Raw genomic sequence first — 57,671 nt, 5'->3', positions numbered from 1 at the left:
TTCCCTTTTGTTCATATTTACTTTTTTACCACAATTAGAGCGGTATATTTCAAATCTTTATCAACATACATTTTAGGAGACAGTTCTCCTCTTTGCATCAAGGGTAGTACTTGACTCATTGTTGTTGCAGTACCATCTTCGTAATAGACCATATCCAAACTTTGTGGAGGTGGTTTTTTGAACAATTCTGCTTGGGGTAATAATCTTAAACTAATTGGAATGAACGAATACTGTGTATTTGCCTCAAGTTCTTCAAAAGAAATCGGTTTTGGTTTGAAAACAACCATTGTGTGATAGGTACCATTGCCATCAACATACATTTTTGGACTCAGTTCCCCTTTTTGAATTAATGGTAATACCTCGCTTAGCGTGGTTTTAGTACCGTCTTCGTAAAAAACATTTTCAAGGGCATTAGGTGGTCCTTTTCTCATCAATTCTTCTAATGAAATTGCTCGCAGTGAACTTTCAACAAAAGAATATTCTTGTGCTTGACCTTTGAGAAGAAAAATTAGGGAAAGAAATAAAAAGAGATTTTTCATTTGAATTGGTTTATTGATTCTAATAAATATACGGTGGTATACTATTGTTTGTATCAAAAACGTATAGTTGGTGATTTTTTCTTTGTAAATGTTGTTTTTCACAGCTTACGTTATTCTTGGTAGTCCAATAAATGCACTTTTTCAAAACAGGTATTCCATCATAAACCCTTAAAACCTGAACTTTTTAAATAATTTTAAAATAGTTGTCCAATAAAGTTTATTGGGTTCGTCCTTTAGGAGAATGCAATATTAATCGGTCCGTTCTATCGGACATAAATTTTAAAAGACATGAGTAATTTTTTGTATTTATTTAGAGGCGGAGATGAAAACTTCAACAAACTTTCACAAGAAGAGAAACAAGCCCATATGCAAGTGTGGGGAAAGTGGATGGGGGAGCTCCAAGAAAAAGGAAAGTTGTTGGACGGACTCCCCTTGGCTGCGGATGGTCGAGTTGTTGAGAATAGGGGTGAGGTAGTAACGAACGGTCCTTATGCTGAAGGAGCTGAATTGGTCGGTGGTTACCTTATTGTTTCAGCAAATGACCTAGACGAAGCAACAGAAATCTCAAAAGGATGTCCCATTTTTGACTATGAGGGCAGTGTCATTGAGATACGTGAAATTGTAGATATGGAAGGACATTAGGCCAAATCGTATCCAAAACCAAAAAGATGAATAGCGCTAACCACTTAAAGCTTGAGCATCTATTTAGAAATGAATATGCCAAGGTCATTGCTATTCTAACCAGTAAATATGGCACTTCGCATCTTGAAGACATAGAAGATGTTGTACAAGAAACCTTTATAAAAGCAATGCGCGTTTGGGGTTATAAAGTAGTACCCCAAAATCCAACCGCCTGGCTGCTCAAAGTAGCCAGGAATGGTTTGATTGACGTTCTTCGAAAAGAAAACAAATGGGCCCGGGATACCGAAGTTGCCTCGACAGAGGAAACAACACCAAATGAAACCGCAATGTTTGCCCATGAGGTATCGGACAGTCAATTGAAGATGATTTTCGCTTGTTGTGACCCTAAATTATCGCAAGAATACCAACTTGTACTGAGTTTAAAATTGATAGGTGGTTTTAGCAATAAAGAACTCTCGGAAGCACTTTTAAAAAAAGAGGAAACCATTGCAAAGGCTTTTACCCGAGCTAAGAAAAAATTTCGAGAAGAGGTACAATTCGTAAAAGTTCCAGCTGAAATGGGTCTCCAATCTCGGCTTTTTGTGGTTTTGCGAGTGATTTACTTATTGTTTTCTGAAGGCTATTCAACTACTACGGGTTCTCAAATTTTAAAGCAGGATATCTGCTACGAAGCATTAAGACTAGCACTTTTATTACGGGAAAATAAATATTGCAGACATCCAAATTTAGAAGCCCTAATAGCATTAATGTGTTTTCATATTTCAAGATTTAATGCTAGACTTGATGCTCAAGGAGCACTTGTAAGCCTAGATAAGCATGACCGTTCCCTTTATGATGAAGATTTGATTGTAATTGGACTGCAGCATCTACAAAATGCACAATCTTTAACATCAAATTCGAGTAATTACCTATTTGAAGCGGCAGTCTCGTACGAACATTGTGCGGCTAGAACATTTCAAGAAACAAATTGGGCTGCAATCTTGAAATTATATGATTTGCAAATGAAAAATAAGCCTTCACCCATGGCTGCTTTAAACAGAATTGTAGCGCTTCAAAAAGTAGATGGCCCTAAAAAGGCCTTGAACGAACTGGATGATTTGGCGCAATTATACGACTATGAAAAAGTGGGATTGTTTTACGCAATCAGGGCTGAGTTGTTAAAGGAACTATCGGATTCCAACTATGCCTCTGTTTTAAGAACCGCCATCGAATTGACTCAAAATCAACTCACAAAGGAATTTTTAGAAAAGAAGCTGGCTACAAAAAGTTAATCAATAAAATTTTACAAAAAAATCTTCACCGTTGCTGATGATTTTGTTCATTACAGTTGTTCCCCTTGCAATGATTTTCGCTTCAATAAAATCACCTTCTCCCTTTCTTTTTAGGCTTATCGTTATGGGCTTGCCAGAAATGAATACGTCTTTGAGTTCCACAAAACCCCAATCTTCAGGTAGTTTGGGGGTGATTCTAGTGGTCTGAAAATTTATGGGTTCGATACCTAATAGTCCTTCCGTGAAAATTCGACAATACAATGCACTTTCAGCAGATAGATGTTGCATGTCATTTTCGGGATATGCTTCAATAGGATAAGGAACATGGTCACCGAGCAATCTCTTGTTGGAATAGCTTTTTAATTTGTCATAAGCTAGATTGGCAGCACCTACCCGCATTGCACCCCGAAGCGCATATAAAGTGGCCCGATCCCAGAAAATAGCTTCTTCAACGGGAACTTCTGGGTTCAGTTCAACTAAAACGCCATTCGATGTCCAAAGTTTTTCAAAAAGTGCTTGTAAAGTACCTTCCTTACGAGTTTCAATACCCATGGTCAAAGGCAAGCATATCCAGTGTCGTAACCTTGAATTCTCTTCAAAATATTTATAGGTTTCCAGTTCTTCAATGGTAGCGCCAAAATAATCTTCAATGGTTTGTTCCATAAGCACGGCACGCCGTTCATATTGTTTTTGTTTACCCCTTTTTCCCAATTCTTTGGCCAATCTTGATGCATATTTTAGTCCACCATAGTATAGCGTAGATGTGGAAAGATTGGCGTTTCCTGTAGCGATGCGACCCTCCATTTCATCTGATTCAGAACGAACTGCTCCGGCTTTATTACGCATTTTATGGCAGTATTCTATGCTCCATTCTATTAGGGGCCAAAGAAAAGTAGCCTCTTTTTCACTACCGGTGGCCAAAAGATATAGTGAAGTTCCGTACGCAATCATTGCTGCATCACCACGATCCAAATGGTCCATAGAAAAAATACCATCGACCTCAAAAGCGTAAGGTATGTGGGTATCATCCTTCGGAATGTTTTCTAGAAATTTTTTGTAGGTATTAAACGCGGCTACATTGCCCTTAAAATATCCTAAATAAGGGAAAAAAGGCCCACTGTATTCCACCTGATCATTGGCCCAAATACCGGTATAGTAATTACCGCCACCTGGTGAATGCACCAAGCCCATCGAAGAATCGAAAATACTTTCCGCTGCCCGTATTTTTGAAAAATAGAACAAGGTATTAATGATACTATCGGGCGTTTTAAGTTGAAGTTTTTCATAAACTTCATTTAAAAAGGAGGTACGCTCTTTACTGGCGGTTTCAAAATTAAATTCACTTTTTTGTTCGTCGTTTAAGGTGGCTCCAAAATAGACGGGAAAACTATAGGTGGAATTCGGAGCTAAGGTAATGGAGTCCAATGCCGCGCTGAAAATATGATGACTGTACTTTCCTTTATACCCCAATTGTGATTGTGAAAATTCTATGTTCGAAAATTTAATCTTTCGACTTTCATTTGAAATATTTCGGATCTCCCATTCTTCGACCAGATAACGATTTTCCATAGATGGGTAGAAGGTTTTGGTTACTCGTATCCCGTTGACTGGACTACAGAAGAAAGCAGCTTTGCCTGATAGCTGTATCGAGTCAACTTTGGAAGGAACAATAATCTTATCACCTAGAATTATAGATGGAGAAATCCCATCATCAGTCGTTTTTCTGAAATAGGCACGGTACTTTTTCCAATCAGGTTCGTTGGTTTTATTAAATGTTCTTAGTTGTGGAAAGATTACATCCCGAGAAACACTAAGGTTTCGCAATGAATCCACTTCGTAATAAAGTATCGCCGATACTTTTTCACCTGAAAATTCAATGTGGTCTGAGTGGGGAAGTCGATTCTCGTTTTTTAGTTCCCATGTTATGGTTTTGTCATCCGAAATTTTCCAGAAATTTCTATCAATTGAATCTTGTGAAAATCCTGTTGTAAAAAAGGCTGCTAGTAAGCAGCCCATGACAAGTCTTTTGTTCATTTTTAAATGGCGCTTATGAAAGTTCCCAACCCTTTCTGTATTCTCGAGTTACCCATTCATTTGCTTTATCATAGTTGGTAATCTTCATGTTTTCTCCATCCCAAAGCAGCTTTCTTCTTCCTGGATATTCATAAGGTGCCCAATCCCCGACCTTTTTGCCAGGCCGTAGTTTTTTATATTGATAAGCTTTAACCGCAAGGTTACCCATCAATACGGTTTCGGTCAAAGGACCGGCTTTGGCAAAATCGGAAGAAGTAGCATCTCCTTTCAAGCAACCATTCACGAAATTGGCAATATGGCCGTTCATACCGTCAGGTACCCTGGTGTACTTTTCTTTTGGTGCTTTATATATTTCCTTAAGTTCTGATGGTAAAAATCTGGCATTACGTGAATAAGTGTCAAAAACAAGTGTGCCACGATCACCGTACATAACCGTTCCACCACCACCATCACCAATGGTCTCGTTATCTTTTAATTCATCTGGTAAATCAGGTTTTAAGCCACCATCGAACCAATTTAATTGTATATCACCATGGTGTTCATGCTCAAATTTTAAATGAATTTTTGAGGAAGGAGGACAAGAAGGACTATAATCCGCTTCTACAAAATCACCAATCCAAACAGTGGTGCAGCTTGCCTCAGCTTCTGTGGGATAACCTAAATCCAATACACTAAAAGGTGTTTCCATAATATGACAGCCCATATCACCTAATGCACCGGTTCCAAAATCCCACCATCCTCTCCATTTAAAGGGTAAATAGGCCGCATTATAATCACGCATTGCTGCTGGGCCAAGCCATAAATCCCAATCCAATTCTTTAGGAACTGCCTGACTTTCAGTAGGTATCGGAACACCTTGAGGCCAGACAGGTCGGTTTGTCCAGCAATCAATAGTGTGAATTTTACCGATAACTCCACTTTCGACCCATTCTCTGGCAATTCGGCTATCGTCGCTTGAGGCTCCTTGGTTTCCCATTTGGGTAACAATACCATTTTCGGCGGCAACTTTGGTCATCAACCGTGCTTCCTTAATATTATGGGTCAAAGGTTTTTCTACGTAAGCGTGCTTTTTCTCACGCATAAAAGGCAGGGCAATTGAGGCATGGGTATGGTCTGGAGTAGCGACCATCACCGCGTCGATTTCATCTAAATGGTTGTCGAAAACCTTTCTAAAATCTTTGTACTGCTTTGCTTTTTTATATTTTTTAAAAGATTGGGCCGCTCTTCTTTCATCTACATCGCATAGGGCAACAAACTTTACTTTTCCAGTTTGGTTCATGCCATTCATAACACCGTTGCCACGACCACCAACCCCAAATGCGGCGACATATAAAGTATCACTCGGAGGAACATGATTTTTGCCCAAAACATGGCTTGGTACTATAGAAAAGGCTGCCGCAGTAGCTGCAGAATTTTTAAGGAATTTTCGTCTTTGCATTTTGATTGGTTTTGTAGCTCTTGAAGATACAAAAAACAGTTAGCGAAACGAATAGTAATAAAATAGAATTATACTATGCCTTACCGTTCCACTCTGCATAGAATTGCTCCAAATAGTCCAACAAAAACTGATGTCTTTTTTCGGCCAAGACTTTACCGCTTTTGGTATTCATTTTGTCTTTAAGTAATAACAACTTTTCGTAAAAATGATTGATAGTTGGGGCTTCTAATTTTTTATATTCTTCTTTGGTAAGATTCAAATTTGGAGCAATTTCAGGGTTATATAATTCCCTATTCTTAAACCCGCCATAATTGAATGCTCGAGCGATACCAATAGCGCCGAGAGCATCTAGACGGTCAGCATCTTGCACTACTTGTAGTTCTTTCGAATTGAACTTCTTTTTGCTTGACTTGTTCAGCGTATTTTTAAAAGAGATGTTCTCAATTATTTTTTCAACGTGATCGATTATTTTTTTATCGATGTCGATTGAATTCAGGAATTCGACTGCTAAACGTGGCCCAATGGATTCATCTCCATTATGAAATTTGGCATCTGCGATATCATGTAGTAAAGCACCTAGACTAACAGTTAAGACATCTACCTGCTCATCTTTAGCAATTAGAAGGGTGTTATTAAATACTCGTTGTATGTGAAACCAATCGTGCCCTCCTTCGGCACCTTGTAAAGTTTCTTTGACAAACGCTATGGTTTCTTCAACTATTTCGGTATTTGTCATAATTTATACCTTGATTCCTGATGTGATAATCTGCTCGATTCGTGGTATTAATTCTTCTGTATTGCCAGAATTAACTATTGGTTCATGTACATCAAAGGTCAAATGATTTCCCAATCCCATTGGAAATTTACCATACCTTAAAAGTTTCCAAGAATTGTTAATGCTAATCGGCAGTAGTAATGCTGAAGGGGCATTTTCAATAATGGTTTCCAATCCTTTGGTCTTGAAAGGTTTTGGAAGACCGTTTCTACTTCGCGTTCCTTCAGGAAAAATAACGGCACTTCGGGTATTTTCTTCAATGTACTTTCCCAATTTGGCAATTTCGCGAAGCGACTGTTTTGCGTCTTTTCTGTTTATTAAAACTGAACCGCCGTATTTTAAATTGAATGATATGCTTGGAATCCCCTTTCCCAATTCCTTCTTGCTTACAAATTTTGGGTGGTGTTTCCGCAAATTCCAAATCAAAGGGGGAATGTCATACATGCTTTGATGATTGCTAATAATAATCAAGGGCTTATCAATAGGAATGTTATGTTTATTTCGAAAGGTGAAACGAGTACCGAGTATATTAAGGCAACGCATCAAAAACCAATTTAAAATAGAAACGCTTCTCTTGTGGGCGTCGTAACCAAATACCTTTAGACAAGTCCATTGTATAGGATGAAAGACCACCAAGGTCAGACCAAAGCAGAAAAAATAAATAGCCGTTATTGGGTAGGAGATTAATTTCACTAGGCAAAAATAAAAAACCACTTCAATCTGAAGTGGTCTTAGCGTATATCGAAAGCCCTATATAACTTAGCAATGTTCGTTGTAGGCTTCCATTAAATTTTCAGCAATCATTTCGGCTGGTCGGCCTTCAATATGGTGTCTTTCTATCATGTGAACAAGCTCACCGTCTTTAAATAGTGCCATGCTTGGAGATGAAGGCGGAAATGGAATCATTGCTTCCCTAGCCGTATTTACAGCCTCAATATCGACTCCGGCAAATACAGTAACCAAATTATCTGGTGTACTACCGTTTTGCAGGCTTAACTTTGCTGCAGGCCTCGCATTGGCTGCTGCACATCCGCAAACCGAATTCACAACTACCAAGGTTGTACCTTCTTTTTTTAAGGCATTGCTTACTTCCTCGCTTGTATATAATTCTTGAAATCCAGCAACTGCTAAATCTTGTCGCATTGGCGCAACTAATTCTTCAGGATACATAGTCAAAATTTTTAGAATTCAAAGATATGGGTTTTGTCGTATTTTTTGAAGTGAACTTAAGATAGCGGTTCAAAAGGAGAACGTATCTTTAGCCTTTAATATTTGAAAGAAATGATAAAATGGTTGGCGGCAATCATTGGGTTTTCAATCCGGGGCTTTTTTGGGGCAGTTTTAGGCTTTTTTGTTGGCAGTGCCCTTGACAATCTGTTTCAAGGAAATCGTGGCGGCGCCCAAACAATTTTTCAAGATTTGACCCGTCAGCAGGTGACCCCTGCAGATTTTGAACTGAATTTACTATCACTCTGTTCAATTGTTATTAAAGCCGATGGGCAAGTAAGTCAAAGGGAGCTCGATTATGTAAGGCAATATTTTGTAGCTACTTATGGTAAGGAACGGGCCAATTCAATATTTCGAACCTTTAACGAGGTTATCAAAAAAAGAGAGATATCTGCGCAACGAATATGTCAATATTTGAATCAACGTACACGATATGAAGTACGTCTTCAACTTTTACATTTCTTATTTGGTATTGCCCAGGCTGATGGGCAGGTTAGTCAGGCTGAAATAAATAAGTTAAATGAGCTGGCAGGATTTTTTAGGATTGGAAGCCGAGATTTCAGCAGTATAAAGGCCATGTTTTTTAAAGATGCCGACCAGGCTTACAAAATCCTTGAAATACAAAAATCGGCATCAAACGACGAAGTGAAAAAAGCCTATCGGCAAATGGCAAAAAAATACCATCCGGATAGGGTTGTTACTGAGAACGAAGCAATTAAAAAAGGTGCCGAAGAAAAATTCAAAGAGGTGCAAAAGGCCTATGAGACAATTCAAAAGGAAAGGGGAATTAACTAAAAGGAATAACAAATGAATGATTTCTGGTTTTATATCAAATTAGGATTTGAGCATGTTCTCGATTTGGGGGCTTACGACCATATCTTATTTCTCGCAGCATTGGCTGTTCCATTTACTTTTAAAAGCTGGAAAAGTGTACTTGTACTCGCCACTATTTTTACCATTGCGCATTGTACTTCTTTGGCATTATCTGCATTTGGTTTGGTCAATGTAGATGTTTCTTGGATAGAATTTCTCATACCGGTAACGATTGCGCTTACCGCAATCTTCAATTTATATCAATTAAAAGGGAACAAGACAACCTCAAGTCTTGGATTCCATGGTATTGCAACCGCCTTTTTCGGATTAGTTCACGGTTTCGGCTTCTCCAATTACTTTAATATGCTCATGGCTGAGGAAGAGAATAAACTTGGCCCACTTTTAGGTTTCGCGACCGGTATTGAGTTTTCACAGGTAGTAATAGTGCTGTTGGTGTTGTGTATTGCCTTTTTGTTTTTGGATGTATTAAAAGTAAAACAGAAAGTTTTCATTGCCGCGGCGTCTATGTTGATTGTGCTTATTACAATACCAATGCTTATTGAAACGTTCCCTCTATAACACCTTCGTTAATTTTTCTGAAATATGGTTGTAGGTGTCTGCTATTGCAGGTATCTTTAAGATTCAACGCTGTTTATGGGCGAAAGCAAACAAGAAAAGTACGATAAAGCATATTTGAGGATGGCCACTGAGTGGGCAAAGTTATCCTATTGCAAACGAAAGCAGGTGGGTGCAATAATTGTAAAAGAGCGAATGATTATTTCAGATGGTTACAATGGCACTCCGACTGGGTTTGAAAATTTTTGTGAAGATGACGAAGGGTACACCAAATGGTATGTCCTCCATGCAGAAGCAAATGCTATCTTAAAGGTTGCAGGATCAACGCAATCATGTCAAGGAGCGACTTTATATATAACGCTCTCTCCCTGTAGGGAATGTAGCAAACTTATTCACCAAGCCGGTATTAAAAGACTCGTTTACAAAACGGCATATAAAGACACTTCCGGCTTGGATTTTTTAGAACGTGCTGGAGTACAAATAGAACATATTCCAATTACTGAAGAATTGGCTTGACCCAAATTTTACACTATGAAAAAGTATGGATATCTCTTTCCTACCATATTGGCACTGGCTATAGCCATTGGCATTTTCATTGGCGGTAAACTCCACTTTAGTGATACACCGGAAAAATTGTTTTCTACCAATTCAAAAAAAGATAAACTCAATAGGCTCATTGACTACATTGATTATGAATATGTTGATGAGGTGGATACAGATAGCATCGTTGATGTAACCGTTAACAACATCTTGGATAAGCTAGATCCGCACTCAGTTTATATTCCAAAGAGTGAAATGCAAGATGTTGCTGAAAGTATGAAAGGGGATTTTGTGGGAATCGGAATTCAATTTCGAAGAGTTGGTGATACCATAACTGTACTTAGGGCGATAAAAAACGGACCTAGCGATAAAAAAGGAATAAAGGCAGGAGACAGAATATTGATGGCCAATGGTGACACCTTATTCGGTAAGCGGCTCTCAAGTCAAGAATTGGTTGATAAGCTTAAGGGGAAGATAGGTACCAAAGTCAAACTTAAAGTTCTAAGGCAAACTGAGAACCGAACCTTCGATGTAAGTCTAACACGAGATGTAGTACCAATCCGAAGTGTTGTTGCCAATTTCATGCTTACTGAGGATATAGCTTATATAAAAATTAATCGATTCGCTGAATCGACGTTTAAAGAATTTAAAAATGCGCTTTGGAATCTTCAAAATAAGGGTGCTCGAAAATTGGTTTTGGATTTAAGGGATAATCCTGGTGGTTATCTTGGAATAGCCGAAAAGCTTGCAGACGAATTTTTAGAAGATGGGAAATTGATTTTGTTTACCAAAAACAAAAAGGGAAGGATTAAAAAAGCCTTTGCAACCAAAAAAGGGTCATTCGAAAACAAACCGATTTATGTACTTATAAATGAGCGCTCTGCTTCGGCAAGTGAAATAATAGCCGGTGCATTGCAGGACAATGACCTCGGTACAATTGTCGGAAGACGTTCGTTTGGCAAAGGTCTGGTTCAGCGCGAAATGGAACTTGGTGATGGGTCAGCAGTACGTCTAACTGTTTCAAGGTATTATACCCCCACTGGCCGTTCGATACAAAAATCCTATGAAAATGGCCATGAAGACTATTATCAAAAGTTCATGCAGCGCTATAAAAGCGGGGAACTGATTTCGATGGACAGCATCAAGGTAGTGGATTCCTTGAAATTTAGAACTCCTAAAGGCAAAATCGTTTATGGTGGAGGTGGAATAATTCCAGATGAATTTGTGCCAATCGGTACACTTGACGAAGAACGAGTTGAAAGCATGGATTCCTCGGGTTACTTCCCTGATTTTGTTTTCAGATTTCTAGAAAAGGACCGTTCAAGATTTTATAAATATCCTATGAAAGAGTTTATCACCAATTACAGGGTAGACGATATCATATTTGAACGTTTTATCGACTATTGCGCAGATCGCAACATACGGATGGACTTCTACGGTCAAGAGAAAAAAGTGAAGAGTTATCTTAAAGCCAATATAGCCACACAATTATACGACCCCAATCTTGGAGCTAAAATTAAAAGTGCCCATGATGCAATGCTGGAACGAGTTAAAGAGTTGGATAGTTTAAAAACCCTTGAAGAAGATAATATTGATGCTATCTAGCCCTTTTTTACCTTTTCTTGAATACGTTTTGAGGTCCAAAAAATCATAATTAACACCAAGGCACAAAGAGATGCCAAAATTCCGATGCAAGCTATCAGGCTGTTGCCTTCAAGAATATTGTCAAAGTTAAGTCTAGTGGCATTGTAAGCTCCCAAAGCGAAGGCGATTACTAATAAAACGATATAAAAAGTCTTGCTCATTTTTTAGAATTTAACTATTAAACAAAGCGTTGATATTCTCGGCGAATAATTTAACTGCAATCGCCATTAAAATTACGCCGAAAACCTTTCGAATTACACCAAGTCCACTTTTTCCCAATACTTTTTCAATTCTACTGGATGACTTTAACACAACATAAACGAAAATGGTGTTCACTATAATCGCTACAATTATATTTTCAACATGGTATTCCGCCCGTAATGATAAAATCGAAGTTAGTGTTCCAGCCCCTGCAATTAGTGGAAAGGCAATGGGAACAATTGACGCTGTTTCAGGTTCATCATCTCTGTAAAGGGAAATGCCAAGAATCATTTCAATTGCTAGAAAGAAAATGATGAGTGCACCTGCAACGGCAAACGAATTCACATCAATTCCTATTAACTTTAAGATACTTTCGCCCACAAAAAGGAAAGCTACCATTATACAAGCTGCTACAATTGATGCCTTTTCTGATTGTATGTGACCTACTTTACTTCGCAACGAAATGATGATTGGGATACTACCCAAAATATCTATAACCGCAAATAGAATCATACTTGCCGTGGCAATTTCTTTTAGGTTGAAATTCATATCACTTCCAAATTTTCGGCAAATGTATTTGGTTTTAAAGATAGATTAGGGGTGTTGGCAAGAATAAATTTTAAAATTTAAAACCCATTCATCGATGGATATTTGAATTTCATCGCAGGAACTTTACCAATAGTCTACTTCAAATTAGTTGAAGAGTGCATTTTGAAGAGACAATCTTGTATTTGACCTTGTTTTAAGGCACTTGAATGGGTTGAGAATACTTTTACCTTACCAAAGAGTGTTCAAATGGAGATTAAGATAAGATTATTCATAGTGTTGGTTTTTACATGCTTTTGTATTTCTGCTCAAACAGCGAAAGAGAAGAGAGATAGCTCAATTAGCAAATCAAGGTCTAAGCATTTGGTTGAGCGTTTTGAAAAAACGGTGGTACAACCGAAACTGGAGATTAAGGAGAAAATTCGAAAAAGCAAAGCAAGAAGACAGGCGATACTTTGGTATATTGATAATTCCGGATTAAAGGAAAATCAAAAGAACAAACTTCGAAAAGCTTTGGACAAGCAGTCTAAATCCAGTTTCTTAATAGATTTTATTGTCAAGAATGAAGAGGGGATAAATCAATTCGTAGAAGAGACAACAGACTCTTAACATATTTCTGCACAAATCAAAGTAATTTTACACTTTGATATAATGTAATGTTTCAAATAGGACAGACCCTTATTTCCGAAGAAATTTTAGAGAACGATTTTGTTTGCAATTTGAATGCATGTAAAGGCGCTTGTTGTGTTGATGGGGAATCGGGAGCACCATTGACGGAAAAAGAAACCAAGATAATAAGCGAGGTTTATGAAGATGCCAAACCGTTTCTTCGAAAGGAAGGTATTGAAGCTATTGAAAAAAACGGTGCATTTGTAAAAGGGTCTGATGGAGAATGGGAAACCACTCTTGTAAACAACAATGAATGTGCTTATGTCGTGTTCGATAAGGGTATCGCCAAATGTGGATTGGAACAAGCTTATAATGCCGGAGCCACAGAATGGAAAAAACCCATTTCGTGTCACCTTTATCCCGTTAGGGTAAAAGAATACTCCGAATTCTCAGCGGTAAATTATCATAAATGGACTATTTGTGACACCGCATGTCAGCTGGGCGAAGAACTACAAGTTCCTATCTATAAATTCGTAAAGGAAGCTTTGATTCGAAAATTTGGTGCCGATTGGTATAAAGAATTGGAAGATGTAGCCAGTGAATATGCTAAATCGTAGGTATTCTTAAAATCACCTCCGTACCTGCAGGCTTGTTGCCATGATCATAAAGGTCAATGATGGATACGTCGAAATCATTTTGAAAGTCTTTTGAGAAATTGGCCAGACGTTCCTTAGTTATGTCAATACCAACCGATTTTCTTTTTAAAACCCTTTTTTCTTTTGCAATTTCCGATGCTGCCCTGCCAACCCCATTGTCTTTGATGCTGATTTTTAAATGGTAATCATCATCCTTTGAAACTTGAACAAGTAGATTTTTATCTCCTTCTTTTGATGAAAGACCGTGCCAGATGGCATTCTCTAAAAATGGTTGAAGAACCAATGAAGGAATTTTTATACGTTCTACATCAATATTATTATCAACCTTTATTTGAAAATTAATTTCCTCTGAAAATCGAATATTTTCTATGTTCAAATAAAGATCAACCGTCTCCAATTCCTCTTCCAATGATATTTCTTTCATTGAAGATCCTTCAAGAATTTTCCGAACCAATTTTGAGAATTTATTCAAATAATGAACCGCCTTCTTTTGATCATTATTTATAATGTAAAGTTTGATGGAATTTAAAGAGTTAAAAAGAAAATGCGGATTCATTTGACTGCGCAGCATATTCTGTTCCAAAGAGAGTACTTTTTTCTCATTATTGGATTTATACTGCCGGTACATAACAAATAAAATGGTACTTACCAGTGCAATCATTAAAATGCCTATCAGTATTCTTGTTTGATTTCTTCTAAGGCGCAACTTTATAAGCTCGGTTTCGTTTGCAAGACTGGCTATTTCGGTATCTTTTTTTTCCGATTCATATTTTTCAATTACATCATGGATATAACTTCGATTTTGAACATTGGTTATTTGTTCTTTGACTTCGTAAGATGCTTGCAAAAAGTCTCTGGAATCCTTGAAATTACCTTTTCGCGCTTCGAGTTCTGACAAACGTCTTAGAGTCAAGGTCTCCATATTCGGCAGCTGACTTTTTCTCGTTACGGTTAAACTGCTGTCAAGGTATTTTTTTGCAATATCGAAATCCCCTGTTTGGGTGTGGGCCCAACCAAAGTTGCTCAAAACCCAAGTATTTATGAAATCATCTCCATTTTTGGCCATTAAATCAGATAGGGACTCCAAAATTTCAAGAGCTGGCCTCGGAGAATCTTGCTTTAAGTATATCTGCGCGATACTAGTTTTACAAATTAGTAGGCCATAGTCAGAATTGATTTCTTCATTATAAGCCAACGACTTTCTATAATAATCCAGAGCCTGTTTTAAATCACCTTTTTGCTCCAGACAATCTCCAATGTTTTGATTGTTTATGGCCATTCCCAGCTTGTTGTTTAAATCGGTTTCAAGCTGTAAGGCCTTTTTAAATTGTTCAATCGCTAAATCATATTGTTCAAGAGTCTGGTAGAGATTTCCAATGCTATTGTAGGCAATATTGATATGTCTTTTTAGGTGACGGGTAGGCTCTTTTTCAGACTCTGCTAAACGTAGGGCTTCTTGATTATTATCTAATGCAGACTTAATGGCGTCCATACGTCTGTAGGCAACGCCCATTAAATTATGGCTTAGAACTTTCAGTTCAACATTGTCTACCTGTTCTGCTAAACGTAAGGCTCTTCTATGTAGTTCAATTGCACGATTATACTGTGAAAGATTTCTGAATTTTGTTCCTAGCTGATTTAGCGCGAATGATTGTCCTTCAGGATAATCAGTCTCGATACTTCTTTTTACAAATGCGTTCATTAAAACAGTATCGTACCGAAACGGTTTGAGCTCATCATAAAATGCCTGATATGATGTAGGTTTAAGTTCAATTAAGCGCTGAACAGAAGAAGTGAACTCAGGTGGGGCTTCTTGAGCCAGTCCTTTTGTTGTAAATAGTAGACTAGAAACCAACCCAAGTTGGGTGATATATTTTAAAATGTTTCTAGAAAAGTTAGTTAGTGTGGTCTTTGGGAACATTCATGCTAAGGCTTAAAGCAAATCTAAGAAATCAGATTTCTTTTGTCTCGATACTGGAATTTTGTGGCCGCTTTTAAGAATTACATAGCCATCTGTTTTTAAAAATTCTTTGATTTTACCCAAGTTGACAACAAAAGAATTGTGAATTCTAAAAAAGTTATCCGATGGGAGCATGACGTTTACTTCTTTCAGTTTTTTAGTTAGTACGAGTTTTTGACCGTCTTCTAAATAAATAGTGCTGTAGTTGCCGTCAGATTCTGCATACAGAATTTCATCACTCTCTAAAAACAATAGTTTCCCATCTGTATTTATGGTGATTTTTTTATTTATGGAACGGGCATTAAAATTTAGAAGAATGCTCTCTAATCTTTCAGCCGTTAGATTTTTAGAGTTGAATTTTTTGATTTTGGCTATGGTGTCATGTAAATCGTCGGTATCGATTGGTTTCAACAAATAATCTACCGCTTCATTTTTAAGTGCTTTGAGTGCGTACTGATTATAGGCTGTGGTTATAACAACAGGAAAATTCTTGTTTTTTAAACTCCGAATGAATTGAAAACCATCCATTATGGGCATTTCAATATCAAGAAACAAACAATCTGGAGTATTGATATTAAGATAATCCAGTGCCTTATTGGCATCGGTAAAAGAAGCTACAACCTTTACTTCGTCGCTAAGATTTGTCAATTCCCAACTTAAACTTTCTAAGGCTTTTGCTTCGTCATCCACTAATACAGCTTCAAGCATAGTCAAATTTGTTGAACTTTAAAAGTAGGTTTATTTCTTCTTTTGGGTGCTGTTTTTTGTGCCGATTGCTGCAAACGCGGTACAAATGGTTGCTAAAGCTGTAAATAGTGCAAATTGAACAAAAAAGTGGTCATTTCCATTTATACAAGATTTTCTTCCATTTATACAATGTGGATTCATGAGGGTTGGTTTTAAATTAATTTCGAATCCGTAACCAAACAAGCACCCCATGAAAAAATGTATTATCATGTTTTTGCTCACACTTGTAGTTGTAATTGTTGCAGCTTCAGTTGAAAACAATAGTAACATTGAGACAGAAACAGTAGCAATAAAATAGCTGAAAAGTAAATGTGCGGCCGGCCAACATGCTAAAAGTATGTATATGCAAAATAGTTTAAGTCACCAATTTTTGTGATGGCCAATAAGTTGAGTCGGGTTTCGGGGGAACTACCCAACTAACTAAGCTGAATAATTAAGGTGACAAGGCCGCACTTGTTATTTCAAAAGACCGTCGTTATGCGAGGGTCTTTTTTTGTTGAAGGGTATTTTTAAGGTTCGTTTTTTTCTTTTTTCCATGAGCCTACTGTTATTCACTTATGAACCTACATTTCAACGATCCGTGTTAAAAACTTTGGAATTGTTTAGCTAAAACAAACTTTACAATTTGGTTACAAATTTGAATCTTTGTTAGTCCCTGCCGTAAGGTAATTTTCAATCCATATTTAATAATTTTTTTAATCAAGAATACTATGTCTGCCGTCGAGCCTATCTTACAAGAAAATGAAGACCGATTTGTAATTTTTCCCATTCAACATCATGACCTTTGGGAATGGTACAAGAAATGTGAGGCCTGTTTTTGGACAGCAGAAGAAATAGACTTACACCAAGACCTTACGGATTGGAATAACAAGCTTAGTGACGATGAGCGTTATTTCGTTAAACATATTCTTGCATTCTTTGCAGCTTCCGATGGAATTGTAAATGAAAATCTAGCTGAGAATTTTGTAAATGAGGTTCAATATTCAGAAGCAAAATTTTTCTACGGTTTTCAGATTATGATGGAGAATATTCATTCTGAAACCTATTCCCTTTTGATTGACACCTATGTTAAGGATGAGAAAGAAAAAGGTGTGTTGTTCAAGGCTATTGAAAACTTTCCGGCAATAAAGAAAAAGGCGGATTGGGCATTGAAGTGGATTGAGTCACCAAGTTTTGCGGAACGTTTAATTGCTTTTGCAGCCGTTGAGGGAATCTTTTTCTCAGGTGCTTTCTGTTCAATTTTCTGGTTGAAGAAAAGAGGATTGATGCCTGGATTGACATTTTCCAATGAGCTGATTTCAAGAGATGAAGGCATGCATTGTGACTATGCGGTTCATTTGCATAACAAACATTTAATAAATAAAGTGCCCAAAGAACGAATCACCGATATTATTGTTGATGCCCTTAATATTGAACGTGAATTTATCACAGAGTCATTACCAGTTAGTTTGATTGGTATGAATGCAAAATTGATGACACAATATTTAGAGTTTGTAACTGACAGATTACTGGTAGAACTTGAATGTGAAAAAGTGTACAATGCAACAAATCCATTTGATTTTATGGATATGATATCGCTTCAAGGCAAAACGAACTTCTTCGAAAAAAGAGTTTCGGAATATCAGAAGGCTGGTGTATTGAACAAAGAAAAAGATAGCGATTCGCAAAAAATCAGCTTTGATGCGGACTTCTAAATAAGTCGGTAGAATTATACCCCCGTAGCCCCACGGGGTTTTTTACCACCTTAACCGAAAGTGTTAAAAAATTAACAGTGTTGTGCTGTAAGCAAAAGCCAAAAATCATTAAATAGTAAAGCATGTTTGTAGTAAAAAGAGATGGCCGCAAAGAGCCCATCATGTTCGACAAAATCACGGCAAGGGTTCGTAAACTTTGTTACGGATTGAACAATCTGGTTGACCCCGTCAAAGTAGCAATGCGGGTTATTGAAGGGTTGTATGATGGAGTGACCACCTCTGAATTGGATAATCTTGCTGCTGAGATAGCTGCGACAATGACAACAACGCATCCAGACTATGCCAAACTTGCAGCACGAATTTCTGTCTCAAACCTGCATAAGAATACTAAAAAGTCGTTTTCAGAAACCATGAAAGATTTACATGAATATGTAAATCCGCGAACTGGTAAGAAAGCCCCTTTGATTGCTGATGAAGTAATGGAGGTCATCGAAAAGAATGCAGACAAGCTTGATTCAACAATCATATACAATCGTGATTTTGGCTACGATTTCTTTGGTTTTAAAACATTGGAGAGGTCTTATCTCTTAAAAATAAACGGAAAGATAGCAGAGCGCCCTCAGCATATGCTAATGCGTGTTTCAATTGGGATTCATTTGAATGATTTGGAATCGGCTATTGAGACTTATGAGTTAATGTCTAAAAAGTACTTTACGCATGCTACCCCGACATTATTCAATTCAGGAACGCCAAAACCACAGATGAGCTCATGCTTTCTGTTGACAATGAAAGATGATAGTATCGATGGTATTTATGATACCTTGAAACAGACTGCAAAGATTTCGCAATCTGCTGGAGGAATTGGATTGTCAATACACAATATAAGGGCAACAGGAAGCTATATTGCAGGAACCAATGGAACATCAAATGGTATCGTTCCTATGCTACGTGTATTCAATGACACTGCAAGATATGTTGACCAAGGTGGAGGTAAACGAAAGGGTAGTTTTGCTATTTATGTAGAACCTTGGCATGCCGATATTTACGATTTTCTTGATTTAAAAAAGAATCACGGTAAAGAAGAAATGCGCGCACGTGATTTGTTCTATGCGATGTGGGTGCCTGATTTATTCATGAAGCGTGTAGAGGCTGATGCGGAATGGACGCTGATGTGTCCAAATGAGTGTCCTGGCTTATTTGACTCCCATAGCGAGGAATTTGAAGCGCTGTATACCAAGTACGAATCTGAAGGTAAAGGTAGAAAAACAGTTAAGGCTCGCGATTTATGGGAGAAAATCTTAGAATCGCAAATAGAAACTGGTACCCCTTATATGTTGTATAAGGATGCAGCAAATAGGAAGAGCAATCAGAAGAATCTAGGAACGATTCGTTCTTCGAATTTGTGTACTGAAATTTTGGAATATACCTCACCAGATGAAGTTGCGGTTTGCAACCTCGCTTCCATTGCATTGCCAATGTTCGTGAAAAATGGTGAATTCAACCATAAAGAATTATTTAAGGTAACAAAACGGGTAACCAAAAATCTAAATAAGGTTATTGACCGCAACTATTATCCTGTCAAAGAGGCTGAAAATTCGAACATGCGCCATCGCCCAGTTGGGCTAGGAGTGCAAGGTCTTGCTGATGCCTTTATAATGTTACGTTTGCCTTTTACCTCTGATGAAGCGAAAAAGCTTAACCAAGAGATTTTTGAAACTTTATATTTTGCTGCCGTTTCTGCCTCGATGGAGGAAGCTAAAACAGATGGTGCTTATTCTTCTTATGAAGGTTCACCTATATCTGAAGGTGATTTCCAGTTTAATCTCTGGGGTATAAAAGATGAAGAGTTATCTGGTAGATGGGACTGGGGAAAGCTCCGTAAAGATGTTCAAAAATACGGGGTTCGTAACTCTTTATTAGTTGCACCTATGCCAACTGCCTCAACCTCTCAGATTTTAGGTAATAACGAATGTTTCGAACCATATACCTCAAATATTTATACCCGAAGGGTACTTTCAGGAGAATTTATAGTCGTAAACAAACATCTACTTGAAGACCTAGTTCGTTTAGGATTGTGGAATGAAGGTTTAAAGCAGGAACTGATGCGTGCCAATGGTTCTATTCAACATATTGAGGGTATTCCTGAAGAGATAAAAGAACTGTACAAAACCGTTTGGGAATTGAGCATGAAGGATATCATAGATATGAGTCGTCATAGAGGATACTTCATTGACCAGAGCCAGTCGCTCAATCTCTTTATGGAAAACGCAAATTATGCCAAGTTGACTTCAATGCATTTTTATGCATGGAAAAGCGGCCTAAAAACAGGTATGTATTACTTACGTACCAAAGCAGCCGTTGACGCCATTAAGTTTACCTTGGATAATACCAAAAAGAAAGAAGTACCTGTTAGTGTTGCTGCAGAGGCTGAAGTTACTGCTGCAGCGCCTAAGGCTGCTGAGAATATTCAAGTTCAGGCAACTCCTGTTGAACAACAAGAAGTTGATATACAGCCGATGACTGAGGCTGAAATGAAAGAATTGATAGCCCGCGCAAAGGAAGGTCAAGCTGATGATGACTGCCTTATGTGTGGTTCTTAAAATTTAAGTGTAATAGTGTTGATCAAATTATTCACCCTGGCATTGCTGTCGGGGTGTTTATTTTTTCAAAGGGAATGAAATGGAATCGTTTGTACGATTGGGTCGTATAAACGTAAGGTAAATAAAACGGGCGGCTAATATCCAAAGCATATTAATCAAATAAGCAGGTTATTATCCAAACGCTCAATTGGGCTAAATAGTTTGAAGGAATAAAAAAATCCACCTCTACGAGGTGGATTTTAACTTAAACCTAAATTTGTTTAGTTATTGGTTATGGTTAAAGTGACCAAGCTTTTCCACCGGTCAGCTCTTTAACATCACCACAAGCTACATATTCGCCTGGTATGGGTAGATAGGCAAGAACTTCTTCACCTACATATTCAGAACTTTTATAAGCCCAAATCGACATTTCCCTTACATTCCCAGCAAAAGTATAGCAGGCAATTTCATCATCTAGTTCTGCTTCTCCTCCTGACATCATAGCCTCCATATATTGACCTAGGGCTTCTTCTTGTGCCTTCTCTTCTTCCTCTGTTCTCTTGGTTAAATATTTTGAGAGCATTGGGTCCAAATCTGCAGCATCAATGTCCATTAAATCTTCCTTTCCGCTTTCGGTCATTACTTTGCCCATAAATTTTTCCATAAGCAGCTTAGTGAAACCTTTCTGCTCTTCTGGAAGTACTTCGTTGACAAATTTATCAATGAAGACGTGTACGTTCACTTCAGTAGCAGAAGGGGTATCCGTTTTCGGAAGAATAACATCAACCATCTGGGCAAGGGCATATCCTTTATCCTTTTCAAAAAAAGATGGCGCCCATTCCGCATAGAATGGTTTTTCTTTACACGATTGTAAAACGCTCAATAAGGTTGGAGTGGCCGCGGCATAACCGAATACCATTCCCATATTTTTAAGTGCTGATCTTCTTTTCATTAGATATTTCCTTTTTTAAGTTCACTTGCAGCATGGTTGGCTGCCCTTGCCGTAAAGGCCATATAAGTCAATGACGGGTTTACACAAGCGGCAGAAGTCATAAAGGCACCGTCCGTCACGTAAACATTTTTACAGGCATGTACCTGATTGTATCCATTTAATACAGAGGTTTTCGGGTTACGACCCATTCTGGCTGTTCCCATTTCGTGAATACCAAGGCCCAATGCACCCGGCCTGTCATATTCCTCAACATCTCTTAAACCAGCCTTGGTAAGCATTTCGGCAGCTTGCTCTTTCATATCCTTTCGCATGGCCCATTCGTTTTCTCCAAATTCGGCATCAAATGTAACAGTTGGTAATCCCCACTGATCTAGTTTGTCATAATCCAAGGTCATTCGATTGTCCTCGTTCGGAAGAACTTCGCCAAATCCACCCATTCCGAATGTCCAACCACCGGGTTTTAAAATGGCGTCCTTCAATGCCGCGCCATGGGAGACTTCTGAAATCACCTCTTCCCAGTTACCTCTGCTTGCGCCGCCTTGATAACCGTAGCCTCGTAAGAATTTGTCGGTATTTGAGTCACCTCCGATATTCCGGAACCTAGGTAAATAGATACCTCCCGGTTTTCTTCCTTTGTAATATTTGTCTTCAAATCCGTCGTATTTCCCACTGGCACCAACACCTAAGTGGTGATCCATGATATTTCTACCCAGTTGATCTGAATCATTTCCAAGTCCATTTTCAAAACGATCTGACTTTGATTGCATCAAAATTGCTGTAGATGCAATTGCAGATGCACATAGGAAAATGACTTTAGCTTTGAATTCAAATTCTTCTTTTGTTTCACGATCTATCACTTTTACTCCTGTCGCCTTTTTGGTGTTGGGATCGTATATGATTTCGTGAACAATGGAATCAGGTCGCAAGGTCATATTTCCTGTAGCTTCTGCAGCGGGTAAAGTTGAAGAAAGACTACTGAAATAGGCGCCGAAAGGACACCCACGAATACATCTGTTTCTGAATTGGCAACGAACCCTTCCATCTCCCTCGTAACGCTTGTCACTATTTATATGGGCAATTCGGCCTGCAGTCATCACGCGTCCGTCAAAGTGTTCTGCAACTTGCTCGCGCACATGCTGTTCCATGCAATTAAGTTCCATCATGGGTTCGAAAATGCTATCTGGTAATTGAGGAAGTCCAAGTGCCTCACCTGAGATTCCGACATAGCGCTCTACGTGCTCGTACCAAGGAGCAATGTCTTTATAACGTACTGGCCAATCTACACCGTGACCGTCTTTTTTATTTGCTTCGAAGTCAAGGTCACTCCATCGATAACTATGACGCCCCCACATAATGGAACGGCCCCCAACGTGATAACCACGCATCCAATCAAAGCGCTTGGTTTCATTGTATGGATGGTCTAAATCATTAACGAACCAATGTTTTGAGTCTCCTCTAGTAGTATAACCGGTTCTATTTTGCTTTTCTTGTTTCTTTATGTCTTCTTGTGTGGGTTGCCGTGCATTCGGAAAATCCCAAGTATCCATATTAGCTGTGATATAGTCGTCGCGATGTTTCACCATTCGCCCTCTTTCCAGCACCAAGGTCTTTAAACCTTTTTCACAAAGTTCCTTTGCAGCCCAACCTCCGCTGATACCAGTACCAACTACGATGGCATCGTAGGATTCCTGCTCTTCGTTGTAATAGAATTTACCCATTAATTCGTAATTGTTTAGTCTTTAAAAGTATCAATAATTAAATTAATTTTCTACATTTATCCCTTATGATTATTGAGGATTTGCTACTCTAACGATTTCGAAATAAGAAATATTTTTATACACCTAATACAATCTCAATGAAAACAAGCCAATTGTTAAGTACAACCCTATCGGTTGTTTTTTTTATGTCTGTTTTTAGTTGCAAACAAGCCAAAAAAGAAACTTCTGAGGAGGAAATGGAAACTACCGAAATGACTGAAGAAGTCGCGGATCCTTTTTTTAAATTATCCTTGGCCCAATGGTCAATGCATCGAATGATTAGAGAAGATGGCCAAGACCCTTATGAATTTGCTGCAAAAGCAAAAGCCTGGGGCTTTGAAGGATTGGAATATGTAAGTCAGTTGTATCGAGATGAACTGGAAGCAGCCGACTATTCTGAAGAAGCAATGAAAAAATTTGTTGACAAGTGTAATGCTGAAGCTGCAAAACATGGAATGCAAAACCTAATTATCATGATTGATGGACAAGGTGATTTGGCAACAGCTGATGCTGCTGCCCGAAAAGAAGCTGTTGAAAATCATTACAAATGGGTTGATGCCGCTGCTGCAATGGGCTGTCATTCAATTCGTGTGAACCTTAGTGGTACTCAAGAACCAGAAGCTTGGGTTGAGGCTTCGGTAGACGGCTTAACTCAACTTTCTACCTACGCTAAGGATAAAAACGTAAATATAATCGTTGAGAACCATGGGGGCTTATCCTCTAAAGGAGAGTTGCTGGCTGCCGTAATGACTAAAGTAAATATGGACAATTGCGGCACTTTACCTGATTTCGGTAATTTTTGTATCGAATGGGGAGAATGGCCTGAATGCAATGAATGGTATGATAGATATAAAGGGATGTCTGAACTTATGCCATTTGCCAAGGCGGTTAGCGCAAAATCCCATGATTTTGATGAAAATGGCGAAGAAAAGCATTCAGATTACACAAAAATGCTGCAGATTGTAAAAGATGCCGGTTATAGTGGCTATATCGGTGTTGAATTCGAAGGAAGTGAATTATCCGAAGAAGAAGGAATAATCGCAACGCGTGATTTGCTTGTAAATACGGCAAAAACCCTATAGTCACTTCGAACTAAATGCAAGTAAAGACCAGGGTCCAACTATCCTTGATGATGTTCCTCGAATTTTTCATTTGGGGTGCATGGTTTGTTACCATGGGTACACATTTGGGGACAAACCTCAATTCTACAGGTGGTGAAGTTGGAACAGCATATATGACCCAGGCATGGGGTGCAATAGTAGCGCCCTTTGTTATTGGCTTAATAGCCGACAGGTATTTTGCAGCTCAAAAGCTATTGGGAGTACTACATCTTTTAGGTGCTGGCTTATTATATCTTTTGGGAAATGCTGCGGATTTTACAACTTTTTACCCCTACGTTTTGGCCTACATGTTGATTTACATGCCAACTTTGGCTTTGGTAAATTCTGTTGCGTTTAATCAAATGAAAGACCCTTCCAAACAATTTGCTTCCATTCGATTCTGGGGCACAGTTGGATGGATTTTACAGGGTGTATTGATAGGTTACGTATTGCTTTGGGAATCGAAAGACATGCTAAAGATGACCTTTACCCTTGCCGCTGTTGCTTCGGCTTTTTTGGGATTGTATAGTTTTACCCTGCCCAATACGCCACCACCTGCAAAAGGACAGAAAGCTAATTTCAGGGAGATTGTAGGTGCTGATGCCTTAGGTATTTTGAAGGATAGAAACTATTTGGTCTTTTTTATCTCATCAGTATTGATTTGTATTCCGCTGGCATTTTATTACAGTTTTGCGAATCCTTTTTTGAATGAAGTCGGTATGGAAAACGCTGCAGGAAATATGAGTTTCGGTCAGATTTCGGAAGCTGTTTTTCTTTTATTATTACCTATATTTTTAAAACGATTCGGCTTAAAAACTACTATTTTAATAGGAATGCTAGCATGGGTCGTTCGTTACTCACTTTTTGCCTTTGGAGATGCTGGGTCTAATATCTGGATGTTGTTTCTAGGAATTATACTGCACGGTATATGCTATGACTTCTTTTTTGTTTCTGGCCAGATTTTTACAGATTACAAGGCAGGAGAAAAAATTAGGAGTGCCGCCCAAGGGTTAATAACCTTGGCAACCTATGGTGTGGGAATGCTCATAGGATTCAAAATAGCAGGAGTCATTGTTGACAATTATACCTTGGCAGATGGGCTCCATACTTGGAAGGATATTTGGATAGTTCCTTCGGGAATCGCAGGACTGGTTTTGATATTTTTCCTGCTTGCTTTTAAAAACGAGAAAATTGTAATCGATAATTAACCAACTAACTTGAAATAAATAATAATCATGGATAATATTAATAAGAACAAACTCTTCTGGGCGGCATGTATTTCGCTTGTAGTTACTTCAATGACTTTTGCGATAAGGGCAGGTATTTTGACTCAACTCGGAGTTGATTTCGGAATTAACAATGAACAATTGGGCTATATTAATAGTATGGCCTTTTTAGGGTTTCCGGTAGCGATGATAATTGGGGGCTTATTGTATAATACTTTGGGAGCCAAGAAAATTTTAATAATCGCTTTTGTTTGCCATATGCTAGGTTTGATTCTGACAATTGCAGCGGGCGGATTTTGGACATTAATTATTTCGACGTTTTTTATTGGATTTGCCAACGGTTCAGTTGAGGCTGCATGTAATCCAATGATTGCTGATATGTATTCTGATAATAGAACCGCAATGTTGAATAAATTTCATGTTTGGTTCCCGGGTGGTCTCGTAATTGGTTCATTGGTGTCAAAGTTTATGACCGATGCAGGTATGGGATGGCAAATGCAAATTGCAACAATGTTTATTCCAACGCTTATTTATGGGTTCTTGGCCTTCACCCAGAAATTCCCAGAGAGCGAGAATATTGAGTCCGATACTTCTAAAAACATCAAGGCATTGGCCAATCCGTTATTTTGGTTTATGATGGTTTGTATGACGTTAACAGCAACCTCAGAGTTTATTCCTCAGCAATGGGTCGAAACCATATTGGGTAGCTCAGGTGCAAGTCCAATGTTGGTGTTGGCTTTGGTTACAGGAATTATGGCCTTGGGAAGATTCTTTGCAGGACCTATAGTTCATCGACTAAATCCGATTGGAGTTCTTTTCATGTCTGCAATAATTACGGCCTCTGCCATTTATTTTATGAGTGTTGCAGAAGGTGGGATGATTTATGTGGCAGCAGCATTGTTCGCTCTTGGAGTTTGCTATTTCTGGCCAACAATGATTGGATTTGCTTCAGAATATACCTCAAAAACAGGAGCATTGGGAATGTCATTGATGGGAGGAGCAGGAATGTTCGCAACCTCAATTTGGAATCCAATCATTGGTTCAAGATTGGATACCGAAAAAGCCAATGCCGTGGCGTCTGGTCTCCAGGGGGCGGTTGCCGATGTAGCTGCTGGTAAAGCTGTTTTGGGCTTTATGGTCTATTTTCCTTTGACCTTGGTAGTTCTGTTCGGTATTTTATTTGTAATGCGGAAAAAGATAGAAGAGCGCAGAATTGTGCAAGCACATTAACTATCAAATAGAAATTTAATTCATAGACGATACAACAATGCCAAAAAAAATTAGACTTGGAATATTAGGTGGAGGAGGAGATTCCCTTATAGGGATTTTACACCGAGTTGCTTCACAGATAAATGATAACTATGAGATTGTTGGGGCGGTATTTAATCCTGACCATAATGCAAGCATTGAATTTGCAAAGCAAATCGATGTTCCTACCAATCGAATTTATAAAGACTTCGACACCTTAATTGAAGAAGAATTAAAACTGCCGGAAGAAGAACGTATTCAGGTTTGCTCGGTTCAGACGCCAAACTTTTTACATTATCCTATGGCCAAAAAATTATTGGATAATGGTTTTCATGTGATTTGTGAAAAACCAATGACCATGACCTATGAAGAAGCCAAATCCCTGCAGGAGTCCCATACCAAATCAGGAAAGGTTTTTGCTTTGACCCATACGTACACGGGTTATCCTATGGTGCGCCAAATGCGTGAAATGATTAAGGCAGGTGCACTGGGTAAAATCCATAAGGTTGATGCAAGATATTATCAAGGCTGGATTAATCCTATAATTCATGACAAGGAGCAACGTTCTTCAGTATGGCGTTTAGATCCAACAAAAGCGGGTATTAGTTCCTGTATGGGTGATATCGGTGTACATGCCTTCAACTTGGTTGAATACACTACAGGCCTTGACGTCAAATCAATACTTTGCGATTTCAATTACCTCTATGAAGACAATCAAATGGATGTTGACGGCACGGTTTTGATTCGTATGGGAGAACATGTTAAAGGCGTCATTCGTGCAAGCCAAGTTGCCACAGAAGAAGAAAACGGATTAGCTATCCGAATTTATGGTCAAAAAGGAGGTTTTGTTTGGGAACAAGAAAAACCAAATTTCCTCTATTATTTCGAGGAAGGAAAGCCTTTACAGGTCTATAAACCTGGTCACCAGTACAATTCAGAATTTTCACTGGAAGGCACAAAGTTGCCACCAGGGCATCCTGAAGGTATATTCGATAGTATGGCCAATATTTATTTGGGTGCAGCAAGAGCTATTCGTGGAGAAGCTCAAAACGATGGGGCTTTCCCAACTATGCGCGATGGTGTTCGGGGAATGAACTTTATCGAAGCGACGGTTGAAAGCCATAAAAGCGGTAATGTATGGGTTGAACTGGATTAATAAACTAAACTATAGAAATAAAAAAGGCGGTCAATTGACCGCCTTTTTTATTCAAATATTTTTTCAAATCGCTCGAAAACAACGATCATACTTTCCCTCGGTAACCGATTAAAAGGTTCCAGCTCACGGGTATAATAATCCCAATGAACTTTTTTCCAATACTCCAAGCTTTTATCACCTTCTCCTTCCATTCGAGCGTGTTCGGCGTGAATGGCAAAAAAGGGAACCAATTTCACAGAAGTGGTTTTAACGATACATTTCGCTTTACCTGCCCAATCTGTAACAATAAATAAATCATCAAGCTTAGGTAAGGTCTCCTCGCGGTACTGTAGTCCCAATAGCGAGTGGGACGTGGCTTTTTTCAGGCCCTTTTGAACAAGTTCAGCCAGAATGTTGGCATCTTTTTCGTTATCACCAAAATATCCTGATTTTGGTCTTAATTGGTTGGAGTATTCGTTAGCGGTTTCTACAAATCGCTCCCAGATTTTTTCCACCGAATTGTTTTTCATCAATTTATCCTTTATTGAATTGTTGGGTTCGGGGGTATTTAGTAATTTTCAAGTTCGGGCATTCAATGTCCTAATTCCTAACAATAACGTTAAAAATCCAAAAATAACATACAACCACCTATGAAAACAATAAAAGGCCCTGCTGTTTTTCTTGCCCAATTTGTTGATGATAAACCACCCTTCAATTCGTTGGATGGCATGTGTAAATGGGCTTCAGAGTTGGGCTACAAGGGAATTCAAATACCAACTTGGGAAAGTTTCTTGATTGATTTGGATAAAGCTGCAGCAAGTCAGGATTACTGCGATGAGCTAAAGGGTAAAATCAATTCTTATGGGTTGGAGATTACGGAACTTTCTACGCACCTACAAGGACAATTGGTAGCTGTGCATCCTGCCTATGATATAATGTTTGACAATTTTGCACCTACTGAATTGCATGGCAAACCAAAAGAACGAACGAAGTGGGCAATTGAAACAGTGAAAAAGGCGGCCACCGCAAGTCGAAGATTGGGAATATCATCACATGCAACATTTTCGGGATCGCTTCTGTGGCATACAGCACACCCTTGGCCTCAACGACCAGCTGGTTTGGTTGAAATGGGTTTCAAGGAATTGGCCGACAGATGGATTCCAATACTAAACCATTTTGAAGAAGAAGGAGTTGATTGTTGCTATGAGGTGCATCCAGGTGAAGATATTCATGATGGTGATACTTTTGAACGATTTTTAGAGGCTACGGGCAATCACAAACGTTGTAATATTTTGTACGATCCAAGCCATTTTGTCTTGCAACAATTGGACTACATTGAATACATAGACCATTATCATGAATTTATAAAAGCCTTTCACGTTAAGGATTCTGAATTTAATCCCACAGGTAAAAAAGGAGCCTTTGGCGGTTATAACGATTGGGGAGATAGGGCAGGTAGGTATCGTTCACCTGGAGATGGTCAAGTGGATTTCAAAACCATATTTTCAAAATTGACCCAATACGGATGTGATGTATGGGCAGTAATGGAATGGGAATGTTGTATAAAAAGCCCTGAACAAGGAGCAAGGGAAGGCGCCAAATTCATTCAAGACCACATAATTGAAGCCACTGAGAAAACCTTTGATGATTTTGCCGGTTCAGAAACGGATGAAGATAAACTGAAAAAAATATTAGGATTATGAGAAGTATACTTTTGATTTTAGTAGGATTCAGCTTGTTGGCATGCAAGCAAAAGAAAGCGGAGCCTGAAAACGCTACTCAGGCAGAAGAAGAAATGGTGCAAGTTGAACCGCAATGGCAAGTACTTTTTGATGGAACCTCTTTTGATGGTTGGAGTTACTATCGTGGAGGTGAAATAAGCGAACCCTGGAAGCTTGAAGATGGTACAATGGTATTCTATCCACCAGAGAACAGGCCTAATGGTGAAAGCTACAATATTGTCACTGACAATACCTATGAAAATTTTGTTTTGTCGGTGGAATGGAAAATCTCTGAAAACGGAAATAGCGGTATTTTTTGGGGGGTCCATGAAGATGAAAAGTTTGGCCAACCTTATGAATCGGGACCTGAAATTCAAGTGTTGGATGATGAGGGACATCCTGACGCAAAGAATGGAACTACCCATCAGGCAGGTGCCTTATATGACATGATTTCACCTTCAGAAAAAGTAGTGAAGCCGGCGGGCGAATGGAATACTTGCGTATTAACTGTAAACCATATCACTAATGAGGGAAATGTAGTGCTCAATGGTACCGAAATTTGCAAGTTTCCGGTACATGGAGAACTATGGGATGAGATGGTTGCAGATTCAAAATTTGCCGATTGGGAAGGTTTTGGAAAGTTTCAATCAGGAAAAATTGGGTTACAGGATCATGGAGATATCGTCGCCTATAGAAATATAAAAATCAAAGAGCTATAATGAGAAAATATTTAGTCGCTCTGGTAGGGATTACATTGGTAACCTCCTGTAAGGGTCAATCAGAAAATCAAGTTGACGAGAAGGCCTCAGTAGCCGAGCCAGCCGTAATTGTTCATGAAGAGTATCAAGGTAAGGAACCTACAAAACCTGAGGAAACCGAATTGTACCGACCCGTACCTCCAAAGGTTTCCTTGAATGAAAAAGGTATTCCCAGTGATGCTATAGTGCTTTTTGACGGCACTAACCTTGATAACTGGATAAGTACCAGGGACAGTACTGCAGCCAAATGGAAACTTAATGATGATGGTAGTATGACCGTTGCAGATAGAACAGGTGATATTCAAACGAAACAAAACTTTGGGAGCGTTCAGTTACATATTGAATGGAGATCGCCTGCCGAAGTCCAGCGAGAAGGCCAAAATAGGGGCAACAGCGGTGTGTTTTTGAACAACCTTTACGAAGTTCAGGTGTTGGATAACAACGACAACCCTACTTATGTAAACGGTCAAGTTGCATCTATTTACAAGCAACATATTCCTTTGGCAATGGCATCGGTTCCTTCAGGAGATTGGAATTCTTATGATATCATTTATCATGCGCCCTATTTCAATAGTACGGGTGATAAGATTAAATCAGGTACTTTAACCGTAATTCACAATGGTGTTCTTGTCCAAGATCATGTTGAAATCAAAGGTACCACCCCCTACATCGGATGGCCGAAGAATCCAGCACATGGTAAGGGTCCACTCCGCTTACAAGACCATCAGGATAATAGTAGGGTAAGCTATCGAAATATTTGGGTGCGGGAACTGTAAAGACAAAAAGCAGCAAATTTTCAATTCTATACCTTTGCCAAAATCCCAATAGCACATGATTCACTCCATGACCGGATTTGGCAAGCATGTCATTCAATTGCCATCTAAAAAGATTACTGTAGAGCTAAAATCATTGAACAGTAAAAATTTAGATTTGAATGCCCGGCTTCCACAAATTTATAGACAACACGAACTTGGTTTTCGAAAACAGATTTCAGACGCATTGGTTCGTGGTAAGGTTGATTTTACCCTTTCCGTAGAGTTTACAGGCAAGGAATCTTCTGCTGAAATTAATAGTCAAGTGGTTTCAAAATATATGGAAGAATTGAAGCAAATTGCTGACGGAGATGATTTAAAACTATTGGAACTCGCTTTACGAATGCCTGATACCTTGAGTACGGATAAGGATGATGTTGATAAAGAGGAATTAGAGGCAATAAATAAAACACTGAATCAAGCCTTGGAGCGTATCGGAGAATTTAGAAAAGCTGAGGGGAAGGTTCTAGAAACGGATTTCAATAATCGCATAAAAACCTTAACCAATTTGTTGACTGAAGTTGAGGAATTGGACAAGACTCGAATAGCCTCAGTACGCGAACGACTGGAGAAAGCAGTTGCAGATTTAAAGGCTGAACTTGATAAAAACCGATTCGAACAAGAACTTATTTATTATTTGGAGAAATACGATATAACTGAAGAAAAAGTACGTTTGGCCAATCATCTAAATTACTTTACAACCACTTTAAACTCTCCAGATTCGAATGGTAAAAAATTAGGCTTTATCTGTCAAGAAATCGGTAGGGAAATCAATACTATTGGTTCCAAAGCCAACTTTGCTCCTTTGCAACAGCTTGTAGTTCAGATGAAGGATGAGCTAGAGAAGATAAAGGAACAAATGCTCAACGTATTATGATGGAAGGGGGTAAGTTGATTATATTTTCCGCACCTTCGGGCAGTGGAAAAACCACCATTGTTAGACACTTGTTGAAGCAACCTGAGCTGAATTTGGCGTTTTCAGTTTCCGCAACCTCAAGAGAACCACGTGGTGCAGAAAAAGATGGGCAGCATTACTACTTCATGACTACAGATGAGTTTAAGAAGCATATAAAGGACGAGGATTTTTTGGAGTGGGAAGAGGTGTATAGGGATTGCTTTTACGGGACTTTAAAGTCAGAGGTAGAACGTTTATGGTCCGAAGGTAAAAATGTAATTTTTGACATTGATGTTGTTGGTGGATTGCGGATTAAAAAGAAATTCCCCAAGGAGACCTTGGCAGTATTTGTAAAACCACCAAGTGTTGATGAATTAAAAATTCGTTTAAAGAAACGAAGCACAGAGAGTGAGGATAAAATAAATATGCGTGTGGCCAAAGCTTCGGTTGAGATGGCCACAGCACCTCAATTTGATACAATTATAAAAAATTACGATTTGGATACCGCGCTTAAAGAGGCGCATCAACTTGTAGCTGATTATGTTGGAGTTAACATAGTTGACGAAAAGAATAAAAAGTATAATAGATAACACCACCCCTCTAAAAAGAGGGGATTGAGGGGAGTGTAAAAAATGCTCATCAAATACAATCCTAAACTTAAAGAATATGCACGGCAACTAAGAAATAACGCCACAAAATCCGAGATTCAATTGTGGCAAAAGTTAAAGAGGGGTCAGATGCATGGTTACGATTTTCATCGACAAAAACCAATTGACGAATATATTGTTGATTTTTTCTGTAATAAGCTTTGTCTTGCTATTGAGCTTGATGGGTATTCTCACGAAATACATGAGGTTTGGCAAAAAGACGTGAAAAAAACAAAAAGATTTAATGAACTTGGTGTGAGCGTTCTGCGTTTTTCTGACCACCAAGTTTTTAAGGATATGGATAATGTGTTGTTGACCATAGAAGATTATATTATTCAGTTCGAGGAAAATGGCAATATACCTCCCTTAATCCCTCCTTCTTAGGAGGGAAAATAAAAAAGTTCAAACCTCCCTCTAATAAGAGGACGACATTGCTATTGTGATGAATGGGATTTGTAGTCTGGTGATATTGTATTTTTGGCTATCGAAGCAAAAAATTCAACCATTTGTAAGATAACCTTATTTCACCTCCCTAATCCTTCCATTTTAGGAGGGAATAAAAGAAAGAATGAAAAAAGTTGGTTTGTATTTCGGAACATTTAATCCAATCCACATTGGTCATTTGGTCATTGCAAATCACATGGCTGAATTTTCAGATTTAGATGAGGTTTGGTTTGTGATAACACCTAAAAGCCCATTTAAGACAAAACAAACCCTACTTGATAATCACCATCGTTACCAAATGGTTTATGAGGCCATTAAAGAATATCCAAAATTAAAGGCAAGTAAAATTGAATTTGACCTTCCACAACCGAATTACACTATAGATACGCTGGTTCATCTTGAAGAAAAGCATAAATCAGCTTTCACTTTTTCGCTGATTATGGGGGAGGACAATCTAAAGAGTTTCCATAAATGGAAAAACTACGAAGCTATTCTGGAAAACTATGCTATTTATGTTTATCCCAGAATTTCAAAAGGAGAGCTGATGAATAGATTCGCTGACCATCCAAAAATTAAATGGGTGGATGCACCCATCATGGAAATCTCATCGACATTCATTCGAAAATCCCACAAAGAAGGAAACAATATAAAACCAATGCTTCCTGATACGGTTTGGAAGTATCTGGATGAAATGAATTTTTATAGGTAAAAAAGCCGGTCAATTAAGACCGGCTTTTTCCTTTAGATTACTTACTATTTGGATTTTCTTCAATAAACTTCACATCCCTGGTATTTTTTTGAACCGCTACTGCAGCAAAAAGACTTAAGGCAAAAGACATCCCATAAAACCCTTTTTCACTTAACTCCATATCTGCATTCCAAAGACCAATTATCAATAAGAGAATGGAAGCAATGGTAGTAAACCAACTGATACCATAATAGGCATCCGTTACGGGTAGGCCTTCTTGTCTGTCCCGTACACTTTTTTGTACCGAGACTACAGAGAAAAGTCCAAAGAGCAAAAGGGTAAAGTAATAGCCCTTTTCATTAAGCCACATATTGGCATTCCAGAGACCAATACAATACGAAGTCATTCCAACAAACAGTGCCGACCAAGACGCTGAAATAAAAGCAGGCGTTGGTTTTAAATCAAACGCTTTGCTTTTTTCTTGCAATTCTTCTTTCTTTTTAAAAGACTGATTTTCCATACTAGAAAAATTTCGAATTAATATGGGGCAAATATCAAGCGGGCAGTTTAAGTGGGAAAGACAAAATATTTCTAATAATGATGATATAAAATAGATTTTATAATAATTAATATATTGTAAATCAATTTATTGTTGTCTTATATTATTACGATATATTATGAATGAAATCCAAGATATATTGAATGTTTTTACCCTAAAGGAGCGAAGGGATTTTGAATCCTTTTTAAAGAAAAGAAACAAAAGGGGCAGCATTAAAAATCTGGAATTACTGCAGCTTTTGGAGGGCGAAGGCAGAAAGAACTTGGATGTGAAATTGTATGGAAACCCTTCGAAGCCCGCCTTTAACGCTTTACAAAAACGGGTAAAGGATACCCTTATAGAGTTTGTGGCGAATAAAGCATTTGCAAGCGAATCTTCTGATGAAATGGAGATTTTGAAGTTGCTCCTTGCCAGTAGAACATTATTTGAGCAAGGCGCTGCCAAACCTGCTATTAAGGCTTTGGAGAAAGCAGAGAAAAAAGCAGATTATATTGATGGGCATTCCATTTTGAATGAAATTTTCCAGACTAAAATCCAGTATGCCTATCTGAATCCCAATTGGAATGTAGTTGCCCTTATTGAGGAGTTTGAAGCCAATCAAAAACTACATCAACGTGACATTCATTTGAATATGGCCTATGCCATTATCAAAAATGAAATGAATACCCTAAAACGTGAATCATTGACCGAAATGATTGCTCGAGTTTTTGGTGATTATTCACTTGAAATCAATAGTGACCTCACCTACAAATCGTTGTACCAGCTAATGGTACTTACGGCATCTTCTGCCAAGTTGCAGAATGACTTTCACTCAGTATCATCCTATATGGTCGATTTGTTTGAAACAATGCTAAGTAAAGGGCCGGTTCCGCAGAAATACCAGTATTACTATTTGAGTATGTTGTATCTGATGGCAATAACAGAGTTTAGAAATAAAAGGTTCTCTAATTCAAAGAACCTATTGCTACAATTTAATGGGGCCCTAAATGAAAGTAAGAAAAACTATTCAGAGGTGTTTGATGAACGGATAGCTGTCTTGACCGCACTAAACTACTTATATACCGGTTCAATAGCATTGGCGGAGCAAACCTTATTGAAAATAAAACCACCTTCACTGAATCGAGATTTGGCATTACTTATGTGCCTATTTCAACAGAAAAAATTTCAAATGGCCTATGAGCTTTTCAAAGGAATCAGTAAGTCGGACGATTGGTATGAACGTAAAATGGGTTGGACCTGGGTCTTGAAAAAGAACATAATCGAAATACTGTTGCTCATTGAATTAGATAAGTTGGATTTGGTACTAAATAGATTCGAAAAGTTCAATCGTAGGTTTGGTAAAAAACTTCGGGCAATTGAAGAAGATAGGGTTCTAAAATTTATGGGATTAGTAAAGGAATTCTATGAGAACCCAGATGCTTTTAAAACAGATGAATTTCAAAAGAAGGTCGAAGATTCCTTTGAATTTGTTGGGAGGGAACAAGAAGATTTATTTGTGATGAGCTTTTTTGCCTGGCTAAGGGCCAAAATTGAGCAACGCGACCTGTATGCTTTGACTTTAGATTTGGTGAAGCTCAAGAACTGAGCCGCAACGCATAAAATTAACCTTATAGCTTTTAGTACATTTAAGGGGAATAAACCATTCAGCCATGAGACTTCTTTTCACATTCGTCTGCTTATTATCAATCTCTTTTAGCAACGCCCAAATAGATTATGAAAAATACCAAGATTTAAGTTACCGAATGATTGGTCCGTTTCGGGCAGGGCGAACTGTTGGTGCTGTGGGGGTTCCTTCACAGCCCAATGTGTTTTTTGTAGGACATAACAACGGTGGTGTTTGGAAAACTGATGACTATGGCCGAACATGGAATCCAATCTTTGATGAAGCTCCAACGGGATCGGTAGGTGATTTGGCTGTTTCACCGAGCAATCCCAATATAATTTATGTAGGAACGGGCGAAGGATTACATAGACCAGACTTGGCCGTAGGAGACGGAATTTTTAAATCCACGGATGGTGGTGAAAATTGGGAACATATTGGCCTCGAAGATGTACAGCAAGTGAGTCGGGTGATTGTGCATCCGACCAATCCCGATATAGTTTTCGTGGCCGGATTGGGCCATCCCTATGGTGCAAATGAGATGCGGGGTGTATTTCGTTCCACTGATGGAGGGTCAAACTGGGAAAAAGTGCTCTATGTCAATCACAATACGGGTGCCGTTCAAGTTGAGTTTGACCCGAACAATCCGGATATTTTATTCGCTGATATGTGGGAACATCAAGAAGGTCCTTGGGAGAATGCAAAATTCTCAGGGCCCAATAGCAATCTCTACAAGTCGGTTGATGGGGGAAGTACCTGGCGTAAAATTATCGAAGGGTTGCCCACGGCAGAAGATGGGTTCGGTAGAATTGGTGTAGCCTTTGCTCCAAGTAATTCCAATCGTATGTATGCCACTGTAGATGCAAAAAATAATGGCGGTGTTTATAAAAGTGACGATGCTGGCGAAAGTTGGACTTTGGTCAGTACCGACTATCGCTTGTGGGGTCGAGGGAGTGATTTTGCCGAAATCAAAGTACATCCCAACAACGAAAACCAACTCTTTGTGGGCAACATTGCTGCTTATCGTTCTGATGATGCAGGCAAAAGCTGGACATCCATAAAGGGTGCACCGGGCGGTGATGATTACCATCGTATCTGGATCAATCCCTTACAACCTGAAATTATGCTTTTTGCAGCAGATCAAGGCGCTGTCATAACCGTGAATGGGGGTAAAACATGGAGTTCGTGGTACAACCAACCTACAGCCCAATTGTACCATGTTAGTACGGACAACCAATGGCCCTATTGGGTCTATGGTGGCCAGCAAGAAAGTGGAGCCATTGGTGTGGCGAGCCGCGGTAACGGTGGTCAAATAACATTTCGGGAATTTATGGGTGTGGGGGCCGATGAGTATGCCTATGTTGCGGTAGACCCTAAAGACCACAATATTGTTTATGGTGGGCGTGTGCTCCGTTTTGATAAGCGAACAGGGCAAACCCAATTTGTCGGCCCTGAGGTATTGCGTTCTGGGGAAACGCGCTTTTTACGAACTATGCCACTCCTATTTCATCCCAAAGATGATGATATGTTGCTCTTTGGTACCAACGTGGTTTGGAAGACTTTGGATGGTGGCCAAAATTGGGAGAAAATCAGTCCAGATTTGACCAGAAAACAGCCTGAAGTTCCGTCAAGTGTTGGAGATTTTATAACTGAAGAGTTAAAAACCATGCCGCAACGGGCGATTGTCTATGCTTTGGGCCCGTCTCATCTAAACAAGGATGTTATCTGGGCAGGAACCGACGATGGCTTGGTACATGTGACTCGTGATGGCGGAAATACCTGGAAGAATGTTACGCCATCCGACTTAAGTTCCTGGGACAAGATCTCACAAATCGATGCTGGTCATTTTAATGAAGGGACTGCCTTTATTGCCGTAAACGCAATTCGAAAAGACAATATGACCCCCTTGGTCTACAAAACCCATGATTTTGGGCAAACCTGGCAATTGATAAACAACGGCATGAACCCTAACGGTCCCGTAAATACGGTTCGAGAGGACCATCTCGCCCCAGGGTTACTTTTTGCGGGTACGGAACGCGAAGTCTATTTTTCATCTGATGATGGTGAGAATTGGCAATCATTGCGAATGAATATGCCTGCTTCTTCCATTCGTGATTTGGTAATCAAAGACAATGATTTGGTCATTGGCACCCATGGGCGTTCCATTTGGATTTTGGATGATTTCAGTCCTTTGCGGGAATTGGCAAAATTGGGCAATACGCCCCATCTTTTTGAGCCGTCATTGGCTACTCGTGTCCGACATAATATGTTTGGGGATACACCTTTGCCCCCCGAGGAGCCGACGGGTCAAAATCCACCGGATGGCGCTATGATTAATTATTACCTTCCTATAGATGCCAAAGAAGTATCGCTGAAAATTTTGGATAACAACGGCCATTTGGTCAATGAATTCAAAAGTAATGAGGTACTTAAGTTGCCGGATAGTACGAGTCTGCCACATCCAACTTATTGGATTCGCCCTTTGAATGAACTATCGACCAAAAAAGGGCATCAACGTTTTGTATGGAACTTAAGATACCCCAACCCACCCGAAGCAAAACAGGGCTATGCCATTGCAGCGGTGCAGTATGATACGCCTTTAAGCCCAAAAGGGCCTTTTGTAGCTCCAGGAAAGTATTCCCTAAAATTGAATGTGGACGGTCAAGTTTTGGAGCAGGAGTTAAGGGTACGTCTGGATCCCCGCGTTACAAGTTCAGCTGCCGATATACAATTACAGACCGACCTTTCAATGCAGGTATATAATGCCTATGAAGAGTTATATGCCATGCGAATGGCCGCCAGAGAACTTCTTAACACTGAAAAGAGTAGGAAAAGGCGGGAAGCAATCGCCAAGAAATTTATAGGCAATCGCGACCCAAATGATGGTGATCAACTCTATGGCAGTATATCAGCGTTACCGTTTAAGGATGAAACCCTGGTCGGCCTACAAGAAAAACTATTACATGTCTTAGTGGTTTTACAGGCCAGTGATTCAAGACCCACTCAAGCTACAGTCGATGCTGTTGAGAAATTGCTAGAAACAAAAGATCAATTTTTAAATGAGTGGGAAACTATAAATTAGACCATTGTTCGCTTTTGGATTTTCTATTGAAAATTCAAACTTTAAATTATTGGAAAATTAGTTCAAAATATCCGCTCCCAAAAACTTGTCGTCCTTATTATAATACCACTTTCGGGTCTTTGGCATTTGAATACCATTTACGGTTTCGAGGTCTTCCAAAAGAATGTATTCGCCATCATTTTTAGATTCATCATGATAGAACTGATAGACCTCCATGGCATAGGTTTTCGGGTCAAAATAGAAGTACCAAATGTCCTCACCGACTTCAGCTTCGTAAGTGGCCTTTAGCACCAAGTACTCTTTCCCTTTAAAAGTTCGTTTTTCTACCTTTTCATCCAGTACGGTGCCCGGGTCCTTTAACTTCATGGGCAAGCCGTAGAGATAGGTGTAGTAATCGCGGTACATGGCAGCGCGGTCACAACTTAACCGCAATCGCTCTTTGTCTGATTCAGCTATTGTCGTACTTCCGTTCAGTTCAATACGACAGCTATCTTTTTGGAGGGAATACGTATATCTGTCCTGGTCTTTGGTGACTTGTAGTGAAAAGGCTTCCTTGGCAAAATCCAACCCAATTTCACTGGTGCGATTACTTGATTTTGGGGTCTGCATGGTGACTGTAAAATCGCCTTTAAAATTGATCCAATTTCCATTTGGGTCATGAAAGGCGATTGCTTTGTCCAAAAGTTGGGGACCCGTTGGGTCTTGTGAGAAACCTGAGAAAGTAACTAGAAGAATTGGTAGCAGTAAAAAAGTACGAATCATTTGGTATCCCTCGGTTTTATACGAGCAGGTTCTATGGAACTATCGTGTTCCACATAGAACTTCTCCATTAATTTCATAATAGCCTTGATCAAGTCCCTGCTTTCGGTCAAGAGGGAGAAGTACAAACGTGTATTCTTTGGACTGGATTCCTCGGTACGGGTTCGAGAGACTTGTTCCTCGATTTTTTTGTCCACTAATTTCATCAAAGAATCACGAGTCGCTAAAACTGGCGCAAAATTTTCGAAGGTTCGATTGGAAAAGATTTCAGCAGCATCCTCAAACAGTTTTTCAAGGTGGTTATCCAAATCCTTGAGTTCCTTTATTTGAGTGTACTTCAACTTTTTATGGTTGTTGTTTACGTGGGTGAAGCCATTTCTCGAAATCAACTCAAGGGATTGTGAAAGGTCTTCCAACAAACCAAGAATCGAGATGTAAAAATTACTTGCGCCTCCAACACTGGATTCGTCCAGGTTTTTAATGAAGTAAAAAATGTTATTTTGAAGGCCTTCAATTTCCTTTGACATTTTGGAAACCCCTTTGTTGTTCTTTTTCAGGGCCTCTAAATCATGTCGTGCCAAACCATTAATGGCGCCTGTGTAGATTTTATTACTACGCTTGATCATTTTACCAATGTTATCAGCGCTCTCCTCGATAACCCCTTGAATAGATTGACTTTCAGCTCGGCGAAGACTATCCTCTGCCTTAATCTCCTTGGTTTTGCGATTGTGGGTCATATAATTTCGCAGTAACAGCACCGCCGCTAGAATTAAAAGAATCACTACGGCTACAACACCACCTAGATGAATGATATATGCAATTACTGCGGCCGCAGTAAAAGCGGAGATTGCAGTAAAGAACCAGCCCCCAATTACATTTAAAACACCAGCGACACGGTATACTGCGCTTTCTGCTCCCCAGGCTCGATCCGCCAAAGATGTACCCATGGCAACCATAAAGGTTACGTAAGTGGTCGATAGTGGCAGTTTCATTGAAGTGGCAATAGAAATCAAAACACTGGCTACCATCAAATTGACGGCTGCACGGACCAAATCAAATGCAGGTAAATCTTGCGCTTTGCTTTTTGGTACGTATTTGTATGGCATTTCAAATTGCGCATCTATTCTTTTGGATAGTGAAGGTGGCACGATGCCCCCGACATTCTCTGCCGCCTTTACACTGAATTTTACGATTTGTCGTGAAAGGAAATTGGGCTGAAACCGTTCCTCACCTTCATCTTGTCTAGATAGATCAACACTTGTTTTTACAACACTTTTTGCCTTTGATGAAAACCAAAGTGTGATGACCATTATAGCTCCAGAAAGTAATAGCAGTAATGTGGGAGTGCGAACGGCACCTGCCAATCCCTGCATATTGAAATCGGCAGCGGCAATACCTGAACCCTGCCAATCTTGGTAGGACTGAAGTGCGGCAATAGGCACACCTATAAAGTTTACCAAATCGTTACCGGCAAAGGCCATTGCAAGTGCAAATGTTCCTATAACAATAACAACCCTATAAATATTCCATTTAAAAAAGAGGGAGAATGCCCAAGAAATCAAAGTCCAAAGGAGCACATTACCCAGAAGAAAAAGTGCAGTTGATTGCGCGATGAAATCCAATAGTAAACCGTCAAAAAGATTGGCGCTTTTTAGTCCTTTAATTAAAATGAAATAGATGATTGCCGTAATGGCCAATCCTCCAAAAACGGATTCAATCCATTTTGGTTTTTCCTCAAACTTAAACGATATCAATACCCTAGAAATAAACTGAACGAGAGCGCCAATTGTAAAAGCTATGACTACAGAAAGTAAAATTCCAATAATGATTTGGGTAGCTTTTTCAGTGTTTATGTAGTCTGAGAGATTTGATAGGCTCCCATCCATGGCTGTAATCTTCACCAATGAAATTGCCACTGCGGCACCCAGTAATTCAAACACAATGGACACAGTGGTTGAAGTCGGCATACCCAACGTATTAAAAAAATCGAGAAGCAAAATATCGGTGATCATCACCGCCATGAAAATAATCATGATTTCGGCAAAGACGAATTCTGAGGGATTGAATATTCCCTTTCGGGCTACTTCCATCATTCCACTTGAGGACATTGCCCCTAATGCAATACCCAAACTTGCAACAATCATAATTGTTCGAAATGAAATAGCCTTTGAACCTATGGCAGAATTCAAGAAGTTAACGGCATCATTACTAACGCCTACGACAAGGTCTGTTATCGCCAAAATGGCCAAAGCGATGACCATGAATAGGTAAATGTTCTCTCCCATGTTAACGATTGAAAGTACGCAAAAATGAGACTATAAATCCTTCAAAAGGTTAAAATAAGGTTATGAAACATCTGGAATACAAGGATTTCCCAAGCGTAAAAAATGGAGCACAACTTGGATGTAATGAGTTTATAAGGTTGTAGAAAATATTTTATCGTTTCATTCGTTAATTTAATGTAAATTAAACGTATATTTATTGTAACATTTAAGTTAATCTGTCGCGTTATGAAAGCAACTATCTCTTTACTTCTCTGTTTGCTAGTCAGTTCACTTGGTTTTTCCCAAAAGAAAGAGGAAATAAAGCACAACCAAGAAACCAATCTAATTGATGCGGTTTATTATCATGACAACGGTGAGATAAGTCAACAAGGAACCTTTGATTTAGAAGGGAAGTTACACGGAGAGTGGATAAGCTTTAACGAAAAAGGTGAAGAGGTTTCTCGCGGGCTTTATAACAATGGTAAACGTGTAGGGACTTGGTTTTTCCGAGTTCAAGATGGTATCAAAGAGGTGCAATTTGATAAAACCGGAATTGTAAGTGTTGTAAACCGAGAAGGTAGCTCGGGCGTGGCCATTAAAAACTAGCGTTTTCTAAAAAATCGTCAAGTGAATCACTGACGTGAATTAAAATAAATCCTTTCTTTAGATTCGGCTGAATTTTCTTCTGCAGATGCGGTTACAACAATGCCAGTTGTTGTAATGGAAAGTGGCTTCATTTCACGGGCAATTCTCAAAGTCTTTCCAGCTTCTATTTTCACAGGCACTTCAATTCGCTCATAACCCAAAGCAGTAATAATAAGGGTATAATCACCACTTTCTATATTGGCCAACTCAAAATTACCATGAAAATTAGACTGTGTCTCAAATGAACTGTTCTTTAGAGTGATGTTTGCAAAAAGCAAGGGTTCACCGTTCATTTGGCTATCAAGCACTTGTCCAGTGATATGACCATTTTTCTGGCCCATTGCTGTTACTCCGATTAAGAGTACTAGAAAAAATAGAATCTTTTGCAAGCTTGTATTTTTTAATCGGGGCAAAGAAAGGATTCAAAGGTTAACTAACGGTTATCCCTAGGTTAACATAGAACTACCAAACACTTCTTAACCTTACCGCTGATTTCAATAGTCGGACATAGAAGACGTATCTTACGCCAAATTTTCACTGTATGAATTGGGGACAACTTCTTTCCTTAAAACGATATGGGGATACCGAGAAAAGGGAGCGCCACAAACAGGATGAAACCCGCATGGGCTTTGATGTTGATTACGATCGCATTTTGTTTTCATCTCCTTTCAGAAGTTTACAAGACAAAACCCAGGTAATGCCCTTGCCTGTGAACATGGCCGCAAAAAAGAACTTTGTGCATTCAAGATTGACCCATAGTTTAGAAGTTTCGGTTGTGGCTCGAAGTTTAGGTAGACGGGTTGGGCTTCAAATACTGCATAAATATCCCGAATTGGCAAATCAGGGTTTTCATTTCAATGATTTTGGTGCCATAACAGCTGCAGCTTCCTTAGCTCACGATATAGGGAATCCACCTTTTGGTCACAGTGGCGAAAAAGCTATAGGTTCCTATTTTAAAAATGGTAACGGTAACCGGTTCAAATCTGAATTGAGTACCAAGCAATATCAGGATTTGGCTGAATTCGAAGGGAACGCAAATGGTTTTAAACTTTTGGTTGAATCTAAAGCGGGTATTCCGGGTGGCAATCGTTTAAGTTACGCCACCCTTGGGGCTTTTTTGAAGTATCCAAAAGCTTCTTTCCCAAAAAAACCTACCTCTGATGTTTCCGATAAAAAGTTTGGATTTTTTCAATCACAACAAGAGTTTTTTTTGGAATTAGCCGAAGATTTGGGACTCGAACGAAAGTCTGGAGAAGGTATTCGATATAGAAGACATCCGCTTGCCTTTTTAGTTGAAGCTGCGGACGATATTTGTTATACCATAATTGATTTTGAGGATGGAATTAATTTGGGTCTGATATCAGAGGACTATGCCTTGGAGTACTTGATTAATCTTGTTAAGGATACAATTAATATTAAAAAGTTCAATCAAATTAAAGGAGGTCAGGAACGATTGGCATATTTAAGGGCCATGGCTATTGGTAATTTGATAAATGATACCTGTTCCATTTTCCTATCGAATGAAGAAGAAATTTTAAAAGGTGATTTTGAAGTTTCGCTTTTAAAGCATAGTAAATACAAAGCCCAGACAGACGATATCATCAAATTATGCATTGACAAGGTTTACCGTTCAGATGAGGTTGTTGAGAAAGAACTGGCAGGTTATCGTATCCTTAAAAACTTGTTGGACGCTTCAACCAATACGTTGATGAATTTCTCAAATGAAGAAACCAACCAATACGATGAATTACTGCTGCAGACTTTGGGTCTTGAACCATTGGGCAAGGATTGTAGCACCTATGATATTTTGCTAACTGCAGCCACTTTTGTCGCGGGTTTATCCGATAGTGCAGCAGTACATCTTAATGGTATGATTAGTGGTAATCGAATTTAGAATTTGTAGACAAAACCTACACCCAGTAGCTGTTTAAATTGGATTCTGGGAGTACCAGGGGTTGTGACCGTACCATCTTCAGCGACCACTTCATCAAACTTGATATCATCATCGTAGATAAGATGAGTGCCAATATTTGCATTTACATATTGATTGACTTTTAGGGTAAAGTTCATTTCCCAATCAAAATCTACATTGCCAAAACTTCTTATGTAATCGGTATACAAAGTCAACCGATGGTTCATCAGAATGTTTTTTAGAATTTCCTTTTCCCAGCTATTTGTGACCAAAAAACCCAGTTCGGTAAAGGTTTTTTCTCCACGTTGTACACCAAAGGCTCCTTGGTTTGACAAGGTTTCGTCCAATACAAAAGTTGATTTTTGAGTCAATGGTGATACGTATAGAATAAATTTTTTATCCTTGGGTTCAAAGGTGACCCCTCCCCCAAGAAAGAGATATCCTGGCGCCATGAATCTAGAAATAGGGATTTCTTCAGGAAATCGAAAACCATCAGAAAACTGTGTATTAAAATTCAATTTAGCAGAGGCATACCAAGGGGTTACTGAATCTTTTCGATATCCAAAAACGGAAGAGAATTTGATGAAGTCATCTGTTTTTCGCAACCCTTGCCCTTCTTGTATATTGATTCCGTAACGCAATCGAAGTTCATTTGCCCAAGTTATGTTGCCAAACTTGTAATTGCGTGCTAAGTTTAGATTCGCAAGTCCTGAAATTGAGTTTTCACCACCTGCATTCCAGTTAACAAAGGCTACTTCGTTTATGTTGAGACTAAATTGGTTTTGACTTTCCCATAAAGAAAAAGGCGTAATCTTTTTGTACTTTTTCACAAGGGTTTTTGGTTTGACCAAAAGTACTTCTGGGGTAAGGTCTTTAAGCCCCCTACTTACAATTTTGGCTTTCTTTTGAGGCCATCGAATAACTATGGTGTCTGTTTGGGTGGCATTGGTTTGATCAAAAACACTATCCCTTTCTTGAATTTGAGCGAACAATGAGGTTGGTGACAAGTTCAAAAAGGCCGAAAGAAAAAATAACTTTAGAATGTGCGCTTTAAATAGTCTCAAGATATTCGAGAATGCTTTTTTTGTTAAGTCCACAAATTTCGTGTAATTCCTGAATTGTTCCGTGTTCAATGAACCTATCTACGATAGCAAATCGTTTTAAGATGCCACGATACTGTTTTTGATTCGCGTATTCCATGATTTCACTTCCAAATCCTCCTTTTTCGGAACCATCCTCAACTGTAATTAAATATTCATAGTTATCAAAAATGCCATCTAGCAAAGTATAGTCCAAAGGTTTTACAAAACGCATATTATAATGCCCATAAAGGCTTGGGTCCTTAACTTCTATCAATACTTCGCTTACCATATTGCCAATTGGACCAAAAGTCAGAAATGCGACCTTACTTCCTTGGTTAAGGATTTCTCCCTTTCCAATTTCAATTTTAGAGAATGGTTGCTTCCATTCAATGGTTACCCCTCGTCCTCGAGGATAACGTATGGCGATAGGTTGTTTTAAACCCAATTGTGCCGAGTACATGATATTTCTAAGTTCCACCTCGTTTAAAGGTGAAAAAATTATCAAATTCGGAATGCATCTCAGAAAGGCAATATCGAAAACACCATGATGTGTAGGACCGTCTTGACCGACTAAACCTGCCCGGTCCAAACAGAAAACAACAGGAAGATTTTGCAGGGCGACGTCATGAATAACCTGGTCATAACCACGTTGTAAAAAAGTAGAGTAGATGTTACAGAATGGAATAAGGCCTTCAGCTGCCATACCAGCCGCTAAGGTAACTGCATGTTGTTCTGCAATTCCTACATCAAATGCACGATCGGGAAATTTTTCCATCATAAATTTCAAAGAACTTCCTGTTGGCATGGCTGGGGTAATCCCAACAATGTTTTCATTCTTTTCGGCAAGTTCAACAATTGTGTGACCAAAGACATCCTGAAATTTTGGAGGTAATCCTTCAGCATTTTTTGGATATTTTTCTCCTGTGACCACATCGAATTTACCAGGGGCATGATACGAGACTTGATCTTCTTCCGCATTCTTAAGTCCCTTGCCCTTGGTGGTTATTACATGAAGTAATCGCGGGCCTTTTAGTTGTCTTTGCCTTTTTAATTCCGCAATTAAAGTATCAAGGTTATGACCATCAATCGGACCAGAATAGTTGATGTTAAGGCATTCAAAGATGTTTTCTTCTTTAGCAGTACCTTTTTTGACATTGGTCAGATACTTCTTTAATGCTCCAACGCTTGGGTCTATACCAATGGCATTATCGTTAAGAATGATAAGTACATTGGCATCGGTCTCCCCAAGATGATTCAATGCTTCAAATGCCATTCCACTCGCAATTGAAGCATCTCCAATTACAGCTATGTGATTTAGATTCGGATGATTTTTGAGTTTGGAAGCGATTGCCATTCCTAAAATCGCAGAAATAGAGGTTGAGCTATGTCCTGTTCCAAAATCATCATATTCACTCTCACTTCGCTTTGGGAAACCACTGATTCCACCAAGCTGCCTGTTGGTTTCAAAAATATCCTTTCTACCGGTCAAAATCTTATGAACGTACGCTTGATGTCCAACATCCCAGATGAGTTTGTCTTTAGGAGTATTAAAGACGTAATGAAGTGCTATGCTCAATTCAACTACACCAAGACTTGCACCTAAATGACCTTCTTTGGTAGCCACAATGTTGATAATAAAGTCACGGAGTTCCAAAGCCAAATGGGGCAATTCAGAGACCGGAATTTTCTTCAAGTCTTTTGGGGAGTCGATATTTTGGAGTAACGCGTGCATGCGAACCTCAAAAATACTTTAAATCATCCTTTGCGGCCAATTACCCATTTAAGGGTATTGCGGATTTGTGGCGTTAAAAATTACCTTGCCTTCCCTGAATTTGAATTTTAACTATCAAATAGTTACCGTCTTAATTTAGGATGAATAAGGATTTTTGTGGCGCTTAGGTCAGAGTACTTTAATCGGTAAAAAATGTTCTTATTGGAGTAAATTTTGTTGCTTATGGCTATAATGATTAATTTACGATTTGAACTGCGACATTTTTGTGGTAATTCAATATCTCCCCCCAAATTAGAATCCTTAAAAAAGGTATCACTTTGTGCATACCCATTAGGGTTATTTTAAGTCATTAACACGGACAAACATTTTTGAAAATGAAAAAAACTATACTCTTATTTTTTATTCCGATTTTGGGTTTGGCCCAATTAGGAACTGGCTTGGAAATTGACGATGAGGGTTATGCGAACATACCCTTGAAAGCACGTAACGTTGGATATCAAGGAACCAGTTTTGATAATGACAAGGTTTCCTTGCGTCAATATGCTCCAGCAATTAAAAACCAAGGAGGTGCCGGAACATGTGTTGGCTGGGCGACAGCCTATTATGCTCAGACCATAAGTTTTGCAAGGGATAATGAGATTATTGATAATGCAACCATTTCAGATTTGGCTTTTTCTCCACTCTATTTATATAGAAGTGTAAAGTTGCAAGAAGATACGGCATGTGAAAGGGGAATAGGAATACCCACCGCATTGCAAACTCTTAAAGAAACAGGTTCGGTTTATTTTAAAGATTTTCCTCATTTATGTGCAAACCGGATTCCTGATAGTGTACACTCCAAAACTCAGGGATATAAGTTAAAAGAGTTCACTAAACTTTTTCATAACAAAGAGAGCTTCTTGAGTAGGGTCCGTCAAACACGAAAAGCTTTAGCAGAAGGTAAACCTGTGGTTATGGGAATGAAAGTTAAAAACTCGTTTCTTTCAGCAAAAGTGGTTTACGAACCGGATACTATACCTTATGGTAATCACGCAATGACTGTTATTGGTTATGATGATAATAAATTTGGACCTGGTGAAGGAGCATTCGAAATAATCAATAGTTGGGGTGAAGATTGGGGCAATGATGGATATATGTGGATTCGCTATCCTGACTATGGTAAAGAAGTCTATTATGGTTTTGAATTGGTATTTGAAGAAATACCTCAAGTAGATGAAATTGTAAAAAATAAGTTGTCCGCTTCATTAGAACTTGAAAGTTTTGGTTTTCCGATTGAAGTTGCTCAGCGGTCCAGTACTGTTGGGGGCTTAGGTTATCGTCAATCAACTGTTTACAATGATGAAGGTGCCGGCGTAGTTGATTACGTTACCAAAGATGAGTATGAAATGAAAACACAATATTTTATAAGGGCCAATATCAATCAACCTGCATATGTGTACGTCTTAGGTGCTGATGTTAAACATCCAGTATCAAGATTGTTCCCGGTAAATGATTCTATAAGCTCTTATGTAAGTTCTGGCGACGCTTCGGTTTTGATACCTGGTATGAATGATAAGAATCAGATGGGTAGATTCGAGCTCAATACCAATGATGTGCAATCAGATTATACCATTGCCATAGTTTCCTTGGAAGAACTTGATATACAATCGGTCAAAGAAAAAGTTGATGCAATGGATGGTCCAATTGTTGACCGTTTCTATACTGTTCTTCAAGAAAAACTGATTGCCAAAGAAGACATGGTTTTAAAAAATGATATTCTTGGCTTTGATGCTGAATTTGAAGAGGGTTCAGCAGCCATTTTATCATTGGATATTAGACGTAGTGATTTTCAAGAAGATAAAATAGAAGATGAATAGCCACCACTTCATATTGGTTTTATTCTTGATGTTTTTTTGTTGTAAAGGGCAAGAGCCTGAAAGTAGAAAGCAGCAGCTACTAAAGGTATCGACTGAACTAGCGGCTTCTAAAGACTCGATTATCCCATCGGACAAAAAAAGTGAAACCAAAGATTTAAAGGATAGTGTAATTCTTAAGACGAAGGAGCAACAGGTTGAAAAGAGGGTTGATACTGCTAAGACAATCATTAGAGTTAAAGATTCGGTATTGGTAAAGCAGTCAGATTCAACCCTGATTTGGTCGGTTGAGCAGGTATCATTTTTTGAAACAGTAGATAAAGTACTGTTATTTCATGTACGAACTACGGATATAGGTTCGAGAAAATTAGATCTTGATTCAGAACTGAGTGAAGATTCAAAAAAAGCCTTTATTAAGGCACTACTTAGCTCTTCAAGCTTTCCAGCAAAAGAAAATGATGATTTTTCAAGTACAAAAGAAGTATTTGAGCCTTTATACCAAATTCTTCTCGAAGGAGAAGAAGAAAAGTTAACATTGCTAATTGACCCAAGTAGCCAAAACATGTTAGTTGCAAGTCTGAATAATCGAAAGAAATATAAGATTACAGACAAGCTGAGCGAGTTAATCGAAACTTTTAAAGCGAAGAAATGAAGAAGAAATTTGCGACAGTCTTGATTTCCCTATTTGGAAGTATAGGTTTTGTTTTTAGTCAACAGAATTATCAAGAAACAACCTATCAGACCATTAAATTCGAAAATATTCTTCAATTAGACGAATTGTGCCCAAGGTCAAATACGGGACCTGGATTCAATTCAAATTTTGATAAAATCACAGAAGGGGAGGCAAGAAGAATAATCGATGATTTTCTTGATGAATTAAGTATCGGGGCGAGATTTAATATTCGGGAATGTGCAGAAAAAGCAGGGAATAATGCCTTGGCAAATATTTATGTTGACAAAAATGGTAGGCGATTAAAATATATTGTTTACAATCAAGAATGGTTGACAAATTTGGCTTCAGAAAACCAAAGTAAATATGCGGCTTATTTTGTTCTGGCACATGAAATTGGGCATTTGGTTAATGGTCATAGAGAAGAGTATGATGGAAGTAACAAGGGTATTGAAATACAAGCCGATGAATATGCCGGTAAGACATTGGCAAGATATGGAGCAAGTTTAGATGAAACCTTAATTGCTGTAAGGGCTATTGAAAAATTGGTTACTCCTAGTTGGGCAAGCCATCCTGGGCGTATCGCGCGAATGGAGGCAGCTTTTGAAGGTTGGTTTAAAGTTGTTGACGATAACCCAACCAGAATTGCTAAAAACCAAGCAGCAATAGATAAATTCCACCTAGAAATCAAGGGTTTAAAACAACAATTGATAGATGCAAAAAGAAAGAAAATAGAAGAAGCAGAACGTGAGCGATTGCGTAAAGAAGAGGAACTCAAGGCCAAGATTGCACAAGAAAAAGCAGATAAAGAGGCATTGATTGCCCAACAGAAGGAACAACAGCGTTTAGAAGATATGCGCAAGGCAAAAATTGCGCAGGAAAAAGCTGAAGAAAAAGCTAGATTGGCCCTTGAAGAGAAACGCAAAAAGGAACAGGACGCAGTTGAAGGAATTCTAAAGCGCTATTTTAACGCTTTGGGTGGCTTAACCAAAATTAATGGTATAGAACAAATGACCTACATAGAAAATACCACTAGGTCAAGTGAACCAGGATTTACCTATCGTTATTCCTATGAGCAAAAGTCGCCTTTTCATTTGATCATCTTAGATAAGAGCACGGATAGAAAATCAAAGCTCCACTATCAAATTTTAAGGGATACGTTGTACTATAAATATCCAAATAAAAGTAGTTGGAAGGCGGGAATGCATCCTAATGAACAAATGAATGAGGTTGAGTTTAGAAATTTTATAGGTTCCAGTACGGGTGACTTTTTAGAGGATTTTAATCTATTTGCAAGCCCTGGACTAGTCTCAATAAAAGATACCTTAGAGTTCAATGGGGTCCGTTGTTATCAACTTGAGGTGAAGGAAAAAAAGGTTAAAGAAACTCTGGACAAAAACCGAACTGGTTTTTTATCTCGTGTTCAACAAAGTAGGTATTACCGTGTGGATAATGGCTTATTGGAAGGTACGGAACTGAAGAATGAAATTAAGAAATTCAAAAAGGGAAAAATTGTCTACAACCAGCTTACAAAAACAATAATCAAGAATGGTGAGTATCGAGATGTTGATGGTGTGAAATTCCCCCACAACTATAAAATTGAGATTGTAACAACGCGAGATTCGAAAGTGCTGGAAGCAAGTATTGTTACCAAAAAAGTTGAAGGACTAAGTTTTGAAACTAGAACACAAACACAACCCTAATAAATACTATTAACTTAAGTCATTGCCAATTAAAGGTCTAAAACTTAATAAATCAAACTTACTTTTATTTAAGGACACTTTACGCTGTATGCTGTTCTCAGCGGTAATTCTATTTACGATGTTCGGTATTACAAGGTTGGTCAATTTTGGCGCCTTTGATCTTTATCGACTGGCTTTTAAAGAGTTTAGTTTTTTGGATACCTACTATGCAGAAAAGCTTAATTCTGATGAGCAAAAGATTAGCCAAAGCATTGTTTTGGTAAATGTGCAACACCAAAGTCGAGCTCAATTGGCAAATCTTATTGAATTGGTACAACAACAAAAACCAAAAGTTATTGGTGTTGACGTGATTTTCGATCATGAAAAAGAACCCATTACAGATGAAAAGCTATGGGAGGCTTTGCAACCAGAAAACGTAATTTCTGCCTTCGCCATTCAGAACAGACAGTTCGTTAAAAACGACCCTAAACTAGGAGTTTTTAGACATAAATTAGGATATGCCAACTTTAATTTTGACAGTTACAATGCTGTAATACGGACTTTTCAAGCCAAAAAAATATTTGATGGGTTTGAATTTAGTTCTTTTCCCCATCGGGTGGCGCAACATTTCTTAGGAAGACAACGAAAAATAGAATGGAAAAATATTAGCGATAAAAGCATTCCAATAAATTACAGTGGCGGAAGGCAGTACTTTCTAACCTTCGATGCTGATGAAATTTTGGAAAGTAAATCCTTGCCCGTTCTGGCAAATAAAATCGTTTTATTAGGCTACTTGGGTACCCCAACAGGTAATGTTTATGATATCGAAGACAAACATTTTACCCCTTTAAACCAAGAATTTGTAGGGAAATCTGCCCCAGACACCTTTGGCTTGGTTATTCACGCTAATATTATTGAAATGTTGGTTGAGCAAAAACGATTAATACAAGTTCCAGTTTGGGTATTGCTGTTGGTAGGTTTTGTGCTCACTTTTGTTGCAATTTCATATTTTATTAAATTGAATAAGAGAAGAATAGAACGATATATGCTGGTTAGAAAACTGACACAATTATGTTTTACCATATTTTTTGTGATACTAGCTTTGTGGTTGCTATCGAACAATATCTATTTTAAGATTACAGAACTTATTTGGTACACAGTTTTGAGTATTGAATGCATATGGGCCTACAAAATTTTATCTAATTACATGAAAAATAAATTCGGATGGGAAAGCTACTTTTTTCAAGATTAATGATTTTAACCTGTCTATTATTGTCTTTGATTGTTAAGGGTCAAGAAGACAGTTACTATGTGTTTCACGTAACAGGTGAACCAATGTTGAATGATTCTTTAGTGTTGGCTAAAGGAATGTTCGTAGCAAAGGATAATTTTTTAACACTTGGCGAAAATGATGAACTGCTATTATCTGATCAAAATGGGGCTCTTTATGAAATAAAGAAGAAGGTAACCTTGCCTTATGGTCGTATTGCACATTACAAGAAGAAAGAGGTCCAAGAAAATGGTGTTGTCAAGTATCTAAAATTTGTTTGGAAAAAACTTTGGGAGAAGCGGAGCAATGACAATGTCGGGGTTGTATTCAGGGCATCGAACTCAACAATACCCTTGTACCCTTTGGACAGTGTTTCTGTTTTCGGAAAAGAATTGAATTTTTCATGGAAACCGACCCAAGATGGCGGAAGGCACTATTTCTATTTGCAGCAGGCAGGTTCAGAACAAATGTTAAAATTAGCAACTAATGGTACTTATTTGGAATTGCCAATTGGGGGTGACCTTTTGGAAAATGGTAAGGAATATCAATGGGCCATTTCTTCCGATGATAACCAAGAAGCTGCTTATCTTGAGTTCCTCTCCTTTGACTTAATGAATCAAGAGGACTTTGAAACTCGTATGAAAGAATATAAACCATTAATTGCCGAGTTCGAAGCTTTAGGTGTTTCTGAAGAGATCATAAAGGAAAGTCTTTGTCGTGATTTAAATTTCTGTTTCGATTGACAAAAAATAAAGCAACCAAAAAAGAGAAGCGAAAACGTAGGCGCATTTTATTAATCAAAGATGCGCTTTTTTGCACTTTGTTGTCCTTACTCACATTCGCCCTATTTTCATCAATACTCTTTTCAATATCCTATTTTAACCCTCTACTTCATTCTTTTAAGGACTTTAGTTTTTTGGATGCTTACTATCAGGTCTTTAATTCCAATGGCGATAAGACAAATGAAAATTTGGTTTTGGTAAACATTGAAGATCTGAATAGAGAAGAAATTGCCAATCTTATTGAGATTATAAATAAAACCAATCCTGCTTTAATAGGAGTGGATATCGTATTTAGGCAAGATGGTAATTCAGAAACAACAGAAAAACTGAAATCACAATTATCGAAACAAAATGTGATTCGTGCTTCCATTTTGTCAGACAGTCTAAAAAGTGTGGTTTCAGATGATAATACCACATCGGGTTATGTGAATTTGACTACTGCTGAAGCAACGGGCATTATTAGATCTTTTGTAGGTATAACGGAAAGTAAAGGTACAAGGCAATATGCTTTTGCGGCCCAGTTAGTTCGAAAATGGAATAGTGGGCAAATTTGGAATACAAACGGGCTTGAACGTAAACTCAAAGAAAGAAAGCGAATTAAATTCTATGGTAACTTTCAATCGTTTAGCCATCTTAATGCAAGGACTATCTTGCAAGGCAAGCACCTAGATAAATTAAAAGGAAAATTGGTTATTGTTGGATACATGGGATTCCCAACAGGTAATCCATATGACGTTGAGGATAAGCATTTTACTCCATTAAATCAACATCCACTTGGCAAGGGAATTCCAGATATGTACGGTATAACCATACATGCAAATATTGCAAACATGCTCTTGAACGATGATTTCTTTTTAGAATTGAGCATGTTTGAAAAAGGGATATTGATTTTTCTATTTAGTTACATGGTCAGCATTTATTTTCTACGGTTGGATAGAAAGCTTAAAATCAGCTATAGAACAGTTCGAAAATTGGTCCTGTTCGTTTTTGCGTTTTGTTTTGTTGGAATATGTCTTTGGCTATTTCAAAACAACGTAGCCTTAGAACCAACAATTATCATAATAATGACCATCTACACGGCTGGATTTGTAAAATACTACAAACATCTGATTCGATATTTGAAGACGAAGTTCGAATTTAAAAGTTATATCAAGTAATCCCATTAAAATACCTATTACAAGGTATTGCATTGCAGAAAAGCTTGAAATAGGTTTGTATGGTTCAGTTTGTAGATAATTCGTGTATCTGAAGGAAATATTTTGCCGAGAGTGTGAGTTGGCAATATCTTTTGCCCGATATTTATGCTTCCCCCCAAAAGTAGATAGTTTCAACCTGTCATCCAACCTAGTTCGTAGAATGGAATACTATTTTCGTCTTTCACTCAAATACTTCCAATTAGGAACGTTTTTGATGATAAGTACCTTTATCACAGCCCAATCGGCATTGGGTTATGATAACTTTGCACCAATGCTGTCAAGTCTTGACAATCCGGCACATCTGGGTTATAGTCGTTCCCAGGGCGAATTAGGTGTTTCTTTTAACTATTTTTCTTCCGATACCCAACTGGCACCTTCTTTAGGTGGTTTTAACTTAAGTCCCGATCATATTTTTAATGTAATGGGGTTCTCTTCAAATTTAGGAGATAATGCACTGCAAACCGTTGCAAGAGAGCAAGGCGCTAATGTTCAATTTTCAGCCCAGATTTCAGGTTTTAAATCAATAAAGGATGATTTCGCAATCGGATTAGCATTGAAGCAAAGGGCCAGTATGAATTTTGTGAATTATGATCGTGAATTATGGAGTGGATTGGCGAAAGGTTTTGGCACGAATGACTTTGCATTTACCCTCGCAAATTTTAATGCAGTCGCGCATTATTGGCAAGAGTATGCACTTTCAGCTTCAGCTGCTTTTCGAAGTGAGGAATTGTTTTCATTTAAAGTCGGAGGTTCACTTAAATTAACAAGGGGACTGGGTTATGTTCAAATGGAAAATACTGGTAATAATCTCACCGAATTATCAGGAAGTTTTAATGGTCAGAACAACAACCTCACGCTAAATTCGGGTAGTTTCGCCTACCTCCAGACATTTAGCGAAAATAACCCAAAAGTTGGCGATTTCTTAAAAAATGAGAAGAGTAAACTTGGTGTTGCTGGTGATTTTGGGGTATCAATGGAGTTTCGTACCGAAAGAAGTTCTTATAGTGGTGCACGAGCTAAAAATGAAAAAGCGGTCAACAAGTATGTTGCAAAAATATCAGCCTCTATACTGGATTTAGGGCGCCTGAATTACGAAGACAAATTTGGAAAAGATACGATAACAATATCGGGACCAACCATTATTGATGTACCAAGCGTAACAACGGATAGTAACAATTTTAATAATTCGACCAACCTCATTCAACGTTTGGAACAGATAAGTGCCACAAACCCAAATGTAACCTACGATGCTGAACAAAATGGGGGTCAACTTTGGGTGGTATTACCTACTGCCTTGTTTGTTGAAGCGGATGTCAAGTTAGAAAAGAATGTCTATTTCAATGCAAGCTACAGAAGAAGTTTCCTGACAAGCAATACAACTTTGGAAACTACTAGGGTGCCTACCCTAATACAATTCTCACCAAGATATGAAAGACAAGAAATATCTGGGTATTTCGTCATTTCCTACGATCAAGACCGAAAGGCCTTGGGAGTGGGTGTAGGGGGAAGGTTTAGGTTTGCAAGGGGAGGAACAGGAGTTCCTGGCCTAAAAAAAGTCAAGAGTCAGGCAGGAGCAATAGTACTTCGTCCATGGTATGAAGACTGGGACGATGCCTATTATAAAAATTCGCGAAGCGATCGTAATAGAAGACGTAATAAAAGAAGGAGGTAATTAAAAACAGAAATGTGATGAGAAAAAAGATTGCAATCATTTTTGTAGTTACTGTCTTTGGAACAGTAAACTTTTTATTTGGTCAAGATTGTACTGCAGTTGTTTTTGGAGATGGAAACTTAGAAACGTTTTTATTAGACCCTACCAATTCAAATAACATCAGGGATATTAATGGCGACCCTGTTGATCTTGATCCACTAGGTACAGGTTCTGTGTGTGCTGAAGAAGCTGAGTTGGTTGCCTTTCTAAGTCTTTCGGGAGCAAATCCTGACAATGAACCGGTAATTAATACTACAGGAATTGGCATCACTTCACTGGTTGGTTTGGAAGCATTTACTAATCTTCGTTTTTTATATGCACAAAACAACCCGATAATCAATATTGATTTAAGGGCAAATTTGGAATTAATTGATTTTAGAGGCTTTGACGGTAATACTGGAAATGGAATAGGAACTATTCAAACAGTTGATTTAAGAGGGTTGACTAATCTGGAGGTTGTAGGACTCAATAATAACGTTATTAATAGTCTATTACTTGAAAATAATTCTGCTTTGCGAATATTAAATTTTTCCAATAATCAGTTATCTGGAGATTTTGATTTTTCACTTTTCGACACCCAATTAGTGCTTACTGGGGCCCTAGCCCTAGGAAGTAATCCTGGGCCATTTTGTATAGAAGTCTCTGACAAGGTTAATGCAGATACTAGGGTAGCGAATGGTGACTGGTTCGTTGGAGCTTTTGATGAAACTATTTTTCAAGATACCCCATGTAATGGAGTGCCCTTGGCCACCATAGCAGCGACGGATGCTGACGCGGTTGAGAACCCAGCTGACCCCGGTACCTTTACGGTGACCCTTGACCAGGCGAACAACAGTGGAGGCGACATCTTTGTGAACTATACGGTAGGTGGCACGGCCACGGAGGGCACGGACTACACCACATTGGTAGGCTCGGTCACGATAGCCAACGGAGCGACCACGGGCACGGTGAGCATCGACCCTTTGGACGATGCACTTGTGGAGGGTCCCGAGACGGTG

52 protein-coding genes are annotated in these 57,671 nt (G+C 38.6%); 33 read left to right on the top strand and 19 right to left on the bottom strand.

Annotated features, from left to right (window positions below; translation table 11 throughout):
* Positions 1 to 17 precede the first annotated feature (17 nt).
* Entirely contained in the window at positions 18 to 539 is a 522-nt protein-coding gene (locus HCU67_RS03720; protein WP_168551237.1) for a hypothetical protein, read from the bottom strand.
* Between the two features lie 288 nt (positions 540 to 827).
* On the opposite strand from HCU67_RS03720, the gene HCU67_RS03715 reads away from it, so the two are divergent.
* Positions 828 to 1,181 carry a YciI family protein gene (locus HCU67_RS03715; RefSeq protein WP_168551236.1) on the top strand — a complete coding sequence of 118 codons (354 nt, stop codon included), beginning with the start codon at positions 828 to 830 and terminating at the stop codon, positions 1,179 to 1,181.
* A 26-nt stretch (positions 1,182 to 1,207) separates the two neighbouring features.
* On the top strand, positions 1,208 to 2,452 hold the full coding sequence (locus HCU67_RS03710) for an RNA polymerase sigma factor (RefSeq protein ID WP_168551235.1): 1,245 nt from the start codon (positions 1,208 to 1,210) through the stop codon (positions 2,450 to 2,452).
* Here the strand turns inward: HCU67_RS03710 and HCU67_RS03705 are convergent, their stop codons facing one another.
* From HCU67_RS03705 to HCU67_RS03685, 5 genes are all read right to left on the bottom strand, one after another.
* Positions 2,453 to 4,486, bottom strand: coding sequence for a six-hairpin glycosidase-like protein (locus tag HCU67_RS03705; RefSeq protein WP_168551234.1), 2,034 nt, complete (start codon positions 4,484 to 4,486; stop codon positions 2,453 to 2,455).
* A 13-nt stretch (positions 4,487 to 4,499) separates the two neighbouring features.
* Positions 4,500 to 5,924, bottom strand: coding sequence for a Gfo/Idh/MocA family protein (locus HCU67_RS03700; protein WP_168551233.1), 1,425 nt, complete (start codon positions 5,922 to 5,924; stop codon positions 4,500 to 4,502).
* Positions 5,925 to 5,997: 73 nt separating this feature from the next.
* On the bottom strand, positions 5,998 to 6,660 hold the full coding sequence (locus HCU67_RS03695; RefSeq protein ID WP_168551232.1) for an HD domain-containing protein: 663 nt from the start codon (positions 6,658 to 6,660) through the stop codon (positions 5,998 to 6,000).
* Positions 6,661 to 6,663: 3 nt separating this feature from the next.
* Positions 6,664 to 7,242, bottom strand: coding sequence for a lysophospholipid acyltransferase family protein (locus HCU67_RS03690; protein WP_345890687.1), 579 nt, complete (start codon positions 7,240 to 7,242; stop codon positions 6,664 to 6,666).
* Positions 7,243 to 7,458: 216 nt separating this feature from the next.
* On the bottom strand, positions 7,459 to 7,869 hold the full coding sequence (locus HCU67_RS03685) for a BrxA/BrxB family bacilliredoxin (protein ID WP_168551230.1): 411 nt from the start codon (positions 7,867 to 7,869) through the stop codon (positions 7,459 to 7,461).
* 111 nt (positions 7,870 to 7,980) lie between these two features.
* On the opposite strand from HCU67_RS03685, the gene HCU67_RS03680 reads away from it, so the two are divergent.
* The 4 genes from HCU67_RS03680 to HCU67_RS03665 all read left to right on the top strand — a co-directional run bounded on the left by HCU67_RS03680 (position 7,981) and on the right by HCU67_RS03665 (position 11,460).
* Positions 7,981 to 8,721 (top strand): TerB family tellurite resistance protein, encoded by a 741-nt coding sequence (locus HCU67_RS03680; protein ID WP_168551229.1) that lies wholly within the window; start codon positions 7,981 to 7,983, stop codon positions 8,719 to 8,721.
* Positions 8,722 to 8,733: 12 nt separating this feature from the next.
* Positions 8,734 to 9,318, top strand: coding sequence for a HupE/UreJ family protein (locus tag HCU67_RS03675; protein ID WP_168551228.1), 585 nt, complete (start codon positions 8,734 to 8,736; stop codon positions 9,316 to 9,318).
* A 75-nt stretch (positions 9,319 to 9,393) separates the two neighbouring features.
* Positions 9,394 to 9,831, top strand: coding sequence for a deoxycytidylate deaminase (locus tag HCU67_RS03670; protein ID WP_168551227.1), 438 nt, complete (start codon positions 9,394 to 9,396; stop codon positions 9,829 to 9,831).
* Between the two features lie 15 nt (positions 9,832 to 9,846).
* Entirely contained in the window at positions 9,847 to 11,460 is a 1,614-nt protein-coding gene (locus HCU67_RS03665; RefSeq protein ID WP_168551226.1) for a S41 family peptidase, read from the top strand.
* Here HCU67_RS03665 and HCU67_RS03660 read toward each other — a convergent pair.
* Positions 11,457 to 11,660 carry a hypothetical protein gene (locus HCU67_RS03660; RefSeq protein ID WP_168551225.1) on the bottom strand — a complete coding sequence of 68 codons (204 nt, stop codon included), beginning with the start codon at positions 11,658 to 11,660 and terminating at the stop codon, positions 11,457 to 11,459. The genes HCU67_RS03665 and HCU67_RS03660 overlap by 4 nt on opposite strands.
* Before the next feature lie 10 nt (positions 11,661 to 11,670).
* Positions 11,671 to 12,249: a MarC family protein gene (locus tag HCU67_RS03655; protein WP_168551224.1), complete on the bottom strand. Its 579-nt coding sequence runs from the start codon at positions 12,247 to 12,249 to the stop codon at positions 11,671 to 11,673.
* Positions 12,250 to 12,495: 246 nt separating this feature from the next.
* Here HCU67_RS03655 and HCU67_RS03650 point away from each other — a divergent pair, with 246 nt between their 5' ends.
* Together HCU67_RS03650 and HCU67_RS03645 are read left to right on the top strand one after the other, a co-directional pair.
* Positions 12,496 to 12,855, top strand: a complete 360-nt coding sequence (locus HCU67_RS03650) for a hypothetical protein (protein WP_168551223.1) — start codon at positions 12,496 to 12,498, stop codon at positions 12,853 to 12,855.
* Between the two features lie 47 nt (positions 12,856 to 12,902).
* Positions 12,903 to 13,472, top strand: a complete 570-nt coding sequence (locus tag HCU67_RS03645) for a DUF3109 family protein (protein WP_168551222.1) — start codon at positions 12,903 to 12,905, stop codon at positions 13,470 to 13,472.
* On the opposite strand, the gene HCU67_RS03640 is transcribed toward HCU67_RS03645, so the two are convergent.
* Positions 13,462 to 15,432, bottom strand: a complete 1,971-nt coding sequence (locus tag HCU67_RS03640) for a tetratricopeptide repeat protein (protein ID WP_168551221.1) — start codon at positions 15,430 to 15,432, stop codon at positions 13,462 to 13,464. The two genes, HCU67_RS03645 and HCU67_RS03640, sit on opposite strands and share 11 nt — an antisense overlap.
* Before the next feature lie 12 nt (positions 15,433 to 15,444).
* On the bottom strand, positions 15,445 to 16,179 hold the full coding sequence (locus HCU67_RS03635; RefSeq protein ID WP_168551220.1) for a LytR/AlgR family response regulator transcription factor: 735 nt from the start codon (positions 16,177 to 16,179) through the stop codon (positions 15,445 to 15,447).
* A gap of 749 nt (positions 16,180 to 16,928) precedes the next feature.
* On the opposite strand from HCU67_RS03635, the gene HCU67_RS03630 reads away from it, so the two are divergent.
* Together HCU67_RS03630 and HCU67_RS03625 are read left to right on the top strand one after the other, a co-directional pair.
* Positions 16,929 to 17,912, top strand: a complete 984-nt coding sequence (locus HCU67_RS03630; protein WP_168551219.1) for a ribonucleotide-diphosphate reductase subunit beta — start codon at positions 16,929 to 16,931, stop codon at positions 17,910 to 17,912.
* A 122-nt stretch (positions 17,913 to 18,034) separates the two neighbouring features.
* Positions 18,035 to 20,512: a ribonucleoside-diphosphate reductase subunit alpha gene (locus HCU67_RS03625; protein ID WP_168551218.1), complete on the top strand. Its 2,478-nt coding sequence runs from the start codon at positions 18,035 to 18,037 to the stop codon at positions 20,510 to 20,512.
* 277 nt (positions 20,513 to 20,789) lie between these two features.
* Here HCU67_RS03625 and HCU67_RS03620 read toward each other — a convergent pair whose 3' ends face one another.
* Positions 20,790 to 21,443: a gluconate 2-dehydrogenase subunit 3 family protein gene (locus HCU67_RS03620; RefSeq protein ID WP_168551217.1), complete on the bottom strand. Its 654-nt coding sequence runs from the start codon at positions 21,441 to 21,443 to the stop codon at positions 20,790 to 20,792.
* Positions 21,443 to 23,161, bottom strand: a complete 1,719-nt coding sequence (locus HCU67_RS03615; protein WP_168551216.1) for a GMC oxidoreductase — start codon at positions 23,159 to 23,161, stop codon at positions 21,443 to 21,445. Before HCU67_RS03615 ends, HCU67_RS03620 begins: the two co-directional genes overlap by 1 nt.
* A 137-nt stretch (positions 23,162 to 23,298) precedes the next feature.
* On the opposite strand from HCU67_RS03615, the gene HCU67_RS03610 reads away from it, so the two are divergent.
* From HCU67_RS03610 to HCU67_RS03595, 4 genes are read left to right on the top strand one after another with little or no spacing between them, the layout of a single operon-like run.
* Complete coding sequence (locus tag HCU67_RS03610) at positions 23,299 to 24,282, top strand: sugar phosphate isomerase/epimerase family protein (RefSeq protein WP_168551215.1); 984 nt, start codon at positions 23,299 to 23,301, stop codon at positions 24,280 to 24,282.
* 14 nt (positions 24,283 to 24,296) lie between these two features.
* Positions 24,297 to 25,508, top strand: coding sequence for a nucleoside permease (locus HCU67_RS03605; RefSeq protein ID WP_168551214.1), 1,212 nt, complete (start codon positions 24,297 to 24,299; stop codon positions 25,506 to 25,508).
* A 27-nt stretch (positions 25,509 to 25,535) separates the two neighbouring features.
* Positions 25,536 to 26,756, top strand: a complete 1,221-nt coding sequence (locus tag HCU67_RS03600; RefSeq protein WP_168551213.1) for an MFS transporter — start codon at positions 25,536 to 25,538, stop codon at positions 26,754 to 26,756.
* Positions 26,757 to 26,793: 37 nt separating this feature from the next.
* Positions 26,794 to 27,930 (top strand): Gfo/Idh/MocA family protein, encoded by a 1,137-nt coding sequence (locus HCU67_RS03595; RefSeq protein WP_168551212.1) that lies wholly within the window; start codon positions 26,794 to 26,796, stop codon positions 27,928 to 27,930.
* 47 nt (positions 27,931 to 27,977) lie between these two features.
* Here HCU67_RS03595 and HCU67_RS03590 read toward each other — a convergent pair whose 3' ends face one another.
* The gene (locus HCU67_RS03590) at positions 27,978 to 28,439 is read right to left on the bottom strand and encodes an ASCH domain-containing protein (protein WP_168551211.1); all 462 of its coding nucleotides are present in this window, start codon (positions 28,437 to 28,439) and stop codon (positions 27,978 to 27,980) included.
* Positions 28,440 to 28,559: 120 nt separating this feature from the next.
* On the opposite strand from HCU67_RS03590, the gene HCU67_RS03585 reads away from it, so the two are divergent.
* The 7 genes from HCU67_RS03585 (at position 28,560) to nadD (ending at position 33,895) form a co-directional block, all read left to right on the top strand.
* Positions 28,560 to 29,612 (top strand): sugar phosphate isomerase/epimerase family protein, encoded by a 1,053-nt coding sequence (locus HCU67_RS03585; RefSeq protein WP_168551210.1) that lies wholly within the window; start codon positions 28,560 to 28,562, stop codon positions 29,610 to 29,612.
* The gene (locus HCU67_RS03580; protein ID WP_168551209.1) at positions 29,609 to 30,349 is read left to right on the top strand and encodes a 3-keto-disaccharide hydrolase; all 741 of its coding nucleotides are present in this window, start codon (positions 29,609 to 29,611) and stop codon (positions 30,347 to 30,349) included. The genes HCU67_RS03585 and HCU67_RS03580 overlap by 4 nt, the downstream gene beginning before the upstream one ends.
* A complete protein-coding gene (locus HCU67_RS03575; protein ID WP_168551208.1) occupies positions 30,349 to 31,164 on the top strand; it encodes a 3-keto-disaccharide hydrolase in 816 nt (271 codons plus the stop codon). Before HCU67_RS03580 ends, HCU67_RS03575 begins: the two co-directional genes overlap by 1 nt.
* A gap of 55 nt (positions 31,165 to 31,219) precedes the next feature.
* The gene (locus tag HCU67_RS03570) at positions 31,220 to 32,077 is read left to right on the top strand and encodes a YicC/YloC family endoribonuclease (protein ID WP_168551207.1); all 858 of its coding nucleotides are present in this window, start codon (positions 31,220 to 31,222) and stop codon (positions 32,075 to 32,077) included.
* The gene (gene gmk, locus HCU67_RS03565) at positions 32,077 to 32,685 is read left to right on the top strand and encodes a guanylate kinase (RefSeq protein WP_168552043.1); all 609 of its coding nucleotides are present in this window, start codon (positions 32,077 to 32,079) and stop codon (positions 32,683 to 32,685) included. The genes HCU67_RS03570 and gmk overlap by 1 nt, the downstream gene beginning before the upstream one ends.
* Before the next feature lie 42 nt (positions 32,686 to 32,727).
* Complete coding sequence (locus HCU67_RS03560; protein WP_168551206.1) at positions 32,728 to 33,126, top strand: endonuclease domain-containing protein; 399 nt, start codon at positions 32,728 to 32,730, stop codon at positions 33,124 to 33,126.
* 184 nt (positions 33,127 to 33,310) lie between these two features.
* Positions 33,311 to 33,895 (top strand): nicotinate (nicotinamide) nucleotide adenylyltransferase, encoded by a 585-nt coding sequence (gene nadD / locus HCU67_RS03555; protein WP_168551205.1) that lies wholly within the window; start codon positions 33,311 to 33,313, stop codon positions 33,893 to 33,895.
* 37 nt (positions 33,896 to 33,932) lie between these two features.
* On the opposite strand, the gene yiaA is transcribed toward nadD, so the two are convergent.
* Positions 33,933 to 34,394 (bottom strand): inner membrane protein YiaA, encoded by a 462-nt coding sequence (gene yiaA, locus HCU67_RS03550; protein ID WP_168551204.1) that lies wholly within the window; start codon positions 34,392 to 34,394, stop codon positions 33,933 to 33,935.
* A gap of 157 nt (positions 34,395 to 34,551) precedes the next feature.
* On the opposite strand from yiaA, the gene HCU67_RS03545 reads away from it, so the two are divergent.
* Positions 34,552 to 36,018, top strand: a complete 1,467-nt coding sequence (locus HCU67_RS03545; RefSeq protein WP_168551203.1) for a hypothetical protein — start codon at positions 34,552 to 34,554, stop codon at positions 36,016 to 36,018.
* A gap of 64 nt (positions 36,019 to 36,082) precedes the next feature.
* Positions 36,083 to 39,115, top strand: a complete 3,033-nt coding sequence (locus HCU67_RS03540) for a VPS10 domain-containing protein (RefSeq protein WP_246865695.1) — start codon at positions 36,083 to 36,085, stop codon at positions 39,113 to 39,115.
* Positions 39,116 to 39,172: 57 nt separating this feature from the next.
* Here HCU67_RS03540 and HCU67_RS03535 read toward each other — a convergent pair whose 3' ends face one another.
* Together HCU67_RS03535 and HCU67_RS03530 are read right to left on the bottom strand one after the other, a co-directional pair.
* Entirely contained in the window at positions 39,173 to 39,877 is a 705-nt protein-coding gene (locus tag HCU67_RS03535; RefSeq protein WP_168551202.1) for a DUF6503 family protein, read from the bottom strand.
* Positions 39,874 to 42,159, bottom strand: a complete 2,286-nt coding sequence (locus HCU67_RS03530; RefSeq protein WP_168551201.1) for an inorganic phosphate transporter — start codon at positions 42,157 to 42,159, stop codon at positions 39,874 to 39,876. The genes HCU67_RS03535 and HCU67_RS03530 overlap by 4 nt, the downstream gene beginning before the upstream one ends.
* A gap of 225 nt (positions 42,160 to 42,384) precedes the next feature.
* On the opposite strand from HCU67_RS03530, the gene HCU67_RS03525 reads away from it, so the two are divergent.
* Positions 42,385 to 42,744, top strand: coding sequence for a toxin-antitoxin system YwqK family antitoxin (locus HCU67_RS03525; RefSeq protein ID WP_210423615.1), 360 nt, complete (start codon positions 42,385 to 42,387; stop codon positions 42,742 to 42,744).
* Positions 42,745 to 42,770: 26 nt separating this feature from the next.
* On the opposite strand, the gene HCU67_RS03520 is transcribed toward HCU67_RS03525, so the two are convergent.
* Complete coding sequence (locus HCU67_RS03520; RefSeq protein ID WP_168551200.1) at positions 42,771 to 43,172, bottom strand: carboxypeptidase-like regulatory domain-containing protein; 402 nt, start codon at positions 43,170 to 43,172, stop codon at positions 42,771 to 42,773.
* A 152-nt stretch (positions 43,173 to 43,324) separates the two neighbouring features.
* On the opposite strand from HCU67_RS03520, the gene dgt reads away from it, so the two are divergent.
* Positions 43,325 to 44,677, top strand: coding sequence for a dGTP triphosphohydrolase (gene dgt / locus HCU67_RS03515; RefSeq protein ID WP_168551199.1), 1,353 nt, complete (start codon positions 43,325 to 43,327; stop codon positions 44,675 to 44,677).
* Here dgt and HCU67_RS03510 read toward each other — a convergent pair.
* Both HCU67_RS03510 and HCU67_RS03505 read right to left on the bottom strand, forming a co-directional pair.
* The gene (locus tag HCU67_RS03510) at positions 44,674 to 45,759 is read right to left on the bottom strand and encodes a DUF3078 domain-containing protein (RefSeq protein ID WP_246865694.1); all 1,086 of its coding nucleotides are present in this window, start codon (positions 45,757 to 45,759) and stop codon (positions 44,674 to 44,676) included. The two genes, dgt and HCU67_RS03510, sit on opposite strands and share 4 nt — an antisense overlap.
* On the bottom strand, positions 45,746 to 47,509 hold the full coding sequence (locus tag HCU67_RS03505) for a 1-deoxy-D-xylulose-5-phosphate synthase (protein WP_168551198.1): 1,764 nt from the start codon (positions 47,507 to 47,509) through the stop codon (positions 45,746 to 45,748). Before HCU67_RS03505 ends, HCU67_RS03510 begins: the two co-directional genes overlap by 14 nt.
* 374 nt (positions 47,510 to 47,883) lie before the next feature.
* On the opposite strand from HCU67_RS03505, the gene HCU67_RS03500 reads away from it, so the two are divergent.
* The 8 genes from HCU67_RS03500 to HCU67_RS03465 all read left to right on the top strand — a co-directional run.
* Positions 47,884 to 49,365: a C1 family peptidase gene (locus HCU67_RS03500; protein ID WP_168551197.1), complete on the top strand. Its 1,482-nt coding sequence runs from the start codon at positions 47,884 to 47,886 to the stop codon at positions 49,363 to 49,365.
* Positions 49,358 to 50,014, top strand: coding sequence for a hypothetical protein (locus tag HCU67_RS03495; protein WP_168551196.1), 657 nt, complete (start codon positions 49,358 to 49,360; stop codon positions 50,012 to 50,014). The genes HCU67_RS03500 and HCU67_RS03495 overlap by 8 nt, the downstream gene beginning before the upstream one ends.
* The gene (locus HCU67_RS03490; RefSeq protein WP_168551195.1) at positions 50,011 to 51,735 is read left to right on the top strand and encodes a hypothetical protein; all 1,725 of its coding nucleotides are present in this window, start codon (positions 50,011 to 50,013) and stop codon (positions 51,733 to 51,735) included. Before HCU67_RS03495 ends, HCU67_RS03490 begins: the two co-directional genes overlap by 4 nt.
* Positions 51,736 to 51,823: 88 nt before the next feature.
* A complete protein-coding gene (locus HCU67_RS03485) occupies positions 51,824 to 52,966 on the top strand; it encodes a CHASE2 domain-containing protein (RefSeq protein WP_210423614.1) in 1,143 nt (380 codons plus the stop codon).
* Complete coding sequence (locus tag HCU67_RS03480) at positions 52,939 to 53,727, top strand: hypothetical protein (protein ID WP_168551193.1); 789 nt, start codon at positions 52,939 to 52,941, stop codon at positions 53,725 to 53,727. The genes HCU67_RS03485 and HCU67_RS03480 overlap by 28 nt, the downstream gene beginning before the upstream one ends.
* Complete coding sequence (locus HCU67_RS03475) at positions 53,724 to 54,923, top strand: CHASE2 domain-containing protein (RefSeq protein ID WP_168551192.1); 1,200 nt, start codon at positions 53,724 to 53,726, stop codon at positions 54,921 to 54,923. The genes HCU67_RS03480 and HCU67_RS03475 overlap by 4 nt, the downstream gene beginning before the upstream one ends.
* A 199-nt stretch (positions 54,924 to 55,122) precedes the next feature.
* Positions 55,123 to 56,634 (top strand): hypothetical protein, encoded by a 1,512-nt coding sequence (locus HCU67_RS03470; RefSeq protein WP_168551191.1) that lies wholly within the window; start codon positions 55,123 to 55,125, stop codon positions 56,632 to 56,634.
* 17 nt (positions 56,635 to 56,651) lie between these two features.
* Positions 56,652 to 57,671 (top strand): Calx-beta domain-containing protein (locus HCU67_RS03465; RefSeq protein WP_168551190.1); only part of this gene is annotated, 1,020 nt, incomplete at its 3' end.

The organism is Croceivirga thetidis (assembly GCF_012272815.1).
In the GTDB taxonomy this organism is placed as follows: domain Bacteria; phylum Bacteroidota; class Bacteroidia; order Flavobacteriales; family Flavobacteriaceae; genus Croceivirga; species Croceivirga thetidis.
This window is presented reverse-complemented; position numbering and strand designations above follow the sequence as displayed.

Bases quoted from the DNA above. Each gene is read 5' to 3' on its own strand.
- HCU67_RS03720 (WP_168551237.1), bottom strand. From the start codon at position 539: ATGAAAAATCTCTTTTTATTTCTTTCCCTAATTTTTCTTCTCAAAGGT.
- HCU67_RS03715 (WP_168551236.1), top strand. From the start codon at position 828: ATGAGTAATTTTTTGTATTTATTTAGAGGCGGAGATGAAAACTTCAAC.
- HCU67_RS03710 (WP_168551235.1), top strand. From the start codon at position 1,208: ATGAATAGCGCTAACCACTTAAAGCTTGAGCATCTATTTAGAAATGAA.
- HCU67_RS03705 (WP_168551234.1), bottom strand. From the start codon at position 4,486: ATGAACAAAAGACTTGTCATGGGCTGCTTACTAGCAGCCTTTTTTACA.
- HCU67_RS03700 (WP_168551233.1), bottom strand. From the start codon at position 5,924: ATGCAAAGACGAAAATTCCTTAAAAATTCTGCAGCTACTGCGGCAGCC.
- HCU67_RS03695 (WP_168551232.1), bottom strand. From the start codon at position 6,660: ATGACAAATACCGAAATAGTTGAAGAAACCATAGCGTTTGTCAAAGAA.
- HCU67_RS03690 (WP_345890687.1), bottom strand. From the start codon at position 7,242: ATGCGTTGCCTTAATATACTCGGTACTCGTTTCACCTTTCGAAATAAA.
- HCU67_RS03685 (WP_168551230.1), bottom strand. From the start codon at position 7,869: ATGTATCCTGAAGAATTAGTTGCGCCAATGCGACAAGATTTAGCAGTT.
- HCU67_RS03680 (WP_168551229.1), top strand. From the start codon at position 7,981: ATGATAAAATGGTTGGCGGCAATCATTGGGTTTTCAATCCGGGGCTTT.
- HCU67_RS03675 (WP_168551228.1), top strand. From the start codon at position 8,734: ATGAATGATTTCTGGTTTTATATCAAATTAGGATTTGAGCATGTTCTC.
- HCU67_RS03670 (WP_168551227.1), top strand. From the start codon at position 9,394: ATGGGCGAAAGCAAACAAGAAAAGTACGATAAAGCATATTTGAGGATG.
- HCU67_RS03665 (WP_168551226.1), top strand. From the start codon at position 9,847: ATGAAAAAGTATGGATATCTCTTTCCTACCATATTGGCACTGGCTATA.
- HCU67_RS03660 (WP_168551225.1), bottom strand. From the start codon at position 11,660: ATGAGCAAGACTTTTTATATCGTTTTATTAGTAATCGCCTTCGCTTTG.
- HCU67_RS03655 (WP_168551224.1), bottom strand. From the start codon at position 12,249: ATGAATTTCAACCTAAAAGAAATTGCCACGGCAAGTATGATTCTATTT.
- HCU67_RS03650 (WP_168551223.1), top strand. From the start codon at position 12,496: ATGGAGATTAAGATAAGATTATTCATAGTGTTGGTTTTTACATGCTTT.
- HCU67_RS03645 (WP_168551222.1), top strand. From the start codon at position 12,903: ATGTTTCAAATAGGACAGACCCTTATTTCCGAAGAAATTTTAGAGAAC.
- HCU67_RS03640 (WP_168551221.1), bottom strand. From the start codon at position 15,432: ATGTTCCCAAAGACCACACTAACTAACTTTTCTAGAAACATTTTAAAA.
- HCU67_RS03635 (WP_168551220.1), bottom strand. From the start codon at position 16,179: ATGCTTGAAGCTGTATTAGTGGATGACGAAGCAAAAGCCTTAGAAAGT.
- HCU67_RS03630 (WP_168551219.1), top strand. From the start codon at position 16,929: ATGTCTGCCGTCGAGCCTATCTTACAAGAAAATGAAGACCGATTTGTA.
- HCU67_RS03625 (WP_168551218.1), top strand. From the start codon at position 18,035: ATGTTTGTAGTAAAAAGAGATGGCCGCAAAGAGCCCATCATGTTCGAC.
- HCU67_RS03620 (WP_168551217.1), bottom strand. From the start codon at position 21,443: ATGAAAAGAAGATCAGCACTTAAAAATATGGGAATGGTATTCGGTTAT.
- HCU67_RS03615 (WP_168551216.1), bottom strand. From the start codon at position 23,161: ATGGGTAAATTCTATTACAACGAAGAGCAGGAATCCTACGATGCCATC.
- HCU67_RS03610 (WP_168551215.1), top strand. From the start codon at position 23,299: ATGAAAACAAGCCAATTGTTAAGTACAACCCTATCGGTTGTTTTTTTT.
- HCU67_RS03605 (WP_168551214.1), top strand. From the start codon at position 24,297: ATGCAAGTAAAGACCAGGGTCCAACTATCCTTGATGATGTTCCTCGAA.
- HCU67_RS03600 (WP_168551213.1), top strand. From the start codon at position 25,536: ATGGATAATATTAATAAGAACAAACTCTTCTGGGCGGCATGTATTTCG.
- HCU67_RS03595 (WP_168551212.1), top strand. From the start codon at position 26,794: ATGCCAAAAAAAATTAGACTTGGAATATTAGGTGGAGGAGGAGATTCC.
- HCU67_RS03590 (WP_168551211.1), bottom strand. From the start codon at position 28,439: ATGAAAAACAATTCGGTGGAAAAAATCTGGGAGCGATTTGTAGAAACC.
- HCU67_RS03585 (WP_168551210.1), top strand. From the start codon at position 28,560: ATGAAAACAATAAAAGGCCCTGCTGTTTTTCTTGCCCAATTTGTTGAT.
- HCU67_RS03580 (WP_168551209.1), top strand. From the start codon at position 29,609: ATGAGAAGTATACTTTTGATTTTAGTAGGATTCAGCTTGTTGGCATGC.
- HCU67_RS03575 (WP_168551208.1), top strand. From the start codon at position 30,349: ATGAGAAAATATTTAGTCGCTCTGGTAGGGATTACATTGGTAACCTCC.
- HCU67_RS03570 (WP_168551207.1), top strand. From the start codon at position 31,220: ATGATTCACTCCATGACCGGATTTGGCAAGCATGTCATTCAATTGCCA.
- gmk (WP_168552043.1), top strand. From the start codon at position 32,077: ATGGAAGGGGGTAAGTTGATTATATTTTCCGCACCTTCGGGCAGTGGA.
- HCU67_RS03560 (WP_168551206.1), top strand. From the start codon at position 32,728: ATGCTCATCAAATACAATCCTAAACTTAAAGAATATGCACGGCAACTA.
- nadD (WP_168551205.1), top strand. From the start codon at position 33,311: ATGAAAAAAGTTGGTTTGTATTTCGGAACATTTAATCCAATCCACATT.
- yiaA (WP_168551204.1), bottom strand. From the start codon at position 34,394: ATGGAAAATCAGTCTTTTAAAAAGAAAGAAGAATTGCAAGAAAAAAGC.
- HCU67_RS03545 (WP_168551203.1), top strand. From the start codon at position 34,552: ATGAATGAAATCCAAGATATATTGAATGTTTTTACCCTAAAGGAGCGA.
- HCU67_RS03540 (WP_246865695.1), top strand. From the start codon at position 36,083: ATGAGACTTCTTTTCACATTCGTCTGCTTATTATCAATCTCTTTTAGC.
- HCU67_RS03535 (WP_168551202.1), bottom strand. From the start codon at position 39,877: ATGATTCGTACTTTTTTACTGCTACCAATTCTTCTAGTTACTTTCTCA.
- HCU67_RS03530 (WP_168551201.1), bottom strand. From the start codon at position 42,159: ATGGGAGAGAACATTTACCTATTCATGGTCATCGCTTTGGCCATTTTG.
- HCU67_RS03525 (WP_210423615.1), top strand. From the start codon at position 42,385: ATGAAAGCAACTATCTCTTTACTTCTCTGTTTGCTAGTCAGTTCACTT.
- dgt (WP_168551199.1), top strand. From the start codon at position 43,325: ATGAATTGGGGACAACTTCTTTCCTTAAAACGATATGGGGATACCGAG.
- HCU67_RS03505 (WP_168551198.1), bottom strand. From the start codon at position 47,509: ATGCACGCGTTACTCCAAAATATCGACTCCCCAAAAGACTTGAAGAAA.
- HCU67_RS03500 (WP_168551197.1), top strand. From the start codon at position 47,884: ATGAAAAAAACTATACTCTTATTTTTTATTCCGATTTTGGGTTTGGCC.
- HCU67_RS03495 (WP_168551196.1), top strand. From the start codon at position 49,358: ATGAATAGCCACCACTTCATATTGGTTTTATTCTTGATGTTTTTTTGT.
- HCU67_RS03490 (WP_168551195.1), top strand. From the start codon at position 50,011: ATGAAGAAGAAATTTGCGACAGTCTTGATTTCCCTATTTGGAAGTATA.
- HCU67_RS03485 (WP_210423614.1), top strand. From the start codon at position 51,824: ATGCTGTTCTCAGCGGTAATTCTATTTACGATGTTCGGTATTACAAGG.
- HCU67_RS03480 (WP_168551193.1), top strand. From the start codon at position 52,939: ATGGGAAAGCTACTTTTTTCAAGATTAATGATTTTAACCTGTCTATTA.
- HCU67_RS03470 (WP_168551191.1), top strand. From the start codon at position 55,123: ATGGAATACTATTTTCGTCTTTCACTCAAATACTTCCAATTAGGAACG.